The organism is Yeosuana marina (assembly GCF_011762485.1).
Lineage (GTDB): Bacteria > Bacteroidota > Bacteroidia > Flavobacteriales > Flavobacteriaceae > Yeosuana > Yeosuana marina.
In genome coordinates this window covers 1-57,671 of record NZ_JAAKGI010000001.1, presented here as the reverse complement: position 1 = coordinate 57,671, position 57,671 = coordinate 1, and the positions used below count along the sequence as shown (strand labels likewise).

Here is a 57,671-nt window from a genome sequence, read left to right as displayed (position 1 = left end):
ATAAGCGGCTTCAACAGTGTCTTGTTTTTCTGTAATCCCAAAAACACGTATATCGGAGATGTTTTGAGATACGTTTCTATAGAGGTCGTCTGGTAAAATAAGTTTATGCCAAGAATCAGTGACACCTGTTAATTCTCTTTTATAATTATAGTCCTTCATTTGTGCGTTGGTGTAGGTTATAACCAATAAAAAAAGGATAGTAAATAGTTTAGTCTTCAGTATCATCAGCAATTTGATTCTTAAATTTATTATATAAAAATGAAATGATTAAAAGTAAAATACCTAAAGAAACAAATACAATAGTTTTTGAAAGTGTTCCTAAATGGGCAATATCATAAAAGAAAAGTTTTATTAAAGTGATTGAAAACAAAACAATAGCAGCAACACGTAAATATTTTTGTTTTTTCCAAATTCCTAATCCTATTAAAGATAATGAATAAATACCCCAAAGGATGCTTAATCCTAACTTATATGACTGTGTAGCTCCAGAAAGATCCATGATATTAATAAGCTCACTGCTCAAAATCCATAGTAACGTTATATGAAATAAGATGCTAAAATTAATGTTGTTATCCATGTTCATAAAGCTTGTCTGGGTATATCTATAACTCACGAACAAGGTTAAGGCAAGAAACACATAAGAGAGATAGCGAATTATGATATTGAAACTTCCAATATGATAATATTCTTCAAGGTATTGGCTAAGATAACTATCCCTCAACTCACTGAGCGTGTATAATCCAATAAAAAGAAAACATAAAACCACTAAACCGTTTAGGGCTATATTAATTAAACCTAAGGTTCTGTCTTTTATTTTTTTAATGTTGATAATGGAAAGTATAGATACAAAAGCCATAGAATACACGAGCAACCAAATAGTTTTAAAATTTAATATATCATAATTACTATAGTACTGATAGTTGTCTAGCGTAATTTCGGAATTTTTATAGAGCATTTGAAAATAGTGTTCTATTTCAAAAAATAAACCAAAATACACAGCGCTTAAAATAATAGCCGGAAGCATAAAGGACACCAATTTTAATAAGCCTTCATTAGATTTTATTGGTGACACATAACGTTTGTTTTTATGGAGATAATACATAAAGCCAAAGGCAGCAACAAATAAAATAGTACTTAAAAAATAGGTGTTTAAAATTGGTGTAAGTGTATGTGAGGTGTCAAACGACCTAAAGTTTAAGTATCCAGTCCCCCAATCTTGATAAAGACTTAAAACAGCTAAAGCCATTAAGGGATAAGACAGATATTCATAAACGGAAATCTGTTTTGTTCTACCAATCCAAAAAATTAAAGCAGCTTCTCCAACCCATAATAAGGTCACCCAGTTTCCATCTAATTGTACAGGAATAGCAATGGTTATAAATACTAAAACTAAACCAGAAACGAGATAAAATAAATTTCTATCGGCAAGTTTCAGTTTGTAAATAATAACACTAACTATAAAATGTAATACAGCATTTGAAAGGGTAAAAACCCCTAATAACTGACTTCCAGTTTCGTGATTTTCTAAAATATTATAACCAAGACCATAAAAAATAAATGAATTAGCCAGTAAAAGAAAAATATCGAGCGTTTCAAACTGCTCTTTTTTTAGTAGTTTGTACCCTAGGAATGCCGCGTAAAATATTACAAAAAACAGACACAGAAAGGATAAAGCCACAGTAAAATAATCACTAGCTACGTAGCTGGCAGTATACCACGAAAAGAAAATAAGCCATGTTAATCCAAAAGAGGTGTAGTATAGAGATTTCCAATAGTTCTTAAAGGCCAATACTAAAATTCCCATATTGATAATTCCCATATAACTAAAAAGAATGGTAGCATTTCCTGAATCATCACTAAGTAAAAACGGAACGGCGTAGGCACCAACCAACCCGATAAGAGCAATAACATGGTTGTTGTATTTTAAAGCCGCAAAAACTGTAAAGACCGTAAAAATAAACATAAGCACGAACGCAACTTCTTGATGAAAGAAAAGGTAGTAAGTATATGCTGCATAGGTGATAAAATACATGATGGTCATGGCACCACTTACCAAAACGGCACTAAAATTTTCATATTTCAGTTTCAATTTCATGCCTAAACCTAACAACCCAACACCTGCTAAATAACCTAAAATTATTCTGGTAAGCGGACTTATTAAGTTGTTTTCAATGGAGTATTTTGAACCAATAGCAACTCCTATTACTAAAATGGCAATACCAATTTTGTTGATCAGGTTTTCTCCAATAAATTTTTCGAGATCATTACTTATTTTTATTGGTTTATGAGATGTTGGTGTCGAAGACGGTTCAAATTCTTTTGTTTTTTCAACTGTAGATTTCTGAACGGGCTTTTGATGTGATTTAGCTTGGCTTGTTTTTGGAACGGCTATCCATAAGATGATGTAGAGAAAAAATCCAATGCCAAAAAATAGCGATAAGAGTATCCAAAGGAATCGTACAACATATCTGTTTAATCCCAAATAGTTTCCTAAACCAGAGCAAACACCACCTAAACCACGATGGTTAACATCTCTAAAAAATCCTTTTGGTGTTTCGTTAACTTCAGCTTTTTTAGTTGTAGAATCTGTAGCAACGGACACTTCAACAACAGGTTCTTTCTTAACAGATTCACTAGTTTTAGAACCCTTCAAAAGTGTTAATTCCTGTTGTAATTCACTAATTTCTTTAGAAAATGTTTCTTGTTTTTTTAAAAGAAGATCCAATTTATTTTGAAGTTCAGATAGTTTGTCTTGCTCACCCATTGTTGGTCCATTTTAAATTAAAAACTGTCATATATTAATGAAGTGGGATTTCATAATAATTATAAGTAGCTCTAACTAAGATAGTATTTTTTAATCAGTAAAATGTCTAAATTTGAATTGAAAATAAATATACCTATTTTGAAAAAAGATATCACTATTCCAAAAGTAGAAAACGTTTATGTTGCCATTGTAAATGAGTATAATGAGACGTATAAAACGAACGACTGGAATGCTTACATTATTAATGATAAAGACGTTGATTTAGAAATGGTACTTATTGTTACCAGTGGTTATTCTGAAGATAAAGCAACCTCTGTTTTTAGAAAAAAACTAGATACACTACCTAAAAAAAGCTATGCTAAAATAGAGTTGATGCAGGAAGAGTTGTTTGCATTAAACAACACCTTTAAAGTCTCTTTTTTTGTAGGGAATACCATGTTTGATAAAACCTATTTGTTCAGAAAAAACACAATTAACGAAAAAGCTTTGCAAACAATTCCTTTAATGAGTGTAAAAGGTGTGTTGGTAAAGTAGCTATAGCGTTATTACGAAGTCGTTACGACTGAAGTAATCAGTACAATTAGGAGTTTAAAATTGTGAGATTGCTTCATTTCATTCGCAATGACGGTTCGTTTCGTCACTGCTTTAAAGTTTAACTAATCCAATTTTTCTGTTAGTTTTTTAAAAGTCTTTTTAGGGTCTTTACCTTCATATAGAATGTCGTAAACTGCATCAATGATAGGTAATTTGGTTTTTTTTGTATTTTTCGCGTTGAGTAAATGCGCACTTTTTGTAGCATAATACCCTTCAGCAATCATACTCATTTCCATTTGAGCCGATTTTACGGTATAGCCTTTACCAATCATATTTCCAAACATGCGGTTTCTGGAGAATACAGAATAGCCAGTAACTAACAAATCACCTAAATAGGCTGAATTGTTAATGTTGCGTTTCATTTTGTGCATTTTCTTAATGAAACGACGCATTTCCCTAATAGCGTTGCTCATTAAAACACTCTGAAAATTATCACCATATCCTAAACCATGAGCAATACCAGCAGCAATAGCATAAATATTTTTAAGCATCACCGCATATTCTACTCCCATGATATCATCACTAATTTTAGTTTTAATATAATCACTGGATAAGTTTTTTGCGATTTCTTTGGCTTTTTTAGGATCAGCACAAGAAATGGTAAGGTACGATAGGCGTTCTAGCGCCACCTCTTCGGCGTGACAAGGACCAGCAATAATGGCTATATTTTCTAAGGGAACATTATATAAGGTATTAAAATGTTCGCCTACCAACATACCAGATTCTGGCATGATACCTTTTACGGCAGAAACAATAATTTTTTTAGAGATATCAATGTTTAATTTTTCAAGTTCACTATGCATAAAAGCCGAAGGAATTACAAAAATTAAAACATCAGCATATTCAGCAATCTCATTAATATCGTTGCTTAGTTTTAATTGTTCTAAACGAAACTCTACTGAACTTAAATAATTTGGGTTGTGTTGTTCTCTTAATAAATGCTCTTTGGTATAAATACTTCGCATATACCAACCTACTTTAGGAAGATTTTCACAAAGCATTTTCACAATAGCAGTCGCCCAACTTCCAGCACCAAAAACGGCATATTTTAGTTGATTACTCATACTTAAAAAATGGTTATGGCTTCAAAAGTACATAAAATATTAGTTATTGGTAAGCCCTTAATTTCATTATAAAATATTTTTTGGCATGTGTTTTGAATATCTGTTAATAGAACCTTAAAATTTAGGCGTATGAAATGAGCATTACAAAAATTTCAATTTACAGGAAATCTTTACTATGCGAATGACATCTGGCCATTTAATAACTTAAAAAACGAACAGATGAAAACTTTAAAATTACTTTTAGGATTTGCGTTAACAGCAACACTTTTTACGTCGTGTTATACCGATGTTGTTGTTGATAATTATGTAGACGAACCTACAATTTCAGTCAATCAATTATTAAACTCATACGAATTGTGGTATGTAGACATAAATAAAACCGTTGGGTATGGTACAACCCCTTTTTTACAAAAGGCATTTACTTTGTCTTTTAGAAACGGAACTTTGTATGCTAATAATAATTTGGTGGGTATTGGAAGTACTGGAAACGGATTTGGTATTGCAGTTGCAGATTATGATGCCTATAATATGATTTTAGATGTACAACATGATATCGATGGTTTTGAAACCTTTGATGTGTATCAAATAGACAATAATACCATAGAGCTTTATAACCCAAATAATGATACATCGTATTTTTTAGACGGGTATCAACGAAATAATTTTGATTACGATTTCGTATTCTATGATAATATCCACTACTTCTTGCAAGAATATGATGCTTGGGAAAAAACATATACTAGTCAGTATGGCGCTATTAATGAGTTTGATAACGAAAACTACTTACAGTTTTTAGCTGGAGGCAATGATGACGAATTTAGAAGCTCACAAGATGCACCAGGAACCAGTGTCAATAATTTATTCTGGGATTATACAGGTGTTTATGGTGTTGGTAACATAAGTGGAAATGTGTCTTTAAAAACTTTAACATTAGATTATGATTTCTTCAACAATGAACACTTTGAATTAAGCGTTATAAATGACGGAAAGATAGAGTTATATCATCCAGCGTCGCAAACCGTTTATGAATTTGTTGGAAGAGGATTTATTCAATATTTAAAAACAGCAAATACAAAAGGGAAAGCAACAACTTCAACTGAAAAGTTGCGTAAAGAAAGAAAAGATAAAGTACAAAACCCGAGAGAAAATACTCGAGTATAATACATAGTTTGGTTGGTTATTTAGTTTAGAAACCGTTTAAGGAGCTTTCCTTAAGCGGTTTCTTTTGTTTAATTAATTTTTTTGAGTTATTTATTTTAGTTCTTAAAAAATCGTTTACATTAATTGAATATAAACTTGAAGAAGGTGATTTTTCAAATTCATCTTTTGTATATCCTCCTATTATATATAGGTTATTGTTATAATATTGAAGTTGAGAATTTTTAAGGTACAAATCAATTTTGTATTCATTTAGTGTTTTAGTAATGGTATTATATGTTAGCATTTCACCATCGTTAAAAATGTATATGGTATTGTCATAGTGCGTTAACGCAGGGTTTTCAATACCATGAAATAAGTCTCCTTCTTTTTGCCATTTTCCAGTTGCTAAATCATAAGATTCTATTTCGGTAAGTGGTTTTTCATTAAATCCGCCAATAAGATATATTTTATCATTTATTAAAACACCATTAACTTCTTTTGGTTTTGTCATTTTATGTAATTCGTACCAATATCCTGAAGTAATGTTATACATATGAGAAGCATCGGTATAAACCTTTTCTCCATTGTTTTTTAATTTGATTGAGCCTCCCATAACAATAATGTTATCTTTATAGGTAAATGATGCAAAATTTATTGCTTGGTGTGGATTTGTATTGTCAACAATAATTTGTTGTGTGTTAACATCAAAAACTTCAATTTTATCATCTAAATACTCCTTTTTTCTATTTGCAGATAATGTTTTACCTCCAAAAACATACAACTTATTATTAAAGTAATTTATGTTATGATATGCTCGTTTGTCAAATTTTAAATTTGATGTTGACCAGGTATCTTCATCTATATTGTAAATTTGTAACTTTTCGCTATAATTTTCCCATGACATATTACTTGCAAGAGCGTCTATAAGATCAGCTAAACTGCTACTAGGACTCCGAAGAACAGCCTTCTTCCATATGTCTTCCAAAAATGATTGATCTCCACCAATAACATATAGTTTGTTATCAATTAGAGATGATCCAAAACCATATAGACCTTTTTTAAGAGAAGTAAGTGTTTTAAAGGGTAATTTAGAGTTTAACTTAATACGGACGTTTAATTTTATTTCGTCAAGTTCTTCTATTTTTGTTTTAAGAAACACTTTGTAATTAGTATCTTTTAATGATGCTATGGTTACTTTTTTAGTTGTGTAACCTATTTTAGAAAATTGGAGCGTATCAGATGCTTTAATTTTTGATTCTACAGATATTTTAAATTCACCATCTTTATTAGAGACTGTTCCCGTATTGTCTTTTTGATAAAATACAGTAACATTTTCAATAGGGAGATTAGTTTCTAAGTCTAAGATGGTTCCTTTTATGTTTTGCCCTACCAGTAAGCACGATGATAGCAACAGAATATAAGTTAACTTCATAGTTGATTTTTAAAATTAGTACAAATTGTTTTAAAAATGCTTAACTAAATTAGGAAATATTCTTACAAAATAAATTTATTTATAAAAATTCATTTCGTCAAGATACTCCCAAACATGTTGTGGTAACATGGGCTGGACGTTTTTACCTTCTTTTATAGAGTTACGAATAAAGGTTGAAGACAGCTCCATAATAGGAGCATTTATAGGATGTATTTTTTTATGTCCATCAAATTGGGTTTCTATGGTATTTTCAGAAACTCGTGGGTATACATAGATGTGATGATTTTCAAGAATGAGCTCGTAGTTTTTCCATTTATGAAAACTTTTTAAATTGTCTTCACCCATAATCAATGCAAACTGATACGTTGGATATTTTTCCTGTAAATAAGCTAAGGTATTTATGGTGTAATTAGGTTGTGGTAAGTTAAATTCAATATCACAAGGATTTAGTTTAGTGTAGTCTTTTGTAGCTCTGTAAACCATTTCTAAACGCTGATAATTATCTAATAACGTACTTTTCTTTTTAAACGGACTATGAGGGGTTACTACAAACCAAACTTGGTCTAAATCACTATGTTCTGCTATGTGATTAGCAATAACTAAATGACCAATGTGAATGGGATTAAAAGATCCGAAAAACAATCCTACCTTCATGTGTTCTTGTTAAGAAGTTACAAAGTTTTTAACCAAATCCTCAGCTTCAACAAGAGCTTTATCTAAATAACGATTTTCAATAATAACATCAAATAAAGGCGCTGTGGCCAATTCGGCAGAGGCTTTAGAAATACGCATATTTATTTTATCGTCACTTTCAGTTTTACGTTTTTTAAGTCTTATTTTAAGCTCGTCAATACTGGGAGGTTTTACAAAAATAGCTAATGTTTCCTCAGGAAATTTTCGTTTAATACGTAAGCCTCCAGAAACATCAATATCAAAAATAACGTGTTTGCCTTTTGCCCAAATACGCTCGACTTCACTTTTTAAAGTACCATAAAAATTATCGCGATAGACTTCTTCCCACTCTAAAAACTCGTCATTTTTAATTTTGGTTTTAAATTCTTTAGCCGATAAAAAATAGTAATCTTTTCCGTGTACTTCTTCGCCCCGTCTTTCTCTCGATGTGGCTGAAATAGAAAATTCTAAATTTAACGCTTCAATGCCCAATAAATGTCTAACAATGGTTGTTTTACCAGAGCCAGAAGGTGCCGAAAACACGATTAGCTTTCCTTTAAAGTTAGGTTGTGTACTCAATTTTTATATTTTATTATGTCTTTTTTATAAGACATTTAATAGTTGTTCTTTAATTTTTTCTAGCTCGTCCTTCATTTGAACCACCAATTGTTGCATAGGTGCATAGTTACTTTTTGAACCAATGGTATTGATTTCTCTTCCTATTTCCTGACTAATAAATCCAAGTTTTTTACCATTAGAATCGGTTGAATTTAAGGCTTCAATAAAATAATCTAAATGATTTTTTAAACGCACTTTTTCTTCAGTAATATCAAATTTTTCGATGTAGTAAACCAATTCTTGTTCAAATCTGTTTTCATCATATTTTTCTTTTAACTCTTCAACCCCTTTTGTTAAACGCTCACGAACACCATCAATGCGTTCAGGGTCCATTGTTATGACTTTCTCCAATAAATCATCAATAATTTTAATGCGATTTTTAAAGTCTTTTTCAAGAACTTTCCCTTCGTCTAATCTGTAATTATTAATAAGTTCTATGGCAGAAATTATTTCATTTTGAATAGCTTTCCATTCGGTTTCATCAATTTCTTCACGCACAGTATTTAAGGCATCCGGAAACCGAACGGCCATTTTTAAAAGCTCAATCTCATCGCCATCAACTACTTTTTTTAACTGATTGATATATTGTTTTACAACAGGCTCATTTATTTGTGTTGAAGTATCCTCCGCAGTCATTTCAACATAAATAGAAAAATCTATTTTACCACGCTCTAATTTATCGGCTAGAAGCTTTCTTATGTCAAGTTCTTTTTCTCTGTAAATGGAAGGCATTCTAGCATTTAAATCTAAATTTTTACTATTTAGAGATTTAAGTTCTATACTTATTTTTTTGGTAGGTAATTGTAAAACAGATTTGCCGTAGCCAGTCATTGAATATATCATACGCTTATATATAAAGTTATACAAAGGTAACTAAAACCTTAGGTTTTGAAAACACATAAAAAGTTCTTTTGAAATACAATAGGAGTATTAAAAAGAAATGAAGGAAGTATTTTTAATGAAAAAAGGGAATATATGAACATATATTCCCTTTTCCCCACATAATCTGAGTTTTGGGATTTACCCGATTACAAGCCAAATTAACAAATTTTCTATGATACAAAATATGACTTTTGTTAGGTTTTCAACTGAGAAAACAGCGATTTTAGTTTAATGTATTTATATACAGAAAGTTAATATTTTTTAAGCCTTAATGGAGGCGTTAATTAATATTAAAAAAACCAAGTAGGAATCATAGTAACTATTATTTTTATTACATTAGTGTGTTACAACTAAACTATTTTTGTCTTGAAACAATTTAAAATCTTTTGTTTTTACGTTTTCTTATTAGTTTCAGTGACCCTTTTAGCTCAAGAGAGACCTCCAATACAAACCTATTCACCTAACGAATACGGTGCCGAAAATCAAAATTGGGGTATTTCACAATCTAAGGATAAATATATTTATGTTGCAAACAATAAAGGTCTGCTAGAGTATAATGGCGCAAGGTGGAAGTTGTACAGTTTACCTAATCAAACAATTGTAAGATCTGTTAAAGTAATAGACGATTTAATTTATACAGGTTGTTACAGAGATTTTGGGTTTTGGAAACGCAATAACTTTGGTGTATTAACCTATGTTTCGTTAGCTAAAAAACTTAATATTTCGTTTTTAGAGGATGAAGAGGTTTGGAATATTATTTCTATTGATAATTTTATTGTATTTCAAACACTCAATAGGATTTATTTATATAACAAGGGGACTGAGACATATACCATAATAGATTCTGATACAACCATCAATAAAATTTTTAAAGTAAATCAAGGTGTTTATTTTCAGAAAGCTAAATACGGTGTTTATGAAATACACAATGGCAAGCCAAGATTAGTGTCTGATGACCCAATACTAAAAACAAATTTATTAGTAAACATTTTTAACCTTAACGGTGATATTTTGTTTGAAACAGAAGATAATGGTTTTTATATTTTAAAAAATAACGCTTTGGTTAGATGGGAAATTCCTGCAAACAATATTCTCTTAAACGATAGAATTTATTGTAGTACCCAATTAAAGGATCAAAGTTTTGTTTTAGGCAGTATTTCAAATGGTATTTTGCTAATTTCTGCTGATGGGAAAGTAAACTCTCAAATCAATCAAAATAATGGATTAAGTAATAATACCGTACTTTCTGTTTTTGAAGATTTTGATAGTAACATTTGGCTTGGACTAGAATATGGAATTAATTGCATAAATATAAAGTCGCCATTTAAAATATATAATGACGAAAAAGGCAAAATAGGATCTGTTAACACTTCTATTCTTTATAATAATAGGTTGTACATAGGAACCAATCAAGGCTTGTTTTATAAAGATGTCGATAAGGATTCTACATTTAAATTTATAAAAGGCACACAAGGCGCCACATGGTGCTTAACGGTTATTGATGAAAAACTTTTTTGTGGACATAATTCAGGAACTTTTATTATCAATGGAGACAAAGCGCGGTTAATATCAGATGTTTTAGGCACATGGGATATAAAACCCATTGAGAATCATAGTAATTTATTACTCCAAGGAAATTATGACGGTTTATATATTTTAGAGAAGAAAAATGGAAATTGGCATCTTCGAAACAAATTAGATGGTTTTGATATATCAAGCCGATATTTTGAAATGCTTAATGAAACAGAAGTATTTGTAAGCCATGAATATAAAGGTGTTTTTAGAGTAAAATTAAATACTGACTACACTAAAGTGTTATCCGTTTCTAAAGATTCCTCTGCGCATAAAGGAACTACGACCAGTTTAATTAAATACAAGGATGATTTTTTATACACGGAAGAGGATGGTGTTTTTAAATATAGCTCAGAAAGAAATAGATTCATAAAAGATTCTATTTTAAGCCAGTTATTTAATGAGCAAACCTATACCTCTGGAAGATTGATTAATGATATTAAAGGGAATAAATTATGGTCATTTTCTTCACAAGAAATAAGTTATGTAACACCAAGTAAATTAAGTAATATTCCCAAAATAAATAATATTTCCTTACCGAGATCAATTAGAAGTGATGTGTCTGGCTTCGAAAATATTTCATATTTATATAACAACAAATACTTATATGGAAATTCATCTGGTTATATTCTAATAGATTTAGACAAATTGCATAATGAATCTCATGCAATTAAAATCAATTCTATTTCAAATAGTAATTTCAAAAGCGGTTTTAAATCTAATTATTTAGATCGTTCTGCTAAAGGAGACTTACAGAACAATCAAAATAATATCGAGTTTCATTATAGCGTACCCGAGTTTAACAAATATCTGGTTACAGAATACCAATATAAATTAGAAGGCATTTATAACCAATGGAGTAATTGGTCTCCTAAACCTAGTGAAGTATTTGAGAATTTACCTTACGGAGATTACACGTTTTTAGTTCGTGCCAGAGTAGGTAATACGCTTTCTAGTAATACTGAAAGTTATAGCTTTAAAGTTGAAAGGCCCTGGCTATTATCAAATAAGATGATTGCTGTTTATATCATTCTATTGTTATTCTTGTCATTAGTCATTCATAATATGTATAAGCGTTATTATAGAAAACAACGAGAAGAACTATTGTACAAAACTCAAAAGGAGCTTGAATTAAAAGAACTTGAAAACAAACAACAATTAATGCGCTTTAACAATGAGAAGTTGAAACAAGATATTGAAAATAAAAATAGAGAATTGGGAATTTCGACCATGAGTTTAATTAAGAAAAATGAATTTTTAAACAATTTGAAAACTGAATTAAAAAATGCAGATGATATTAAAAAGGTTAGACGAATTGTTAAAATAATTGATAAAAACTTGAATAATACAGATGATTGGAATTTGTTTGAAGAGGCTTTTAACAATGCCGATAAAGATTTCCTTAAAAAGGTTAAAAGCGAGCATCCTGCGCTTACATCCAATGATTTAAGATTATGCGCTTATCTTAGGCTAAATTTATCTTCAAAAGAAATTGCGCCTTTATTAAATATATCTCCTAGAAGTGTTGAAGTTAAGCGGTATCGTTTGCGTAAAAAAATGGGATTATCTCACGAATCTAGCTTAACAGATTATATTTTAAATATTTAACGACACAACACGGGTCGTTTTTACCTATACATTACCACAACATATACCTTTATTATCGCTTAAGAAGAACAAGTATTTCTCGATACTATTTGTTTGTAAACCCTTTAAAGATTAATGTTTTGTTAAAAAAGCATCAATTTTTTTGACGTGTATACCTTTTGTTAAGGTGTAAAAAGAGAATATGATAATCTTAAATGTTAATTTTAGTTAAACTAAAAAACTAATTTCAAATGAGACAAACTCTCTTAAAAATTCTAACCTTATTCTTCGTTGCGTATACAAGTGCGCAAAATGTTGACATAAGTGGAAATGTACAAGACACCGGGGGAATACCAATTCCTGGTGTGAATGTTATTGTAAAAAACACCTCAAAAGGGGCTGTTACAGATTTCGATGGAAATTTTACAATTAATGGTGTTGACAAAGGGTCAACACTAATGTTTAGTTATATTGGTTACATAACTAAAGAAGTGGTTATTACTACTGGTGATAATTTATCAATTACTTTGGAAGAAGATATTGCTAAATTAGATGAGGTAGTGGTCATTGGGTATGGTACTCAAACCAAAAAAGAAATTACTGGAGCGGTAAGTGTGGTTTCTAACCAAACTATAGAAGCACTGAAGCCTACCAGAATCGAACAAGCACTTCAAGGTCAGGTTGCGGGTGTAAATATTACATCACAATCTGGAACTCCTGGAGGAGCTAGTACTATTAGTATAAGGGGTGTCTCAACGAACGGAGACAGTAGACCCTTAATTTTGGTAGATGGTAACGTTATTGAAGATTTAAGTGTTTTAAATCCGAATGACATCGAAAGCATGAATATCCTCAAGGATGCAACTGCTGGTATTTATGGTGTTAGAGCTGCCAATGGTGTTATATTAATTACAACAAAAACAGGGCGTAAAGAAATGCCTCTTACAGTAGAGTACAACGCTTACGGAGGATTTCAACAAACTACTAGAAAAATTCCTGTACTAAATGCCAGTGAGTATGCAGTCATTGTTAATGAAGCGTATGCGGCAGGAGGATTTACACCGCCATTTTCTGATTTATCTAACTTAGGAGAGGGAACCGATTGGCAAAATCAAGTATTTGAGAGTGCTCCAATTCAAAATCATAACATCCTTTTTAAAGGAGGAGGAAAAAAATCATCCTATTCTTACAGTGGATCATTTTTAACACAAGATGGTATTGTAGGCGGAAATAACTCTAATTTCACTCGTTTTACAAATAATGCTAGTTATAACTTAGATTTTTTAGACAATTTTAAGTTAACTTCTGGCATTACCTTAATGAGGACAAACAAGAGAAATCTTCCTGAAAATTCAAATTCTTCAGTGCTTTTTAATGCAATAAATATGGCACCAACATTTTCAGTATATGACGAAAATGGGGACTATACATTAGCAGAAGGACTAGGAGGTGAAGTTATAAACCCTTTAGCACAGATTGACGATACTTACGACAGAACCAAAGTAATGCGTTTAAGTGGAAATGCAGGCTTATCGTATAACTTTCTAGATCACTTTACAGCACAATCTAATATTCAATTTAACTACTCAGAAGTTAGAGGTAAAATTTTTAACCCTATTGCTTATTTTGGTAGTGGTAAAAATAGTAATGTACTAAGAAGCAGCGTAAGGGAAACATTAAATTATTACAGAGATTATACGTTTGACGCTACTATTAAATACGACAACAGGTTTAATGATGTACACAAATTAAATGTGCTTTTAGGAACCTCAGTGTTTAAAACTGCAGGTGAAGGTATAGGTGTTACTGGATTTGATATTAGAGATAATTCAGTTTTAAATGCTAGTATAGCCGAAGCAAAAGATCTTGAATACGATAGCAGGTTTACAGGTAGAAATGCAATATTTGATTCTAGGTTATTGTCTTATTTTGCCAGAGTACAGTATGACTATAAAGGAAAGTATTTATTATCGGTACAAGTAAGACGTGATGGCTCAACAAAATTTGGTCCTAAAAACAAGTTTGGATATTTTCCTTCTGGGTCTGTTGGATGGATAGCCTCTGATGAAAACTTTCTTAAAGACAATAATTTTATCAACTTATTAAAATTAAGAGCCTCGTATGGGATTCTTGGAAATGATAGAATTGGAGATTACAGATACGTATCACTATTAAACGGCGAAGGAACTTATATCTTTAATGATCTAGAAGTTATTGGTAAAGCCAGTGGAGGCATAGCCAATCCAGAAATTAAATGGGAAAAACAAAAGACGTTTGATGTTGGTGTTGATATGAGAGTTCTAAATAATAAAGTAGATATCACAGCTGATTATTTCAAAAAAAGAACTGAAGATTTATTAGTAGATCCTCAAGTTTCAGGATTGCTTGGTACAGGCGGAGCTCCTTTTGTAAATGGGGGAACTGTAGAAAATCAAGGCGTGGAATTTGCTATTGGTTACTCGGATAATTTTAGTGAGAATTTAAAATTTAGTGTTAAGTATAATGTGACTTACTTAAAAAATGAAGTTATTTATGTAAACACTAATACAGGCTTTCTTACAGGGGGTAGCTTTGGAATAAGCCAACCGCCACCATCAAGAATGCAAGCAGGATTCCCAATGGGATATTTTTATGGATATAAAACAGATGGAATTTTTCAAAATCAAGCAGAGATTGATGCATCTGCAGTTGGCGATATTGCTCCCCAACCAGGAGATATAAAATATGTAGATCAAGATGGAGATGGTGCAATTACTTTGGACGATAGAGTCAATTTAGGAAATCCATTGCCAGATGCAACAATGGGTCTCAATGTATCTTTAGATTATAAGAATTTTGATTTTGCGGCTTATGCCTTTGCCTCATTAGGAAATGAAATTGTCCGTAATTATGAACGTGGTCAACAATTAACAAACAGAACTATTTCTTATTTAGGACGTTGGACAGGAGAAGGAACTAGTAATTCTTTTCCAAGAGTTTCAAATGGAGCAACTCCAAATGGTTTATTTTCTGATTTTTATGTAGAAGATGGTTCTTTTGTACGTTTACAAAATGTACAATTTGGATATACGTTTTCCGATAAAGTTTTGGAAAACTCTAAAATAAGCAAATTGCGGCTTTACATTTCGGCAAATAACTTATTTACATTAACCGAATACAAAGGTTATGATCCAACTGCTTCTAGTGGTGCTCCACTAGGAGGAGGTATAGACCAAGGGTTTTATCCTAGTGCTAAAACATTTTTATTAGGAATTAACTTAAAATTTTAATGAGTATTATGAAAAATTTAAAAACTAAAAATATTCTCATTCTATTTGCTTTTTTAGCAATGTTTTCGTGTGCAGACAGTTTTATTGATGTTGCTTCGCCCGATGAAAACTCAGAGGATTTTTTCAATACAGAACAAGATTATCAAGACGCATTAGTAGCGGCATATGATTATTTACAAGCTACATCCCAACAATTTCAAGTAGGAGAAATTGCTTCAGATAACACATTAGCTGGAGGTGAAAGTGCTACAGATACTCCCGGCATACAGGAAATTGATGATATGATTCATACCCCTTCAAATGATATCTTACGAAATATCTGGACCTGGAATTATACTGGCGTTAATCGTGCTAACTACATCATGGAGTTTCAAGACAAAATAGATTTTCCTAATAAGACTAGTGTTTTAGCACAAGCAAGATTTTTAAGAGCTTTTTACTATTTCGAATTGGTAAAATGGTTTGGAGATGTGCCTTTAGCAATTGATAAGCGTATCCAATTTGGAGATCAATTTAATATCGATAGGGCTCCCAAAGCAGATGTGTATGCATTAATTGAACAAGATTTAATTTTTGCAGCCGCTAATCTTCCTTATACACAACCTGAAACAGGACGAATTACTAAAGGAGCGGCCCAAGCTTTATTGGGTAAAGCTTATTTATATCAAGATAAATTTTCAGAAGCAGCAACGGTATTAGAAGATGTTATTGAAAAGGGGCCGTATGAATTACTTTCGACTGCTGAAGCACCATTAATGTGGGAAAACGATCATGAAAATAACATAGAATCTGTATTCGAAATCCAATATTCAGATGTTGATGGAGGGTCTTACGATTGTTTTCCATGTCTTGAAGGTAATTATGCTGTTGGGTTTAATGGTGTAAGAGGTTATGACGGACCTGTGTTTGATTTTGGTTATAGTTTTAATGTGCCTACTCAAGATGTGGTGGATGCTTTCGAAGATGGAGATATTCGCTTAGGATATTCTATATTAGATATCAAACAATGGATAGCAGATCATCCTGGTGCAAGTTATAACGAAGATGCTGGTTACGAGCAAACAGGTTACTATAACAGAAAATATATAGCACGTTTAGGGGATGCTAACCGTCCAGATGCAGCACTTACTAATCCTAATAATACAAGAGCAATACGTTTTGCAGATGTGTTATTAATGGCTGCCGAAGCATTAAACAGAGGAGGTATAAGCGATACTAGAGCGCAAGACTATTTAAATAGAGTTAGACGTAGAGCATTTGGCGACACATTGCATGATATAACCACAACAGGATCAAATTTAACAAATGCTATTTATCACGAGCGTCGAGTTGAGCTGGTAGGAGAAGGACATCGTTTCTTTGATTTGGTAAGAACAGGAAGAGCTGCACAAGTTATTCCAGGTTTTCAAGCAGGAAAAAACGAGCTGTTTCCAATTCCTATTGAAGAAATAGAATTATCTGGAAATAGATGGCAACAAAATCCTGGATATTAAAATTTAAAAGAATAACTATGAAAGCATTAAAATATATTTTTAGTTTTAGCTTATTGTTGTCGGTCTTCTGTATTAGTTGTACCAATGATGATAACAATTTAGATTATTTAGAGAAGGTTGTAGCCCCTACAAATGTGTCTGCACTTTTTCAAGTAACACAAGACAATACGGGTCTTGTAACTATTACTCCAAACGCAACAGGGGCTGTAAAGTATAATATTACCCTAGGTGATGACACGGCAGAACCAATAGTTGTTAAACAAGGTGAGAGTGCAGAACATACTTATGCAGAGGGAACTTACACTGTAACAATCGAAGCTGTAGGTTTAACAAGTTTAAAAAGTGTAGTTACTCAAGACTTGGTAGTGTCATTTAAAGCTCCAGAAAATTTGGTGGTTACTATTGAAAATGATGCAGCAAAATCTAAACAAGTAAATGTTACAACAAATGCAGACTTTGCTATGTCTTATGAGGTTTACTTTGGGGAAGATGGAATTGATGATCCAGTTACTGCTAATATTGGAGATACAGTAAATTATACTTACCAAGAAGCTGGAACATATACTATTAGGGTAGTAGTAATGGGAGGTGCTATAGAAACCTCAGAGTTTACTGAAGAATTTGAAGTAACAGCTATTTTACAGCCAATAGCATCTGCTAAAAAGCCTCCTTTTAGACAGGATTCAGATGTTATTTCAATTTTTTCTGATGAGTATACTGATATTGCAGGAACTAACTTTTTTCCAAATTGGGGACAGTCCACGATTTATACTGCTTTTGATTTAAATGGTGATGCAATGATTCAATATACTAATTTAAACTATGAAGGTATAGATATTGGTTCAGCTGTTGATGCTTCTACAATGGAAAATCTTCATATTGATCTGTGGGTTGCTAATGATATGTCTATAGATATTTATCCACTTCCAAGTGGTGTAGTTCCAGATGACGAAAGGTTTGTAACTAAACAATTGGTTGCCAATCAATGGAATAGTTTTGACATTCCTTTAACAGACTTTTCAGACCAAGGATTACCATTAGACAATCTTATGCAATTTAAGTTTGTAGGAACACCTGCTGGAGAAACGGTATTTATAGACAATCTTTATTTCTGGAAAGAACCATCTAGTTATGCTCCATTACTTTTTGATGATTTTGATGGGAATAGTAATATCAATACATGGGTAGGAGACGGAGGAACTGGATTAAATACTACGTATTCAAATCCACATGTTGACGCAAATAATTTCTCAAAAACGGTTTTAGAGTATAACGATTCTGGTCAACAATATGCTAATGTTCAATTTTTAGCGCCTTCAAAATTTGATTTATCAGGAGGAAAAAGTGTCTTTTCATTAAAGATTTATGTACCATCTTCAAGTATAACTGGAAGTCAGCCAAATCAAGTTTCATTAAAACTTCAAAATAGTGATTTAGGTGGGAATTCATGGCAAACACAAACTGAGATTGTAAAAACCATAGTTTTAGATGAGTGGCAAGTTCTTACTTTCGATTTTGGATCAGACCCATTTATAAATTTAGACGGTGGTTCACCTGATCCAATTGATAGAACAGATTTAGATAAAGTAGTGATTCAAGTAAATTCAGAGAATAATTACGATAGTGTAATAGCCTATATTGATGATTTTAATTATGGCACGTTAGCTCCATCTGATACGCCACCTATTGCAAGAGATGGGTTTGAAGGCTATGGTACCATTACAACATGGCTAGGAGACGGGGCTGGTATGAATACCGCTTTTGCAAATCCATACGTGGATGCAGATAATGGTTCAGCAACCGTTTTAGAATACAATGATGATGGTGGACAATATGCCAATGTTCAGTTTAGTGTAACACCAAAATTTGATTTAATGGCAAAAAGCAAATTTACGTTAAAAATTTATGTACCATCATCAAGCATAACTGGAACTCAACCCAATCAAGTTTCTTTGAAGCTTCAAAACACGGATTTAGGAGGGAATTCTTGGCAAACACAAACTGAAATTGTAAAACCTATAGTTTTAGATCAATGGCAAGAACTTACATTCGATTTTGTAAATGATACATTTATCAATTTAGATGGTGGCTCACCAGATCCAGTTGATAGAACAGATTTAGATAAGGTCGTAATTCAAGTCAATTCAGAAAACAATACTGATAAAGTTGTTGCGTATATAGATGATTTCAATTACCATAAATAAAATAAAATAATTATGAAAAACATAACATATAAATTAGGAATATTCCTGTCAATTGTCTCGCTTTTTGGCAGTTGTCAAGACGATAATCTTGAAATGGGCGATTTAATCGCCCCTTCAAATATTGATGTGCAAGTACTTTATGCAGATGGAGATAGTTTTGTAACTACAGGTCCAGGAGATGGAACAGGTGTTGTAAAGCTTGAAGCAACCGCCGACAATGCTATATCGTATCAATTTGTTTATAATGGAGAGGCAAAAAGTGCTCCAGCAGGAAGAGAAGGTTATACGTTTTCAAAGCTAGGGTTAAATACGTATGCCGTAACTGTACTAGCTTTTGGTAGAGGAGGAATTTCATCAAGTAAAACCTTAGAGGTTCAAGTCTTATCAACATATTCGCCACCAGCAGATTTATTAACAATGCTTACGGCCGACTCTGAACGTGTATGGAGAATTAAAGGAGAATCTAAGCCTCACTTTGGTTTAGGACCAGTTGCAGGAACTACTCCGTTTGAATGGTATAGTGCTGGAGCTAATGAAAAAGATGGTTTTGGGATGTACGATGATAGATATACGTTTAATATAGACGGAACCTTTACGGCTGTTACCAATGGTGATGTTTTTGGACGTGATCCATTGATTAATGAGTTAGGTGGTTCTGGAGGAACGATAGATGGTGCTGATGTTGAAAATTACGTATATGATGATTATCAAGCTCAGTGGTTTTTAACAGCCCCTGGAGGTGTTGAAACACTTACCTTAACGGGTTTAGCTTTTATAGGCTATTATACAGGTGGAAATCATCAATATGTTATATTTAGTCGTACAGCTGATGAAATGATTTTAACCACGACCGATGGAAATAATGAATTTAACTGGTGGTTTACTTTAGTACCAGAATAGTTTTAAGATTCTTTTAATTAAAGCAGAAGTAATTTTACTTCTGCTTTAATTAAATATTAATAATATCATCGCTGTTTTTTAGAGAATATTTATAATAAACCCTAATCAAAATAAGGTTTACTTTCCTCAATTAATAGGTTAATTAGTCAAATAGTGTTTGTATGTTTCTGATGTTTAAGTAATTAATATAAATTAGTCAAATGGTTGATATAACCATTTGTAGAGTATTATTTAGGTTATAACCATATTTTTTATATGCTTGCACAACACAAGCGGTTTTTACCTATACATTACCACAACATTACTCTTTTTAAAGACTTTTTTACTAAAAATTAATTTCTCAATAATCCCTTGCTATTATTAATACTTTCTTAATATAATAAGGTTTTTTTGTTATGTATGTTTTTTGTTGAGGTGTTTTTTATCAAGTTGATAATGATAAAACATATATTTATCTTTATCTAATTGGGGCAAAATCAGCTATTAAGAAAATATTCTTGAAATACCTTGTTTTTAGACAAGACACTAGATGTTTATTCCAATTAGTAAAAACTAACTTAAATTAAATAAAACTATGAAAAACAATCTTCTTAGATTAATGCTTTTCTTATTTACAATTACCTCTATTGCTCAGGTTGATAAGGTTAAAGTACTGAGTAACGAAGAAGGCATGAAATTAGTTGTCAATGGAAAAGATTTCATGATTAATGGTATGAACTGGGATTATATTCCAATTGGAACAAATACAGTGAATGCTGACTTCTGGAATAAGTCTGATGATATCATTAAAGCAGCGCTCGACAATGAAATGTCTCTTCTAAAGAACATGAATGTTAATGCCGTACGTATGTATACAGGAGTTCCAGCAAGATGGATTAAGTATATCTACGAAAACTATGGTATTTATACCATGCTTAACCATTCTTTTGGACGTTATGGATTAACATTAGACGGTGTGTGGACGCCAATTACCCATTATGATGATGCTAAAACACAAGAGTATCTTCTTTCAGAAGTTGACAAGCTAGTTAAAGAATACAAAAATACTCCTGGTTTATTGTTGTACTTACTTGGTAATGAAAACAATTATGGTCTTTTTTGGCAAGGTGCAGAAACGGAAGATTTTCCAGACGATGAAGAAGAAAAAAAGTTTATTGGAGAATCTCGCGGAAGACCAATGTATAAACTTATGAATGAGGCCGCAAAAAAAATGAAGGCTCTAGATACATCGCACCCCGTTGCCATATGTAACGGAGATGTTTTATTTATAGATATCATTGCAGAAGAATGTAAAGATGTCGATATATATGGTGTGAATTCTTATCGTGGTGTTTCATTTGGAGATATTTTTCAAGTTGTAAAAGACAAACTAAATAAACCTATTATGTTTACAGAGTTTGGCGCCGATGCTTATAATGCTATAGAAGATAAAGAAGATCAAAAAATGCAAGCCTATTATGATTTAGGAAATTGGAAAGAAATTTATGAAAATGCTGCTGGATTAGGAAAAGCAAATAACTCCTTGGGAGGTTTTACATTTCAGTTTAGTGATGGTTGGTGGAAGCATGGTTTCGACAAAAGAGAAGGTGCCGATTTGCATGATACGACTGCGTCCTGGTCTAATGGAGGTTATGGTCAAGATTATAAGGTTGGTGAAAACAATATGAACGAAGAGTGGTTTGGTATATGTGCCAAAGGCCCAACGAGTAATAGAGGTCTTTACGATTTATATCCACGTGCTGCCTACTATGCCTTAAAAGAAGCACACCAATTAAATCCGTATGAAGATGGTGTTACACTAGACTTTGTTGACAATTATTTTGATAACATTCATTTAATGGATGCTGTTTTAAAAGCTAGAGGAGATAAAGCAGCTTTAAAAGCAGATGGTTCCGATAAAATAAAGCTAAGTAATTTTAGAGCAGAATTTACAACATTTAATACTGGAGGAAGCTTAATAACAACACCAAAAACTGAGAATCAAGATGTAGAAACGTATCCGAATAAATTAGGCTTCGATCACATGCAGTCTTATTTTATTGGTGTAGAAGCAAATCCAGCTTCCAACATGCGAGCCGAAGTTAACTTTAATGTTCTTGGTAACGTAGCACAAAATCCTATTGATGAGATTTTTTACGAAAATGTTGGTCGTCCAATTACAGTTACCAATGCAAACGGTGAAGATATTGTTATTACCGATAATAACCGGGTACGTGTTTACAACGCAGAATATGAGTGGAAAACTAAAGTTGCAGATGTAAGAGGTTTTTATAGAACAGGACATTACCATTGGGGATACGAAGGAGATTTCTTTGGTTTATATCCAGAAGCTAATTATGGTCCTAATCTAGATATTTATAATGGTGAGATATTAGGAATGGAGATTGACGGAAAAGGCACTTTAGAAGGTCTTAAGGCAGCATTTGGACCACAATTATGGTGGGGAGCAAATCCAACCGTTCTTTTAAAGTATAGAACTAATTTTAAACATTGGGATATTACTGGTATTTATCATAGAGATTTAGATACAGGTTTAAATTTCGATGCAAACGGACAACGAATTCTTGATGCCAATCAGGTTCGTAGTGGTGTAATACCGCCATGGCCTACAGAACGTGCTACCGTAGTTCTAGAAAGAAAGTTTGGAGCTTTCGGTATTGCTTTAGGTGGTATTTGGGGAGGTAGCCCATTAAATGGAAGTACGTTTCAAGACGTAACTGGCGAATCAGGAAACTATGTGGTGTATCAAGATAAAATAAACTCAGATGATAACTGGGGTGGAAAAGCCAAAATAACCTATCAAAAAGGTAGGTTTAACTGGTATGCACAGACTGCTTATATGGGCTTAGTAGCCAATGGGGGTGCCGATGCAACGATGACATTTACTGGCTGGAAGCTAAAAGATTCTGGAAGCGGAAACCAAACAAATGTACTTTCTGGTTTTACTTACAACATAGGCAATTGGCAAATTGCACCAAACTTTCTTTGGCAGAAACCTCTAGTGGCTCCTATGCCAAATGATGTGAATGCTCCTGGAAGATTAAGAAACTTTATTGACGATCCATTTGCTGTAAGAGGTAATAGAGAGACTACAGCAGGCGAATTACTTTTAACGTTCGATCCAACACCTGGATCTTATTTTTACGATTGGGACAGTGACCGTTCAGAGGATGCTAAACTTGCCTTTAATCTTGGTTTTGTGTATCGTCATCATCCAACAGCGCAAGATGCAGCCATAGGATTTTTAGCGAATCGTACATTTTTTGCGTTTCCAAAATCTGCTCCTGCACAAGATCTTTGGGAAGTAAGCTCTCGAATCGTCTCTAAAGTAAATAGAGATTTAGGACTTATAGCAAACCTTTATGGAGGTAACGCTCAGGCCAACGGTGATAGTGATAGAACCATAAAACGTTTTGGTGGAGACATTAGAATGATTTATAACAAATGGAAAATAGAATACGGTTTTAAAGTTAATGATTGGGGTCCTTTTGATTACCATCGCGATTTTAACCTTACGTTCCCAGTTCAAAACATGATTGATATTTCAACATCAATAGGAAAACCAGATTGGTTCATTTTGCCAGACACTAAGATTGGTATCCGCGGAACGTGGAGGTCTTTAGATAAAAATTCACCTAGGTATTTACCAAATCAAGTACCACCAAACACATTTCCTGCAATACCTCCAATAAGTTCAGTTGGATTTGGTAACGGAAGTGAATGGGAGATTAGAACGTATATACATATCAATATTGGTAAATAAAATAAGATGAAAATGAAAAACATAAAATTTACATATACAAAAATGACATTTGTTCTAGGTCTCATTTTTACAATAGTAGTGAGTTGTGATCGAGAACTTTCAGATGAAGCGGTATTTGCGACTTTTCCAAATACGGCAGAAATATTTATTGATGCTCCAATTGGTATGGGAACCACTTTTTATTTCCCTTTTGGACCAGATCAAGGTAACCCAATTGGATCTAAGTTAGATGCTTGGTCGGTTGATAAGGAAGTTAGTTATGAAGGGTCAGCATCTATGAGAATTGATGTTCCAAATGGTAACGATCTTGATGGAAATTATGCAGGAGCGATTTTTATAATAGATGGAGAAACATCTGGGAGAAATTTAACAGGCTATAATGCATTGACATTTTGGGGAAAAGCAACACAAGCGGCTACCATTAATCAGATTGGTTTCGGACAAGACACGTATAGTACTTTAAGAACTGATATTGATTTTACAACAAATTGGAAAAAATATATTATTCCTATTCCTGATGCGTCTAAGCTTTTAAGAGAGCGTGGTATGTTAACATATGCTACTGGAGGTGTTAATGGGTTAGGTTTTACCTTTTGGATGGATGAAGTAAAATTTGAAAAATTAGGGTCGGTTTCCCAACCAAGACCTATTATCCTAGATGGGGAAGATGTGGCAGTTCAAACATTTACGGGAAGTGAAATTGATTTAGCAGCATCTGGGTTAAAGCCAAAATATAATGTAGACGGTAAAGATATAGTAGTTGTTGCGGCACCTAGTTATTTTAGCTTTATATCATCTAATACCGATGTTGCCATTGTAGATGAGCGAGGAGTGATTAGTATTATTGGAGAAGGCACCGCAGAAGTAACAGCAGAACTCGCTGGAATTAAAGCACAGGGTTCACTAACTATAACCTCTAATGGCGCGTTAAATCCCGCTCCAGTGCCAACGCGACTAGCAGCCAATGTCAGGTCAATTTTTAGCGATGCCTATATACCTGCTACTACTAGTAATTTTAGTCCAGGTTTTGGGGGTTCAACAACACAAACAACGGAATTAGGTTCTGTTGGAGCAAAGGTACTGTCATATACAAATAATAATTTTACCGGTATTATTTTCGATAGTACAATAGACGCATCAACTTTAACACATTTACATATTGATATATATACTGAAAATGCAGGTACTAATGTTAATATACAAATAAGGGATGTTGGAGCCAATGGCGAAATTGAAACTGATGTTAATACCGGTAATCCTATAGGGGATGATAAAGATAAAAGATTTGATGCCAATGGGTTGGCAGTTGGGTCTTGGACATCCATAGATATTCCTTTGGATCAAGGCCTTGCAACTCAAAAAAACAACTTGGGAGCTATTATTTTAGCAGGTGGTCCAGACTTCATACTCGATAACATATACTTCTACAAGGAATAAAATAGATACTTTAAAATTCAAAAAATAAAAAGATGAACAAAACAAAAACATATAAAATAAAGAAACAATCTTTACTGTTTATGTCTTTTCTATTGGTAGCAGTTTTAGTTATCTATAGCTGTGAAACAGATGAAAAACAAACAGTGGCAACGTTTAATAATCTTGTAATGGCAGATGAGTTTGACGTTAATGGCGTTCCAAATCCAGCTATTTGGGGTTATGATACAGGTACGGGCGATAATGGTTGGGGAAATCAAGAGTTACAGTTTTATACAGATCGTTCAGAAAATGTAACAGTTCGAAACGGAATGTTGCTCATTACCGCTCAGAAAGAAAATTATCAAAATTCAACTTATACCTCTGCAAGACTTTCTACCAAAGGATTGTTTGAGCAGCAGTATGGACGTTTCGAAGCAAGAATAAAAGTTCCGTCAGGTTCTGGTTTATGGCCTGCCTTTTGGATGTTAGGAGCCGATAGTGACCAAGTTGTTTGGCCACAAGTTGGGGAGATTGACATCATGGAATATAGAAGACAAGAGCCAACCAAAATTAGTGGAACGGTTCATGGCCCTGGATACTCTGGATTAACAAATCCTCAAGGTCAAATCACTAAAAGTTATGATTTAGAGGAACGACTAGATGAGGGATTCCACATATTTGGTATTGAATGGGGTCCAGACTATATTAACTACTATGTAGACGATGTGTTATATAATCAAATAACACCAGCCGATCTTAAAGTAACGCCGGCTAATTCGACTGGAGAGTTAGGCGAATGGGTGTTTAATAAACCATTTTATATTATACTTAATTTAGCTGTTGGCGGGACTTTTCCAGGAAATCCAGACAGCGACGAAATATTTCCACAAACAATGCTTGTAGACTATGTAAGAGTATATAAAAGCAATAACAACTAACAGAAAAACTATGAAAAAATTAATTAAAAGATTCAAACAAATATCAATTTTGATATTGGCAATAACCTTTGTAGGTTGTCAAGATGATAACGCAGATTTACCAAAAGTTCTTGCTGACTTTACGTATACTGTTAATTCAGATACAGGTGTAGTAACTTTTATTAATCTGTCTGAAAATGCCACCAATTATACTTGGGATTTTGGAGATGGAGGTAGCTCTACACTTATTAACCCGGTAAGAGCCTATCAAAACGGCACATATACAGTTGTTTTAAAATCATCGGTAGCTGCTGGATCTACTGATACTTTTCAAGATGAGATAACCATTTTAATTCCTGAAGTAGCTTCATTGCCAATATCATTTGATGGAGCCAATACTAAGTATGATCCCACGGTCTTTGGTGGTGCATCGTTCTCAATTGTTGATAATCCAGATCCATCTGGTGATAATACAAGTACAGGAAAAGTTGGTTCTATTGTAAACAGTGGTGCTGCTTACGAAGGTTTGTTTTTTGATTTAGGCTCTCCGATTGATTTATCGGTAGATAAAACCATTAAACTTCTTTTTTGGTCGGATAAACCAGTAGATGTCTTACTAAAATTAGAAAGCGGTACAGCCGCAGATATTGAAGTTACCGCAAATCATGGTGGTTCTGGTTGGGAAACGCTTTATTTTACCTTTGATTCTGCAGGTAGTTACTCTAAATTTACCATGTTTGTTGATGGTGCAGGAACAACCTCAGGAACTTTTTATATAGATGATATTACGCAGATTGAAACACCAGTTGCTCCAAATGGATGTGGTGGCACTGTTGTTGCAGCTACAGCATTCCCTGTAGATTTTGAAGGTTGTGAATCTTTTGTAGACTCATTTACAGATGGTGGAAGTATCACGACAGAGCTTGCTGCTAACCCTGATAAAGCTGGTATAAACACGTCAGATTATGCACTTAAAGTAGTTAAAGCTACAGCAACAAATAGATGGGCAGGTATTCAAAATGCATTCCCTGATAATTTTGATGCAACAAAAACACTTAAGATGAAAGTATATTCATCTAAGGCTAATGTTGTTATGAAAATTGAAGTTAACAGTAATCCACAACCAACTGGTTCTGGAAATCCTGGACCACAGTATGCAACTATAACAGATGCTAACACTTGGACAGACGTAGAAGTTACTTTTACAGGAATTCCATCTAACAATACAGGTCTTAATCAAATTGTTATAAAACCAGATAATCCAGATGGTACTGATGGAACGTTAACAGATTCAGAAGCGACTTATTACTTTGACGACATAGAATTTGTTGATGGTGGTGGCTCTAGTGCTACAGCACCAACGACTGCAGCGCCTACTCCTACTCAAGATGCAGCTAATGTAGTTTCAATTTTTAGTGATGCTTACACAGATTTAGCAGGCACAAATTTTAACCCAGGTTGGGGACAAACTACCATACAAACTGTTGAGTCTATTGCAGGTAATAACACGTTAAAATATGCAAATTTCAATTATCAAGGAACAGATTTATCTGCTCCACAAGATTTATCTACCATGGAGTTTGTGCACATAGATGTATGGACAGCAGATGCCACAGTTGTTAAGTTTACACCCATAGGAGGTGGAGAAACGTTATTAGCATTAACACCTTTAACTGCTGGACAATGGAATAGTTATGATATTCCTTTGTCAGACTTTACATCAGTCAACACAAGCGCTATAAATCAATTAAAATTTGATGGACAAGATGGTGTTAATCCTTCAACAATTTATGTAGACAATATTTATTTTTACAAAGCAGGATCTTCAACACCTCTAACTGCACCAAATACTGCTGCTCCTACGCCTACTCAAGATGCGGCTAATGTAGTATCAGTATTTAGTGATGCTTACACAGATTTATCAGGTACAAATTTTAACCCAGGTTGGGGACAAACTACCGTACAAACTGTTGAATCTATTGCAGGTAATAACACGTTAAAATTTGATAATTTCAATTATCAAGGTATAGATTTATCAGCTCCACAAGACTTATCTACTATGGAATTTTTACATGTAGATGTCTGGACAGCGGATGCCACAGTTGTAAAATTCACACCTATAGGAGGTGGAGAAACGTTACTGGCTTTAACTCCTTTAAATACAGGACAATGGAATAGTTATGATATTCCGTTAACAGATTATACAGGAGTTAATACAAGCGCTATAAATCAATTAAAATTTGATGGACAAGATGGCGTTACTCCTTCAACAATTTATGTTGATAATATTTATTTCTATAAGGCCGGCACAACAGGTGGTGGGACAGGTGGTTGTACAGGTACACCAGTTGCTGCAACGGCATTTCCAGTAAACTTTGAAAGTTGTGAATCTTTTATAAGTACATTCACAGATGGTGGAAGTATTACTACAGAGCTTGCTGCAAACCCCTCAAGCACAGGAATAAATACTTCAGCTTATGTATTAAAAGTTGTTAAAGCAACGGGAACAAATAGATGGGCTGGTCTTCAAAATGCATTTCCTAGCAACTTTGATGCAACAAAAACGTTTAAGGTAAAAGTGTATTCATCTAAAGCGAATGTCGTTATGAAGTTTGAGGTGAATAGTTCTCCGCAAGATGCAGGTTCTGGAAATCCAGGTCCTCAATATGCTACCGTTACAGAGGCTAATACTTGGACAGAAGTACAGGTTACATTTACAGGAATACCACCTAGTAATACAGGGCTTAACCAATTGGTTATAAAACCTGATAACCCCGACGGTACTGATGGTACTTTAACAGATACTGATGAGACCTATTATTTTGATGACATTAGACTTGAATAATATAAAATAAAAGGCTAGCTAAAGTTTAAAGCTAGCTAGCCTTTTTTATAAATAATACTTAATAGCAATTGAATTTACTTAAATTTATGTTGGTGAATTTAAGTACTAATCAAACCTTGTAATCATGTTATTTTTAAAACGATTTTTTTATCATTCACAAATTATTATTTGCATTTTGTGTATCAGTTGTAATTCAGAAAAAAAGATGAATCAAACCGATAACAACCAGACCATTAACACTGTAGATGTTTCTAAAATGAAAAGTGAGGTCTATAAAACAGCTCATGATACTCTTTTAAAACTATCTTATGATGGTTCCGTTCAATTTAGATCTTTGGAGCAACCAAAGGAAACAGACGCTTCCGTTGTAGTGGACCCCACAAAAGAGTTTCAAACCTTTTTAGGAATAGGAGCCGCATTAACCGACGCCTCTGCTGAAACCTTTTACAAACTGTCTAAAAAAAATCAAGACCGTTTTATGGAAGCTTACTACAGTCAAGAAAAGGGAATTGGCTATTCTTTAGCACGTACCATTATTCATAGCTGTGATTTTTCTTCAGCAAGTTACACGTATGTGGACGAAGGCGATAAAGAACTTAAAACCTTTAATATAGAACACGATAAAACGTTTAGATTACCATTTACAAAAAAGGCTATTGAAGCTGCAGGAGGAACATTAACCATGTATGCAAGTCCGTGGAGTCCACCAGCATTTATGAAGACTAACAATAATATGTTGCATGGCGGCAAATTAAAACCAGAGTTTTATCAATCTTGGGCTAACTATTATGCAAAATTCATTAAAGCTTATGAAAAAGAAGGTATTCCTATTTGGGGGCTTACGGTTCAAAACGAACCTATGGCTGTTCAGCGCTGGGAGTCTTGTATTTATACCGCTGAAGAAGAACGAGATTTTGTAAAAAATTATTTAGGACCAACCTTGGAAAAAGATGGTTTAGGCGATAAAAAAATTATTGTTTGGGATCATAACAGAGATTTATTGTTTCAAAGAGCTAATGTTATTTTAAATGATTCTGAAGCCTCAAAATATGTTTGGGGAACAGGTTTTCATTGGTATGAAGATTGGAAAGACGGTATTCCTATGTTTGATGCCGTCAAACGCGTGCAAGAAGCATACCCAGATAAAAACTTAATTTTTACCGAAGGCTGTAACGAAAAATTTGATTGGGACAGAATTAATAATGAAGATCCAAAACTAGCCGAACGCTATGGTAGATCTATGATTCATGATTTCAATAATGGAACTGTTGCATGGACTGATTGGAATATATTATTGGATGAAACAGGAGGTCCAAACCATGTAGGTAACTTTTGTTTTTCCCCTGTTCACGGTAACACACAAACAGATGAATTAACGTTTACTGATTCTTATTATTATATAGGCCAATTCTCAAAATTTGTTCGTCCAGGAGCCAAAAGAATCTCAAGTGCGACAAGTTCAAATAAATTGTTAAGTACCGCATTTACAAATACAGATGGCAGTATTGTAATTGTTGTTATGAATCAAAGTGAAACAGAATTGAATTTTACGCTTTCTATAGCGAATAATACAGCGAATTTAAATGCGTTACCACATTCAATTCAAACTATAATTTTGAAAAAAGCCTAAAAGTACTAACAAAGGAAACAGACCATGTTATGGTAAATTAAGAATATAAAAGAAAAGATTAATGAGTAGTAAAGATATGTATATCGGTAATCTAAAAATGCAATCAACCGATAAGGAGATAACAGGGACCATGGTTCAGTTTGAAAATGAAAATTATTATAAAATTTCAAACGTCGAAGCGATGCGTCCTTTTTTTATGAGTGTTGTAAGCGATTCCAACCATTGGATGTTTATATCAAGTAATGGAGGGTTATCCGCAGGACGAAAAAACTCAGAATCATCATTGTTTCCTTATTATACAGATGATAAAATTACCGAATCAGCCGAAACAACTGGAAGTAAAACCATTATACACGTTTCTAAAGATAGCAAAACATATCTATGGGAACCTTTTTCAAACAGACAAGAAGGGATTTATAATATTAGCAGGAACTTATATAAAAGTATCTATGGTAATAAAATTGTTTTCGAAGAAATTAATCACGATTTAAAAGTAACCTTTAAATATCAGTGGAATTCTAGTAATGAGTTCGGTTTTGTTAAAAAATCAATGCTTGTTAATAATAATACATCAAAAACGAGTATAACTGTTTTGGATGGTTTGCAAAACATATTACCATCAGGTGTAAATTCAGCTTTACAAAATGCGAGCAGTAATTTGGTTGATGCGTATAAAAAATGTGAACTTGAAGAAGAAGTTGGTATAGGCGTTTTTGCATTGAGTGCTTTTATTGTGGATAAGGCCGAGCCTAGCGAAGCTTTAAAGGCTAATATCGTATGGTCCATAGGTGTTGATAATCCAACCTATTTACTATCATCGTTACAGCTTCATGATTTCAGACAAGGAAAGCAATTGACTCAGGAAGTTGATATAAAAGCTGAAAAAGGTGCGTATTTTACATGTTCTAATGTCATGCTAGAAGCTCAATCTGAAAAAACTTGGATGACTATTACTAATGTAAATCAATCTATTAGCGGCGTTAATTATATTTCAAACTTAATTAAAACCGAATCTGATTTAAGGCAATTAGTTCAAAACGATATTGATCAAGGAACTGCCAATTTAATTAATTTGGTTGGTGCGTCTGATGGTTTACAAAAAACGGCAGATGTTTTAACAAATACGAGACATTTTGCTAACACGCTTTTTAATATTATGCGCGGTGGTATTTTTGATGACGATTATAACATCGAAAAGCAAGATTTTATAAAATATATTGCGAATGCGAATAAAAAAGTCTTAAAGAAAAAAGAAGATGTTCTTAAGGCTTTGCCAGAACTTTTTTCGTTAAAATATATAAAAAACATCGCTAAGGAAGATGACGACAAAAACTTTAAACGCCTTTGTTTTGAATATCTGCCACTAAAATTTAGTAGACGTCATGGCGACCCAAGTAGACCTTGGAATAGGTTTTCAATTAATACACGAAGTGAAATCGATGGTTCTAAAATTCTAGATTACGAAGGTAACTGGCGTGATATTTTCCAGAACTGGGAAGCGCTTGCACACTCGTATCCAGAGTTTATCGAAAGTATGATTCACAAGTTTTTAAATGCAACCACATTTGAAGGCTACAACCCATATAGAATAACTAAAGATGGTTTTGATTGGGAAGTGATAGAAGAAGATGATCCATGGTCGTACATTGGATATTGGGGAGATCATCAAATTATCTATTTGTTAAAATTCTTAGAATTTATTGAAAATCATTATCCTAATCAATTAGAAAGTCAATTTAATAAAGACCTTTTTGTATACGCCAATGTGCCTTACAAAATTAAGAGTTATCAAGATACACTTCGTAATCCTAAAGACACGATTGATTTTGATTATCATTTAAACGAAGAAATTTTCAAGAAGAAATCTGAACTGGGAGCAGATGGCACCCTACTTAGAGATAAAAATTACTTTATTTATAAAGTCAATTTAATCGAAAAATTGTTGGCAACGGTGTTAGCAAAAGTCTCTAATTTTATTCCAGAAGGTGGTATTTGGTTAAATACACAACGTCCAGAATGGAATGATGCGAATAATGCTTTGGTAGGTAATGGGGTTTCTATGGTAACCTTGTATTATTTAAGACGTTTTTTAAATTTCTTTGAAGGGGTAGTTTCTAAGGCAAGCAGTGAGCAAATAGAAATATCTGAAGAATTAGTTACGTTTTTTAACAAGGTTGTAAGTGCTCTTCATGACCATGAGTCTATCCTTTCAGGAAAAGTTTCTAATAAAGATAGAAAAACAATCTTAGATAAATTAGGTACGGCAGGTGGCGATTATAGACTAAAAATTTATGAAGAAGGGTTTGAAGGAAATAAAGAGTCTATTAGCAAATCAGATATTTTAAGTTTCATCACAGTTACTTTAAAATATCTAGATCATAGTATTGAAGCCAATAAGAGAACAGATAAGTTATATCATGCTTACAACATCATGAGTATTGAAAATGATGAGGTGTCTATTTCTTATTTACCGGTTATGTTAGAAGGTCAGGTGGCCGTTTTAAGTTCAGGATATTTATCACCTAAAGAGGCTTTAGATTTGTTAGATGGTTTAAAAAATAGTGCGTTATTCAGACCAGATCAATATAGCTATATTTTATACCCTAACAAACAATTACCGAGGTTTGATAAAAAGAATAATATACCAACTGCTAAGGTTGAAAAATCAGAATTACTAAAACAATTAGTAAAAGAAGGCAATACTCAAATTGTAGAAAAAGATGTATTTGGCAATTACCATTTTAACGGAAGTTTTCATAATGCCAAAAGTTTAAAGGGAGCTTTAGCTAACTTATCAGCGGAAACCTATCAATCACTTGTCAATAAAGACACTAAATATTTATTAGACCTTTTTGAAGAAACGTTTGATCATAAATCGTTCACCGGCCGTTCAGGAACCTTTTTCGGGTATGAAGGCTTAGGATCTATTTACTGGCATATGGTTTCTAAATTATTACTAGCCGTTCAAGAAAATTGTTTGTTGGCTGTTAATACAAATGAAAGTGAGGTAGTCATAGGTAAGTTGTTAGATCATTACTACGAAATTGAAGCAGGTATTGGTGTTCATAAATCGCCAGATCTGTATGGAGCCTTTCCAACAGACCCATATTCACATACACCTGGCAATAAGGGGGCGCAACAACCAGGAATGACGGGACAAGTTAAAGAAGATATTTTAAGCCGAATAGGAGAACTAGGTATTTTTGTAGAGAATGGATCTATACTTTTCAACCCGAGATTATTAAGAAAAAGTGAGTATTTAAAAGATGCCAATAGTTTTGAATATACCGATGTTAATAAACAAAAACGAATTATCCAATTAGAAAAAGATTCACTTTGTTTTACGTATTGTCAAGTACCAATTATATATAAGTTAAGCGATAAAGAAGAACTTAAAGTTATTTATAATAATAATCAAGAAGTTAATCTTAATCATTTGAAACTTGATGAAGCAACAAGTAAAAAAATGTTTGAAAGAACAGGAGAAATTCAACAAATAGTAGCTTTTATAAAACAATAAACACAAACTCATGGTATGTATTAAAAAAATAGTGTGGTTTTTTTTCATCGTAACTATTTTTTCATGTTCAGAAAAACCAAAAGAAACAATGTCGAAAACTGCAGCTGAAATTTTAGGAAATCCCAATTATTTAGCCATGTCTTATGGAGGTTATAGATATCAGGATCATAGTATTGAACCTACATTAGAAGAGCTCAAAGAAGACATGAAAATTTTGCATGCCTTAGGTATTAGAATAGTTCGAACTTATAAAGTACACAAACCGCAAGCCGAAAACCTTTTAAAAGCAATTAGCGAGTTAAAACAGGAAGATCCTAGCTTTGAAATGTATGTCATGCTTGGTGCATGGATAGATTGTAAAAATGCTTGGACAGACCAAAAACCTATTCATAACCTAGAAAGTGATGATAACAAACCACAAATGGAAAAGGCCGTTGCATTGGCCAATCAATATCCAGATATCGTAAAAGTAATCGCTGTTGGGAACGAAGCGATGGTAAAATGGGCGGCAAGTTATTATGTTGAACCATGGATTATATTAAAATGGGTAAATTATCTTCAAGATTTAAAGAAAAAAGGAAAACTATCTAAAGATTTATGGGTGACAAGTTCAGATAATTTTGCGTCTTGGGGAGGCGGTGGCGAAGAATACCATGTAGAAGATTTAAACAAATTGATTAAAGCCGTAGATTATCTTTCGGTACACACCTATCCTATGCATGACACACATTATCAGCCAGATTTTTGGTTAAACCCAGAAGGTATGGAAGGTAAAACCGATATGGAAAAAATTGAAATATCGATGTTGCGAGCTAAGGAATACGCGAAAATGCAGTATGAAAACGTCAAGAGATATATGGAAAGTCTTGGTGTAAGTAAACCTATACATATTGGTGAAACCGGATGGGCAAGTTTATCTTCAGGATTTTATGGTCCTGATGGATCTAAAGCTTGTGACGAGTATAAAGAAGCATTGTACTATAACCATATGAGAGACTGGACTAACCAAGAAGGAATCTCCTGTTTTTATTTTGAAGGATTCGACGAACCATGGAAGGGTGGTGATAATTCTGGGAATTCAGAAAAACACTTCGGACTGTTTACAGTAGATGGCAAAGCAAAGTATGCCCTTTGGGATATGGTTGATCAAGGCGTTTTTAAAGGATTAACCAGAAATGGAAACCCTATTAATAAAACCTATAATGGAGATAAAAATGCTCTAATGAAAGATGTTTTAGTGCCGCCAACTGCAAAAGAAGTTTCTATTAAATAATTGATATGTATTAAATTTTCAAGGAATAAAATATTCTATAAACACTAACTAAACAAAAACTAAAACTATGTCGAATAATAAAACACTAACAAAACACCAGGTACCATTTGGACAAAAAATAGCCTTTGGTGTAGGGATGCTTTCTAATCAAATGTTTCCTGCTGCTTTAGCTATTTTCATGGTAGTGCTAGTTCAAGATTATGCCTTTCCAACTTGGATGTGGGGAATTTTATTTTTTCTTCCTCGTGTTTTTGATGCTTTTTCAGATCCTATTATGGGATTTATTTCTGATAATACAAGATCCATTTGGGGTAGGCGCAGACAGTATGTGTTTCTAGGAGCTCTAATAATGGGAATTTCTTTTGCACTGATGTGGCAAATATATTTAACAGATAGTGTAAGTTATAACTTTACATATTTCTTAATATGGTCTTTAGTGTTTTATTTAGGACTTACTATTTTTTCTGTGCCTTACGTGGCTATGGGTTATGAGATGAGTGATGATTTTCATGAGCGTACCAGCATCATGGCAATAGCTCAATTTATAGGACAATGGGCTTGGGTAATAGCGCCTTGGTTTTGGGTGGTAATGTATGACGATAATTGGTTTGGAGAAACAACTGAAACAACAAGAACTTTAGGTATTTGGGTTGGTGTTATTTTTGCTCTTTTAGCAATGGCGCCTGCTATTTTTATTAAAAGTAAGTCAACTAAAAATGATGAAAGTTTAACGCCCTTAACAATAAAAACTATTGGAGGTAGTTTAAAACAAATTATAGAAAATTTTAAAGAAGCTTTCAAAATTGAACAGTTTAGAAAATTGTGTTTTTCAACATTTTTGATTTTTAATGCTTACAACGTTGTTGCTGGATTTTCATTTTTTATTGTCGTCTATTATTTATTTGGTGGTGATGCTTCAGCAGCAGGACTTTGGCCAACACTGTTAGGCAGTGTAGGTGCTTTAGGAACTACCTTTTTGGTAATACCTATTGTAGCTTGGATGTCTAGAGTCATAGGTAAAAAGAAAGCCTTTTTGGCTTCTCAAGGAATTTCTATTTTAGGATATATTATGCTTTGGTTTTTATTTATTCCTGGTAAACCATATATGTTTTTATTTGCCTTGCCTTTTTTCTCATTTGGTATTGGAAGTTTGTTTACGCTCATGATGTCAATGACATCTGATGTTATAGATATAGATGAATTAAATACAGGAAAACGAAGAGAAGGGGTTTTTGGAGCTATTTATTGGTGGATGGTAAAGTTTGGTTTTGCAATAGCAGGATTATTAACAGGTGCTATTATGACGTTGGTTGGTTTTGTACCAGATACCGTAAATACCGAAGCGTCAATTACAGGCATAAGATTATTCTATTCAGGTTTGCCAATAGTGGGTACGCTTGCTGCGATGTGGATAATGCGTAATTATAACCTAACTGAAGAAAGAGCTAATGAAATTTCTGAAGAATTAAAAAAGAGAAAAGCATTCAAACCTTCTGGTTATGCTAATATGAAGTTGCTTTCTGAAATTGATATTCATACAGTTTCAGAAAAAGAACTCAAACAAAAATTCCCACAACTTTTCTCTACTAAACTAGATTTTTCTTCTCTATCAAAAGAGGATATTCAAAAAGAATTTATGAATGTCTTTCAAAAAGGTATGCCAGGAATCTGCTTTAGTGCCTACGAAAAAGGACAAGAACCTGGAGATTTTATTTCTGAAGAGCAAATACGAAAACGATTAGAAATATTGAAACCACACACTCAATGGATACGAGTTTTTTCTTGTACTAGTGGGCATGAGAAAATTCCTAAAATTGCTAAGGAAATGGGGTTAAAGACTATGGTAGGTGCTTGGTTAGATAACGACATAGAGAAAAATTATTTAGAAGTTCAATCTCTCATAAAATTAATAAAGGAAGACCTTGTCGATATTGCAGCAGTAGGTAATGAAGTACTTTATAGAGGCGAATTAAGCGAACAGACCATTATAAATTCTATTAATCTAGTAAAAAAGGCATCAAAAAACACACCAGTTGGCTATGTTGATGCTTACTATGAGTTTATAAATAGACCTCAATTAGTTGCAGCATGTGATGTTATTTTAGCAAACTGTTATCCGTATTGGGAAGGAGCAGATATAAAAATAGCAGGATTTTATCTTCAGGAAATGTATCATAAAACAGTTGAAGCAGCACAAGGTAAAAAGGTTATTATTACAGAAACTGGTTGGCCTAGTATAGGTGAAAGAACTGGAGACGCAGAACCTTCAAAAGGTAATGTAATGACCTATTACATTAAGACACAATTATGGGCTGAAAATGAGAATGTAGACGTATTTTATTTTTCTTCATTTGATGAGTCGTGGAAAATACATTCCGAAGGATGGGCAGGTACCTCTTGGGGATTATGGGATGTCAATGACAACTTTAAATATTAAAATTCTATTTCTAAAACTATAAACTAAACACTTAAATATATTACGATGTCATATAGAAGAGAGTACCATTATACCTTAGAAGGTGCAGATTATACAGAAAATGTAGGCGTTGATTTTAGCAAACTATCTACTAAAAAATTAGAAAAACTTTGGCGAGAAACCCTTGAAAAGGGCATGCACGGATTATGTTTTAGCATGTACGAAGATGGTCAAAAACCTGGCGACGTTATCACTGAAGAACAAGTAAAGAGAAGAATGCAAATTATAAAACCTTATACCAAATGGGTGCGTTCATTTTCTTGTGTTGAAGGAAACGAACACATAGCACGTATTGCTCATCAAAACGGTATTAAAACGTTAGTTGGTGCTTGGTTGGGTGATGATTTAGATATGAATGAAGATGAAATAGAGGGTCTTATTGCATTAGCCAAAGAGGGGTGCGTCGATATAGCAGCTGTAGGTAACGAGGTAATGTATCGTGGAGATTTAACGGAAGACCAATTGTTAGAGTACATCAATCGTGTTAAAGAGGCTTTACCAGGAATTCCTGTTGGGTATGTTGATGCGTATTATGAATTTTCACATAGACCAAGAATTACTGAGGCTTGCGATGTTATTTTAGCTAATTGTTATCCGTATTGGGAAGGGTGCAGTATAGAACACTCTTTAAACCATATGCAACAAATGTATGGTCAAGCTTCTGATGCAGGAAGAGGTAAGAAAGTCATTATTACTGAAACGGGCTGGCCAAGTGAAGGCGGTAGTTTGAGAGGGGCTGTATCGTCTGCTGAAAATGCTATGAAATATTTTGTAAATTCGCAGGTGTGGTCTTCAAAAAGTAATATAGAAATGTTTTATTTTTCATCGTTTGATGAATCTTGGAAAGTTGGAGCAGAAGGAGATGTAGGTGCGTATTGGGGACTTTGGGATAAACACGAAAAATTAAAATTTTAAAAATTAGTATTTATTAATGAACTTAACCAAAAAATTAAATCTTCCTTTTGCCAATGCTATTTGCTATTCTGGTTTTAGAGAGGGGCAACAACCTGGTGGAGAGTATCCAACTTATAATCAAGTTAAAGAAGATCTTTTAATACTTCAAGGACAATGGAAATACTTAAGGTTGTATGATTGTGATAAACATTCTGAAATTGTTTTAGATGTTATAAAGAAGGAAAAGCTTGATTTTAAAATTATGCTCGGTGCCTACATTGTAGCAGAAATGAATAATTTTGGCTGTCCTTGGGGTGTAACTTATACAGAAGAACAACTTGAGGAAAACAAGAAAATTAATGTAAGACAGATTGATAAACTTATTAGGTTAGCAAATCAATACCCTGATATTATATTTTCACTATCTGCTGGTAACGAAGCTTGTGTTGATTGGACCGATCATTACGTGCCCGTTAAGAGTGTTATTGCGTATGTAAAGCGTATTAAAAAAGGGGCAAAACAACCAGTAACTTTTTGTGAAAATTATGTGCCTTGGCTTGATAAGTTAAAAGATTTGGTAAAAGAAATTGATTTTATTTCCATTCACACCTACCCTGTTTGGGAATATAAACATATTCATGACGCATTAGAATACACCAAAAACAATTATTATGCAGTCGCCAATAAATATCCAGAAGTACCAGTTGCTATTACGGAGGCAGGTTGGGCGACTAATTCTAATGGACGAGGTATTGATCCTTCAAATGTAAGTGAAGAAAATCAAGAGATATATTATCACGATTTGGTAAACTGGAGTCATGAAGAACAAATACTTACCTTTGTTTTTGAAGCTTTTGATGAGCCTTGGAAAGGTTCGCCAGAACCCTTAGAACCTGAGAAACATTGGGGTTTATTTAAAGTTGACAGAACTCCGAAATTAGTCATGAGTGAACTCTATTCCAAACAATAATTTAAACATACTAAGCTTTTAAGACTGCTTATCATTTGCTTATTCTTACAAATTTATAAATAAGCGTAGGAAGCACAATTAATAGTAACGGTAAGGCTATAATAAAACCACCTATAACAGCAATGGCAAGTGGTTGATGCATTTGCGCTCCAGTTCCTATTCCTAATGCCAACGGTGTTAACGCTACAATCGCACTAATAGCTGTCATTAATTTTGGACGTAGTCGAGCAGAAATGGAATGAATAATAGCTTCTTTATACGTTAAATGTTTCAACTCTTCTAGGAATAGGTAAATGGTAAAAATAGATGCTTCACCAATAATTCCTATAATCATGATGATTCCCGTATAACTCCCAACATTTAAGGGTGTATGTGTAAAATATAATGCTAAAACACTTCCTGATATTCCTAAAACGCTGGTAAAAATTACTATCAAGGAAAGTATTAGATTTCTGAACATAAAGAGAATCACGGTAAAAACTAACAAGCCTCCTAGAATTAAAATTAGCAACAATTCACTAAATGATTGTTGTTGTTCTGCATACGAACCTCCATATTCTATTTGGTAAGAAGGTGGCAAATTTATAGTTGATACCACGTGTTTAATATCTTTCATAACACTTCCTAAATCCCTGTTATTAAGGCGTGATGTAACAACACCCATAGTTTGCAGATTTTCACGTTCAATTTCTGAAACACCTTGCAGTATAGAAAAATCAGCAAATGTTGACAACGGAAAATAGTTACCTTCAGGAGTGCTTATTTTTACCTTTTTTAATTTATTTATTGGTGTTTTATAATTTTCAGGAAATAAGACTCGAATATTAGTTAATTGTTCCTTTTCTAAGATGGCTCCAGAAATGGTGCCTGACAAGTAGGTTTGTATTTGATTTTGTAAGTCGGTGTCAGACAAGCCATATTGTTTTAAAATTTCTTCCTTAGGATTAATTTTCAACATCGGACCTGCAACCACAATACCGTCAAAAACATCCGCAGTCCCTTGAACTTGCTCTACTTTTTGAGCAATTTGTTTTGAAAGTTCTTTGAGTTTTTCATGATCTGTTCCAAAAATTTTGATTTCTATGGGCTGAACGCTGCTCATTAAATCGCCTAACATATCTCCAATAACTTGCCCAAAATCAACAGTTAAAGCCGGAATAGAGTTTTCAATTTTTGTTCGGATGATGTCACTTACTTCGTCGGTGGTGAGTGTTCTTTTTTTCTTTAACTCAATTAAGTAATCACCGCGATTTGGTTCCGTAATAAAAAATCCCATTTGAGTTCCTGTTCTTCTTGAATACGCTTTTACTTCCGGCATGCCATCTAAAATATCATCAACTGCAGTAAGCATACGATTTGTTTCTTCAAGCGATGTTCCTGATGGACTATTATAGTCTAAAACAATAGAACCTTCATCCATTTGTGGTAAAAATCCGGTTTCTAATTTTGGTAAAACGACTATAATACTTACTATCAGGAGTCCTATAAATGCGAAACTAATAAAAGGCTTTTCTATAAAATAACGAACCCATTTTCGTTCCCTTAAAACAACAGGCGGTAACTCTTTGGGTTTCTTTTTTGAAAAGAGTAAATAAATAACAGGCAGACCTATCCAGGTAACAAAAAAGGAAACGGTTAAGGTAATAACCATAGTTTCGGTGAGAATTTTAAAATAGGCACCAGCAATTCCTGTCATTAATACAAAAGGCAGAAAAATAACAATGGTACTTAAGGACGAACTTACCATAGCTGGAAATAAAAATTTAATAGCTTTTCCAACCAGTTTTATGGGTGGTTCCGACGGGTGTTCTTCGTGAGTTCTATGAATTTGTTCTACAATAATAACCGCATCGTCTATAATTAAACCAATAGAGGCTGCAATAGCTCCAATAGTCATAATATTTAAATCATAACCAATAACTTTCATAACTAAAAAGGTAAGACCTAGTGTTATGGGTATGGTCGCCAATAATACGCTACTTGCTTTGAAGGAACGAAGAAAAATAATAACAACGATGATAGCTAAAACAAGACCAATCCAAAGAACATCTATGATACTTTTTAAGCTATCCCCAACAAAATCAGCTTGGTTGTAATAGGGTTTAAGTTGAACACCTTTGGGTAAAATATGATTCAATTCACTTACCTTTTGAGTGACCTGGTCAGACACATCAATTAAGTTACTATTAGGTTGTTTTAAAATGGCTATCAGCGGTACATTTTTCCCGTCTGCTTTAATTTTTATAAATTCAGTTTGTTCAGATATTTGAACGGTCGCTATATCTTTAATTGCTATTTTTCGTTTGGAATCATCTGAAATCACTAGGTTTTCTAATTCTTCTTTATTATTAATAGTAGCATCAGTAACGGTTAGATAAAGCCTTTTATAGTCAACGGTGTAGCCATTAGATTGGATGAACCCGGTTTGTTTAATGGCGTTAATAATTTGTTGCGGATTTAGTTTTAAAACACTTAATTTTTTCTGATCTAGTAGAATTTGATATTCTTTGGTTTTTCCTCCAATAACTTCTACGGCCGAAACACCTTTTATTCTAGATAAATAAGGTTTAATGATATTCTCACCAATCAATTTTAGCTCGATTTGATTTTTTGTGTCGGATTGCAATGAATACCCCATAACCGGCAAAATTGAAGGATTCATTTTTTCTACCGTTATCTGGACGTTTGGAGGCAGGTCGCTTTTTATTTGAGTAATCCTGGATTCAATTTGTTGTTTGTCAGTATTAATATCAGAATTCCAATCTAAAAAAGCAGAAATTTCACAACTACCCATACTAGTGATACTACGAATGGATTGTAAATTTTCTACACGTTTAATAGCATTTTCAACAGGTTTGGTTACCGTTACCATCATTTTGTCAACGGGTTGTTGCCCATTATCAACAATGATTTTTATTTTAGGAAAGGTAACATTTGGAAAAAGAGATGTGCTTAAATTTTTATAAGAGTAGGCGCCTATTACAATTAAAAGAATAAGAATAACAGTTAACGGACTCTTATATTTTACATACATGCTGTCCATAATTAGTTAATTTTAACTTTTGTGCTGTCTGGCAAACCGTAGGCTCCTTGTTTTATAACAGCATCAGCTGGGGTTAATTTAGGACTTAAAACTTCTATAGTATTAGCGTTTTCAATTCCTTTTTGTATGGGTACTTTTATGGCTAAAGAATCTTGATTAACTTTCATTATCCAAAATTCATCTTGAGTTTCGTTGGTTAAAATAGCGTCTTTAGGTAACATGACACTATGCGCTTTTTCGCTACTTAAAAGAGACACAATAACATTTAAGTTTTCTGGTAATGGACTGTATTTTTTTAGTTTAAATAGCATTTGTTGTGTTTGAGAAACAGGGTCTACCATGGGTATTGCCTTATAAAAAGTGGCCGGCAACACCTCTTTATTTGGGAGTTCAATATCAATAGTATTAGAACTGTTAAGTAGCTTGCTGTAATTATAGGGTGTATTTACTTGTACAGCGATATCTTCGTTTTTCACAATAGTTGCCATAGCACTCCCTTCAGTTATATAAACCCCAGAATCTGTTATGTTGAGCGTATTAACATAACCCATAGCACTCGCAAATACGGATATAATACCAAATTGATTGGAAGGTGACAGATTAGAGTCTTTTAAAGCTTTACTTTCTTTGGTTTGTATTTTAAAAAGAAGGTCTCCTTTTTTAACCCAGTTACCCAATGCGGTATTTACAGTTGTTACATACCCAGTAATAGGAGCCGTAACAGTTGTTTTGTTTAAATATACAATTTGACCATTTATTTGTTCTCTTTTTTGAATGGCTCCAATAGTGGGGTGAACTATGGAAACACTAGGTTTTGGTAACGCAACGGCATCGGTTGATGCGTTTTTATTATTACAGGACACCATAAATACGAGAATGAGGAAGAGACTTTTAGGTAGTATGTTATTCATTTTAAACGATGGTTTTTTACAAATTCCAATAATTATAAGAATTGATTAAAATTTCTTTGAGCATCAACGTATTGGTTTTTGCATCTTGTTTCATTGAAATTTCCTTTATAAGTGTTTTTAGTTCTAAAACTGAAACCAAACTTTGTTTAATTTCAACTTTATATAACTCAAGGAGTTTATTGTATTCTTCTAATTGACTATTAATCAGAACAAGCTGTTTATTAACATTTTCAATTTGACTTAAAATATTGTTTTTACGTATGTGGTTTTGATTTTCAAAGTATTTTCTATCGGTTTCAATATTTTCAAGCTGTATTTGAGATTGTTCTTTTTTAATTTGTTTTTGATGCCCATCAAAAATATTCCAGTTTAAAGAAACACCAATACTAGCCCCCAAACGGTTTGGAGCTGGATTATAAGTTGCGTTGAGTCCCGCGTCTCCAAAAGCATTTATTTGAGGTAAATATTGCAGTTCAAAGATCTTTTGATTGGCATTAACAGATAGGCTATCTAACGTAAATTGCGAACTAAATAATGATTGGTTATGCTGTAAAGAATTTAATTGCAAATCAATGGTATCGAGGTTATGCAGGGTTGTATCATCAATACCACATAATAAGTTAAGCGCGTTAAAATTATTCAGGTATTCACCAGAAAGGCGCTCGTAATCAATCTGACTATTTTTTAAGGCTATTTCTAATAATTTTAAATCAATTAATTTATAAATTCCAGCATCAACTAATGGTTTCATTTGCTGGATTTGATCTTTTATTATTTGAATTGTTTGTTGCGTATTTTCTTTTTGCTTTTGTGATTGAACACAAAGTATATATTGGTGTGTAACCACTTGATGTAACTCTGCTTTGGTAAGCTCACCAGTATTTTTATTTTGCTCCTGTAAGATGTTGGCTTTGTTTTCCTGAGCAGAAACATATCTATTTGTAAATAAGGGTTGATTTACCGACATGAGTGCTTGAAATTGACCGCCATTGGTCGCTCCCAAATCCTGACCAATATAATCGGTGCTTCCAGAAGATAGCAATTGTAATGTATTGTTATTACCATCTTTCGATATGATTGGTGAAAAGATGACATTACTATTTATGTTAAGCTTTGCACTTTTGTAAATAGCTCTGTATTGTGCTACATCTAAATCGATAATTTTGTTGTTGTTATCCTGCTTTTGAAGTAGTGGACTATTTTTTTCGGCATTATCTAAATAATATTGTAAGCTGCTTTGCGAATAAGTAGTATTATAAAAAAAGGTAAGTAGACAAAAAATAGTAATAAAACGTCTCATAGTATAAATATCAAAGATAACAAAAGAAGCTGTCTAAAAAGTATGTTTTAGGTCATTGAGAGGAACGAAGCAATCTGTAAGTCATTATTTTTCTCTCGAGAGATTACTTCACTGCGTTCGTAATGACGTTTTATCTACTTTTTAAACGGCTTTCTTTTATTTAATTTCTATTAATCATTGTCTTCATCATCATTTTCAGCCTTCATTTCTTTTTTCATAACGTTTCCTTCAGGAGAAATGGCAACTTCCATATCCGTGTCATTTTTTTCTAAGGCAAACTCATAAACTTTTCCTTGAGCTGTTTCAGATATTTCGGCTTCTTCAATATCATAGCCATTAAATTCAGAGTCTAATGCTTGTTTAACGGCTGCAGGAATATCTTTTTTGTTTATTTCGTATTCCGTTTCCATCCAAATTCCTTCAGACGAAAAATTAGCCGAATACTCTTGTCCATTCATTTTAAATTCTGCTTCCCATTCGGTGTCATTTTCTTTATCCCAACTTACTTTTTTAACTGTTGGGAATTTTTGTAAAAAGGCTGCTTTTACATTGCCTGGAACTGTAGACTTTTGACCACATGCAGAAAACGTAGTAAAAAGAATTGCGATAACTGCTAATTTTAAGATTTTCATGATTACTTTTTTAGTGAATAATTTATTTATTACCAAAGGTGCAACACGATTTAGAAGAAATTTTGAATTTTTAGAAAGTTACTAAAAATGAGTGCTTATTTGCTACATAAGTATAGCTAATAGTCCATGTGTTATGGTCAGCTATTTTTTTCACTATAGCTAATCCTAAACCATTTCCTTGTTCGGAATTGCTTGATTTTGAAAAGCGATTAAAAAGATCTTCTTCTTTTAATCCTAATGGATTGCCCGTATTTGTTATTTCAAGTGTTTTATGAGAAATAGCAATGTTAATTGTTCCGGTCTTCAAATTATGTCTAACGGCATTCAGCAATAAATTACTCACTAATAATTCTGTGAGTCCATAATTGGCATGTACCAAAATATCTTTTTGAAACGTTGTTGTAACCGTTATATTTTTTTGCTCGGCTTGTTCTAAAAAGAAACCTAACTGTTTTTCTATAAGCTGTTGCAGTGAAAACGTTTCGGTGTCGTTATACTGTTCTGTATCTATTTTGGAAAGTAACAACAGATTTTTGTTGACTCTTTTTAATCTTGAAATAGTGACGTTTAAAGAACTTAAAAGTTCGGATTGGCCTTCGGTAATATCAGATCGCTGAATGAGTGTATCCACTTTTGCTTTAAAAATAGCGATGGGTGTTTGCAACTCATGAGCCGCATTTTCAACAAATTCTCTTTGATTGTTATAGATAGCTAAATTGCGTTTAATTAAATCGTTAATGCTTTTATTGAGTCGATTAAATTCTTCAGTATCTGAATTGGTAAAGTGAGGTTTTTGGTGTCTATCTATATCAAAATTTTCAATTTGATGAAGCGTTTCATAAAAAGGACGCCAAAGCCGTTGAGATAATTTTTTAGTAATAATAAATAGGCCTAACATCAATAATAAAATAAGACACACAAAAAGCAGGATGATGCTTAGCAAAAAATCTTCAGATTCAATCAAGTTAACTTTAGCGGAAAACACATAAGGTTTCCCTTCTATTGTAATGGGGGAATTCAATACTCTAAAACGGTCATTTTCTTGTTCTATTTTATTAAACGATGTACTATAAAATAGGGTGTCTTTTTTTAAATTATACGGTTCAAGTATTTCAACAGCGTAGTTAAAATTGTTCCATAATGAGATATCTTCAATCTTTAATTTTGAAAGAGAATTTTGAACAAAATCAGATTTTTGAAGCATTAAGCGTTCATTAACTTCATCGATATAAAATTTATTGGAAAGCACATAAAACAGTGGAGCCACAATAACAAATAACAGTATTGAAAAAACAAGATAGGCGCGTTGCGTTTTATGTAATAGTTTTTTATTCATCTTCCCATTTATATCCTAAACCATATACTGTTTTAATGTAGCTTTTGCTTTCGGCATTTTTTAGTTTCTTTTTAATATTTTTTATATGCGCATACACAAAATCATGATTGTCAATCATATCAGCCATATCGCCAGAAAGATGTTCAGCTATCGCTTCTTTAGATAATACTTTTTTATTGTTTCCAATTAAAAACAGTAATAAATCTATTTCTTTTTTTGTTACATCAATACTAATGCCATGAACCTTTACAACCTTTGAAAGTAAGTCAATTTGTATTTCATTAAAGGTTATGATGTTATTTCCATCAAATTTCTTTCGGCGTATTAAGGCTTGAATTCTCACCAATAATTCTGAGAGATGAAATGGTTTTACCAAATAATCATCGGCACCAAGATTGAAACCTTCTAGTCGGGTTTCTAAATTTTGTTTAGCTGAAATAATAATAACGCCATCTGATTTATTTAGTTTTTTAAGATGTGATAAAATATCAAAACCATTACCTCTGGGTAACATAAGATCGAGTAAAATACAATCGTAGTCATAAAGCGCAATTTTTTCTAAAGCCAAAGAAAAATCAGTTACCCATTCACAAACAAAGTCGTTCGTTTTCAAATAGTCCTGAATACTTTTTGCTAAGTCTTTTTCGTCTTCTATGAGTAAGATTTTCATATTTTAAAAATAAGTATCATTTTAGAATAAATAACTTGAATTTGGTATTAAGATAAAATTTTATGCTTTTTTAAAAAGACATAGACATTCCTAATCCATATTCTTTTCCGTTATAAAAGGGCATCACCATTGCATTCATTTTTTTCTCTTTTTTAAAGATTTTACTCTTAATAAAAGGATGTATCCAATAGGCTATTTTTGTACTTAAGATTCCTATCCCTGCACCTGCCACAACATCTGTAAACCAATGTCTGTTATTATAAATTCTAAAGAAACCAGTTCCCGTTGCTACTATATAGCCTGTTATACCATACCAAACGGAAACATCTTTATATTCCTGATATAAAAATTCGGCGCCCATAAAAGCAGTTGCTGTATGACCCGAAGGAAAAGAGGTTTTACCAGAACCATCTGGTCTTTCAACTTTAGTTATTTTTTTCATTCCATATACTGTAGTACCCATTATCAAATAAGCGGTTCCTAAAATAATAGTTCTATCTTTAAAATTGTTTTTCCCTTTTACACCTAATGCATCCAAGGCATATACAGACATAAATGGTGTGTATTGTGATATATCATCTATGGTGAATTTTTTATCTATGTGTTCGCTGACTTCTTCTTTTATTTCATTATTAATAAGCTTTAAGTTATCATTTTCAATACCTATAATTCCATAGGCAATCAAGGTGGTTGGAATAATTAGTGATTTATAATTAAATGGGATATTTTTAATTTGTTGTAAAGAATCTATATGAGTATTTTGACCAAATAGGTTTGAAGATACTATTGCTATAAAAACTATTAGTTTTATATTTTTCATAACGCTTTTGCTAAAGGTGAAAAACTAACTGTAAATTGTTATGCAAGTGTACTATTCAATTTCGAATAAATTTTGAATTTTAGCTGAGGTTTTTAATTTAGCTTACATGCTAATTGTATTGCGCATTAAATAAAACCGACCCAATGTGAAAATCTTAAAGGATAAAATATAGGTTCTACATTTAAAAAACTGAAAGCCCTTATAAATTTATAAGGGCTTGTATCAAATAGGGTAACTTAAAGTGGAGTTATTTTTGTCCTTTTTTAAATCCATATAGGTTTTGTCCAATAAAATCATGTGGAAATTTGTCATCTCCCTCAAACCCAATTTCAACAGTACCACTATCTTCTGGTATGTAATTTGTTTTAAAGATATAATCCCAAAGACTTAAACTAATTCCATAGTTTACACCATATTTGCCCTCTGGCAACGTATAGGCATGGTGATATAAGTGCATTACCGGATTGTTAAAAATATACTTAAGGGGCCCCCAAGTAATTTTAATATTGGAATGGTTAAAATGACCTATTGCAATGGTAATGAAATGAATTATATATGCCTGATTTGGTTCAAAACCTCCTATTATCATAACTCCAAATGTTTTTAGAGGCTTATACAATATATTTTCCATCCAGTGATATCTTAAATGGGCGGCAAATCCCATTTCTTTTACGCTGTGATGTACTTTATGAAACTTCCATAAAAATGGATACTTGTGCAATAAAACATGTGTAAACCACTGTACGAAATCTAGAATAATAAAAAATACAAGTAGTTGTAACCACATAGACCATTCAGAAATATCTAAAATTGCAAAGCTTTTAGCGGTAATATTAACGTCTTTAAATACGAGCCCTATAACTTTATAAAAACCACTGATTACGATTGAAAAAACGAAAAAATTAAAGTACATATAAAAGGTATCTAGCCAAAAATCTTTTCGGATGATTGCTTGTTCTTTTCTCCAAGGAAATGCTATTTCTAATAGCCAAACAAAAACAGATATAGCTGTAAGTCCCCAGAAATAATTAGTATACCATGGAACTTCAAAAATGATTGATTTCCAGGTCCAATCTACGGTTCCATTAAAGGAATTAATAAATGCGTTAATATACTTTTCCATAATAATTTTAGTGTTAGTATTATATAATCCTTCTCTTTTTTAAACAGAACTATTTTTATCTTATTATTTTAAATTAATCCTTTAATTCGTACCATTCTATATTTGTTAATATAGCTCGTCTTCCTGTGTCTACTGGAGGATAATTAGTTGCTAAATAATTAACAATTATTTCTTGATTTTTACCTAAGTCTGGTAGATTTTGTGTTTCCTGCATCCATTTTATAGTGGCATTCCATCGCTCAGCATTCATTCGGTTTTGAAGTATTAATTTTGAGGAATGACAAGCTGTACAGTTACGTACCACTGTCATTAACCCTTCGGCATCAACAAAACCAGTGCTAACATGGATACCATTTTCTATTCTATCTGGATCTAATTCTTCAACGGCTATTTGTATTTCCGGTGATTTTTTGAAATTAAAAAAACCAGGATTCACCATATAATAGACAAGTGAACTACCAGCTAATACAAATAAAGAAAAAAGTAAAAGCAATAAGCGATATACTTTTTTGACATGGTTAAAAAAATCAAATTCTTCAGACATTTATGTTACTTTAACAGCAATTCGATGACAAGCATTATTTAAATACCCTTTTGGATTCCAACCGGGTAATAACATGGGTTGTGCAATACCATTCGTATCGGTTGCTTTTGCCCAAACTTCATAATATCCCGTTTGAGGAAAATCTACTGAGGCCGAAAAATGTTGCCAAGCTAATCTATTTATTGGTTTTTCAATGGTACACACTTTCCAAGTGGCTCCATAATCTATTGAATATTCCATTTTGGCAACCTCTAATTCTCCTGCCCAGGCATGTCCTCTAATATTTAATACCTTTCCTTTTTTTATTGTGGCGCCAGATTTTGGATATGTAATTAAAGACTTTACAGGCATAGATTCAATAATACACATGTCTTCATCCTTAACTTTTTCACCAGGAGCTACTGGTTTGCAAGGCACTCTATAGGCATCTCCCGTCATTTTGGTACCATCATGCACCTTATTTCTAACACTAATTCTATTTATCCATTTACCAGATACGGAAGCTGGCCATCCTCCGGCAACTAAACGCAACGGATACCCATGCACAAAGGGAATATCTTTCCCATTCATTTGAAAGGCAATCAAAGTTTCATCTTGAAGTGCTTTAGACATTGGACAACCTCTTGAAATAGGCTCTTTCTTAGGATCTCGACTTAAATGTATATCGGTAGCATGATAGCCAATATAAACGGCATTATTTTTTATTCCAACATCTTCTAAAACGTCTTTTAGTCTCACGCCAGTCCATGAAGCACAGTGAACGGCTCCAACAGTCCATTGATTTCCTTTAGCGGGTGGATTAAATTCACTACGTCCATTTCCACCACATTCTATTGTTAATTGATATGTGTGATGCTTAAATTTTGATTTTAAATCAGAAAGCGTATACGTTTTTTCTTTGGCAACAGACTCGCCATCTATTTTCAATACCCAATTTTTAACATCAATATTTTCTGGAACTAATCCGTTATTTCGAATAAACATACACGAATTTGGAGTGATCTTGTCATCTAATAAATGAGCTTGTGCTTCTATATTCCAAGGTTTGTCGTTTAACACGATCATTTCTTTGTTTTTGCTAAACATTTTAAAAGGATCAGGGTCTTGTAATGCCAAGGGCATATAACCATCTAATATATTGGATCCAAAAACAATTTCGGTTCCAATAAGTGTAGCAAACGAACTTAGCGTTGCTTTTTTTACAAACAATCTTCTTTTCAAAAGGCGGAATTATTTAATTAAAGCATATATTATTCATGTTACAAAATACATATTATTAAACTTATCTTATGTAACAAATGTTACCTATATTATTAATAGTCAGTTATATATTGTGACATAACTTAAAACTAAACACTATGATAAAGAATTTCGGAACTAAATTTATTGGATGGGCTTTTATTTTGGCTGCTGTATTATTATGGAGTGGTTGGGCATTTTCACCTCATGAGGTAGGTGAGTATTTTATAGCATCAGATTTTGCTAATATTGGAAAAAATGTATGGTATTGGATTTGGATGTACCGAATTCATATTTTTGGATGGGTAACTATGGCCATTGCTATATTTGGCTTTGTTTCTATGACGGGCAATAAGCCTTATGGCGTATTAATAGTACCAGGAGCAGGAATGATTATTGTTGGAACATTTACCATAGCCATAGCTGCGGCATACTATTACAATTATGGAGCTTGGGGTGTGGGCCAAACTATGGGAAAATCACCCGAAGAAATTCAAGAATTTTTAAATGGAACCTTATTTACGAATCAATACGTTACATGCTTTGTACGTTTTGGTCGAATATTCTCAGGAGTAGGTTTAATATTACTGGGTTTTGGTCTTTTAAAATGGAAACTACTTAGTACATGGTTGGGATGGTTTACTGTTTTACTTGGTTTTACAGCAATGGGTATTATACTTTCAATTCCAGATAATTTTGAAGTATATAAACCTGTTTTCCATGTAAAAGTAATTTGGTTAGTTTCAATGGGTGTTTTTATATTACTTAAAGGAATTAATCTCTCTAAGACTGATTAATTTATAGCATTTTATAGAATTAATAAAAAACTCTGCATCCTTAACAATGCAGAGTTTTTTATTAAATTATTATAGTTTAATATCTTATTGATTAAGATAAGATTACTTTGATAAAAGGAAATTTTTTAATTGCTTTCATCTAACCAAAGTATTCAAGTCTTAAATCGTTAAATGAATTTTTCTTAAAAAAAACCTCCAACCTAAAAAAGGTTGAAGGCTTCTACTTGTACACTACATTGACCTATTCTCGAACCATAATGTCAAATTATTTACAAGTTTAGTTGAAGCTTAAACACTTTTAATAAACTTTATTTCTTGTTAATGGTATGATATAAGGTTTGAGTAAGGTTTCCGTTACAAATAATTTAGGAATATTGTGAGAAAAAATCTTCTACTTAACCATCAAGGCGAGGACTTTCCGAGAGGAAAGTCAGAAGCAATGAACTATAGCCGTTGTTAGCTACTGTGACGATGCATAATATTCAATTCCGAATGACTTTTTTTTCTCTTAAATTATATTTATCACCACTTTTTAAAAAATAGAATAATTGGTCTTTATTTGGTAGTTTTTTATGAGTGTCTTCATCAAATGGATTGGATTCAATCGACCAGAATGATTGGTCGTAAATAATGACGTAACTATCTCCAACAACTTCGAGAATATCTCCTTTAATTATAATAGCTGTACTTTCATCAATTCCGACACCCAAAAGTTCAGGTTTATTCTTTAAGATAGTAAGCATATCAAACTGTCGATTTCTGGTCAAGACATGTTGGTCAATAGCAATATTTGAAATAAATCCAAATCCAATTTCATGATCTCCCATCATTATTTGATTGTTTTTTGTATCTCCTCTTGCTAAAAAAGAACCTTGAATAGTTGCACCTGCAGACGAACCAGCAATTACACCACCTCTGTCCAATAATTTTAATAATTCTTTATGTACTTTGGTATTTAAATAGCTATCTGCAATTCGCCAAGTTTTACCACCAGTAAAATAGACACCTGTTGCTTCTTTAATCGGTTTAACAAAATCATCTGTATTTGCTTCAGTGGAATCACTTGTATGTAAAACAGTAAATTCAGGTATTCCATATTCTTTGAAATTTCTTTCTAGCAACATGGTATCTATTTCATTATTCTTAACAAACGCAGTTGGTATAACTACTATTTTTGCGGAATCTCCACCAGCCAGTTTCCGAAATTCTTTCATGATACTTGTATGTCCAATTTCTCCACCACCAATTGCTATGAGTGTTCCATTTTTATTTCCAGTAGTTACTTTGTTTTCCTGCGCTATATTTTCAATTGGCAAGAGAAATATGATTAAAAGTAGAAATAGTATTTTTATTCTTAACATTTGTAGTTCTCAATTATTTTTGCACAAACCTTTTTCAGTCATGTCTCGTCCTGAAATATGGCTACAGGTTAAAATTGAATTTACGCTGATAATTTATATACCATATTAGGATTTTTATAGTCTAAAGATAAATGTAATCTTATTTCGTTGTATAAATTAATTGCATTTTTTGTTGCTCTTTTCGCATGAGCTACGTTATCAAAGGTCTGGTCGAGATAAAACTCATCTTTTAGGATGCCGTTTACACGTTCAGCGATGGCATTTTCGTAACAATGATTTTCTTCAGTCATACTAATATCTATCTTATTTCTTTTAAGAATTTGTGTGTACACATTGCTACAATATTGTATACCTCTATCCGAATGATGGATAAGATGATTAATGTTTTTAGTTTGATAAATCGCTTTATTAAGCGCTCTAACACATCCTTTAAGTTCCAAGCTATCACTAAGGTCATACCCAACTATTTTCCTGGAATACATATCTGTTATTAGGGCTAAGTAACAAAACCCTTTTACCGTTCTGATGTATGTGATGTCAGAGACCCAAACCTGATTTGGTCTTGTAATTTCCATATCCTTTATAATGTTATTATACTTATAAAAACGATGATACGAGTTGGTTGTTCTGGCGCTAGTTTTCTTTCTAAGTGTTAGCATATTGTGTTTTCTAAGGACGTTAAATAAAGTATCTCTACCAATTTTAAGATTGGCTTTAGCGAACTCATCATCTAATGATTTTGTGAGTTTACGCACACCTTCTCTAGGAAGGGATTTACGTTTTCTACTAACTATGTTTATAATCTGTTGTTCCAGTTTTAAACGCATGTCAGCTCTAGATTTGTATTTATAATACGCATCACGTTTAAGTCCAAAACAACGGGTTATAGTCTGTAAAGAAGCAAATCCCTTAGATTTCTCTTTGGCTTTGATTAAGGCTTTGTACTTAGCTTTTTTTTTAATTCAGCAACAGATTTATAACCAAGATCTTCAGCCGCTACTTCAAGGTAAGAATCCAATACTAAGGCATCTAAATCCTTTTTAAGAAGTAGTTTTTTAAGCTGTTCAATCTCTTTTTGAAGAGCTTTAATTCTAGATATTTCGTCTTTAGTTTCCACTTTTACTCTGGTGTTCATTAAGTCTTTACGATTGTACTTTTTAATCCACTCGTTTACGGTTGTAGGTGCAATAGAATAGAGTTTACATAGTTCGCTCTTTGTGTGTTTACCGGTTGTAAGTTCGGCTAAAATTTTTAATTTGAAAGGTTCACTGTACCGTCTAATTACTTTGTCATTTTTATACATAATGTTTAAAATTATGTAGCCTTTATTCAGGACGGGTCAAACTTACACACAACGGTATTGTGTATGGTTAGTTGCGTGGTTAAGCAACTAATTTAGTAAACAAAAACGAACCCGAGAAAATTCCGAAGGAATTTTCCAAATAAGCACTTGCCAAAGCAATTAATTATACACGGTGTTGCCATTTCGTTGTTTTTTTAGGTATCTAATTATTCGACTAATTTCTTTTTCCACTTTTCAACGTTTGAGTGAGTTCAGTCAGCGTTTTATTCCGTAAAATTTTTCAATTCCGATTGAGTGAGCAATTCCGAAACTTGCTAAATTCTTTATTCAGTTTATTTTAAATTTCGCTTTTTGTTTTCTCCAGTTTTAATTTCAATTCCTGAATTTCAGCGTTTTTATCTTTAACTTCCATTTGAAAATACTTTAAACTTGTAAACAAGTAAATAAGAACAAAAAACGTTCTAATATCGGAAGAATTATATTCAGTCAAGAAATCAAATTTGCTTGAAATCCATAAAATTCCAAATAATACAATTGATACTGTAGAAATTATTTTTAGTGTTTTTTTCATTTCTTTTTATTTTCAGTTTGAGTGCGTTCGCCAATGAATGGCAACGGTTGGTACATGTTGTCGGGGCGGATTTCGAAGAGCGTTCCTGTCCGAAGGACATGGAACTGCGATGCGAGAATCCGCAGTTGGCGTACCACCGAACCCCGCCCTGCAATATGTACTTTGTTATGCAAAGTATTTTATTTTATCTAATCGGTATTTGCGATACTTCGATTTTTGTTCTATTAAGGTTACATTGTTTCATAAAACTTTTTAATTCTCTTTTGTTTTGAAAACACCTTGGTCCTAAAATAATTTCAGGGATTAGTGAATCATTCCAAATTTCTTTTAAGTCAAGTGCATAATAGCTTCTTATACCATCTTTGAATACACCATGGAGTTTATCATTTTTTCTTACTTGCAATTTCGTAGCTAAATTTGTAATATTTCTACTTATATTTTTAAATAGAACATGATTATCTGTGTTGGATTCATTTATCATGTCTTGCATAAGTTTTGCCGCTGTCTCTGCTTCACCTTCCATTAAATATATTCTATGTTCTTTCTCACTTGAAAATCCAGTATGTTTAAAAATTGGTTTTAATGTTGTCAAGGCTGCATAATAAATTTGATGAATAGATGTGTTCAAGTTTTTCTAATTCTCCAAATTCTCTAATGCTTCGATTAATTTTTTCATCGATTGAAGATTTCGCATATTTTAATTGCTCTTCGTGCGAATAAATTATAGGTGTGGGATGTAGCCAATCTGAAACTATGTCGGGAATTGCATTGATAAAATATAGATTATCAATTAGTGCCAAGTTGAATCCGATACTTACTCCACTAGAACTATTTGCATATCTTTCCCAATGGGTTAAACTGTCTTTATCTTCAACAAACGATAATCCATAATATTTGTAACGAGGCTTGTGCTTGTTAAAACTCATGTCTTTAGGAGCAAGTTCTATTTTACTTAATATTTCTTGATACTTCTCATTAGGATATTCGTCTTTAAGTTCTTTTAATGCTTCAGCTATTATTTTCTGAGCTAGTCTTAATTCAGAGGCATCATTTGAAGATTCAAGAGATGTTAACCAGAACGACTTGTTGGAAAAAATCCCATACATAGCTTCAACACTGCAATAGTGGTATACAATCTTATCCTTAAAACCTAAAGATTCTCTTAATTCCTTTTCGGTCATTTTGTTTCTGGTTAAGTTTTATATGACGGTCCTTTAATATTTTGCATAACGTCTCGGCTATGAGTAGTTGCGTGGTTTAGCACTCAACTTTGCAAGTACACACCAAACTGAAAATCCGCAAGGATTTTCAGAAGTAGGCGAGAACAAGCAATTACTTATAGCCATTGTTGTGCGTTCGTTTTTTTATTCGGTTAACAATTTCAAATCCCAAATATTCTTTCAGTTTCGGAAATTTGTATCTATAATATTCATTCCAATAGCTTATCATTCTACTTTCGGTCTGTTGCCAATATTTAGGGTTTTCATCACTAAATTCAGCGTAATAATCCAAAGTGTTTTCGTTTATTTTTTTGTCAATTATTGGAAGCAATTCATAAACGTATTCACCAATTAATTGGATTATAAATGGAACAGTCCACTTTTCAGAACTATCAGATATTAAATTCAGTCTTTTTTCTCTTAAATATCCATTTTGATGACGCAAATAAATACAATTTAAAATGTCTTTTTGTATGTCAGTCAAAGACTTTTCCAATTCTGGGTTTGGTTCGTTAAAGTAAAGTCTGTAAGGAATTATTAGAGTTTCGTTGTTAAAGTTAATATTTAATTCAGATTCGTGAATCAGATTGTCAACTTTGTGAGTTTGTCCATCACATAATTTGACTTGATTATTTTCAAATGGTAAGATTTTCAAAACTTCATTCAAATCCGAATGCAATTCTTTCGGAAACGACTTTTTTAATCTTTCCTGATATTCAGATTTAATATTTCGCTTAAATATCTTTAGCATTTCGTTTTTCTCAAATGACGCACAACGGGAGTTTGCGCACAAACCCCATTTATTTCTATAAATCTATAGATTTTCTGCAAATTAATGACATATGAGCTCATAAAATAAGGACTATTTAGGGTATTATTTTTTCTGACTAAAAATCCAAAAGGGCT

General features: G+C 32.8%; 42 protein-coding genes (1 of these 42 running past the window's edge). 18 read left to right on the top strand and 24 right to left on the bottom strand.

What is annotated here, in order from left to right; genetic code table 11:
• Together G5V56_RS00210 and G5V56_RS00205 are read right to left on the bottom strand one after the other, a co-directional pair.
• Positions 1-225, bottom strand: partial view of a DUF3999 family protein gene (locus tag G5V56_RS00210; protein ID WP_166959474.1) — the 5' end (the start) only. The gene continues 1,008 nt to the left of window position 1, outside the view; the window shows 225 of its 1,233 coding nt (coding positions 1-225); the start codon lies at positions 223-225; its stop codon lies off the left edge, out of view.
• Positions 209-2,764, bottom strand: a complete 2,556-nt coding sequence (locus G5V56_RS00205; protein ID WP_166959471.1) for a DUF2339 domain-containing protein — start codon at positions 2,762-2,764, stop codon at positions 209-211. The genes G5V56_RS00210 and G5V56_RS00205 overlap by 17 nt, the downstream gene beginning before the upstream one ends.
• A gap of 138 nt (positions 2,765-2,902) precedes the next feature.
• Between G5V56_RS00205 and G5V56_RS00200 the strand changes: the two genes are divergently transcribed.
• A complete protein-coding gene (locus tag G5V56_RS00200) occupies positions 2,903-3,298 on the top strand; it encodes a hypothetical protein (RefSeq protein ID WP_166959468.1) in 396 nt (131 codons plus the stop codon).
• A 122-nt stretch (positions 3,299-3,420) separates the two neighbouring features.
• On the opposite strand, the gene G5V56_RS00195 is transcribed toward G5V56_RS00200, so the two are convergent.
• Entirely contained in the window at positions 3,421-4,422 is a 1,002-nt protein-coding gene (locus G5V56_RS00195) for an NAD(P)H-dependent glycerol-3-phosphate dehydrogenase (RefSeq protein ID WP_166959465.1), read from the bottom strand.
• Between the two features lie 219 nt (positions 4,423-4,641).
• Here G5V56_RS00195 and G5V56_RS00190 point away from each other — a divergent pair, with 219 nt between their 5' ends.
• On the top strand, positions 4,642-5,583 hold the full coding sequence (locus G5V56_RS00190; RefSeq protein ID WP_166959462.1) for a nicotinic acid mononucleotide adenyltransferase: 942 nt from the start codon (positions 4,642-4,644) through the stop codon (positions 5,581-5,583).
• Between the two features lie 25 nt (positions 5,584-5,608).
• On the opposite strand, the gene G5V56_RS00185 is transcribed toward G5V56_RS00190, so the two are convergent.
• From G5V56_RS00185 to G5V56_RS00170, 4 genes are all read right to left on the bottom strand, one after another.
• Positions 5,609-6,994, bottom strand: a complete 1,386-nt coding sequence (locus G5V56_RS00185; RefSeq protein WP_166959459.1) for a Kelch repeat-containing protein — start codon at positions 6,992-6,994, stop codon at positions 5,609-5,611.
• A 75-nt stretch (positions 6,995-7,069) separates the two neighbouring features.
• Complete coding sequence (nadD, locus tag G5V56_RS00180) at positions 7,070-7,648, bottom strand: nicotinate (nicotinamide) nucleotide adenylyltransferase (protein WP_166959456.1); 579 nt, start codon at positions 7,646-7,648, stop codon at positions 7,070-7,072.
• A gap of 9 nt (positions 7,649-7,657) precedes the next feature.
• The gene (gene gmk / locus G5V56_RS00175) at positions 7,658-8,245 is read right to left on the bottom strand and encodes a guanylate kinase (protein ID WP_166959453.1); all 588 of its coding nucleotides are present in this window, start codon (positions 8,243-8,245) and stop codon (positions 7,658-7,660) included.
• 24 nt (positions 8,246-8,269) lie between these two features.
• Positions 8,270-9,127: a YicC/YloC family endoribonuclease gene (locus G5V56_RS00170; RefSeq protein ID WP_166959450.1), complete on the bottom strand. Its 858-nt coding sequence runs from the start codon at positions 9,125-9,127 to the stop codon at positions 8,270-8,272.
• A 405-nt stretch (positions 9,128-9,532) separates the two neighbouring features.
• Between G5V56_RS00170 and G5V56_RS00165 the strand changes: the two genes are divergently transcribed.
• The 15 genes from G5V56_RS00165 (at position 9,533) to G5V56_RS00095 (ending at position 39,895) form a co-directional block, all read left to right on the top strand.
• Entirely contained in the window at positions 9,533-12,346 is a 2,814-nt protein-coding gene (locus G5V56_RS00165; RefSeq protein WP_240911184.1) for a helix-turn-helix and ligand-binding sensor domain-containing protein, read from the top strand.
• Between the two features lie 230 nt (positions 12,347-12,576).
• Positions 12,577-15,594: a SusC/RagA family TonB-linked outer membrane protein gene (locus tag G5V56_RS00160; protein WP_166959447.1), complete on the top strand. Its 3,018-nt coding sequence runs from the start codon at positions 12,577-12,579 to the stop codon at positions 15,592-15,594.
• 8 nt (positions 15,595-15,602) lie between these two features.
• Entirely contained in the window at positions 15,603-17,087 is a 1,485-nt protein-coding gene (locus G5V56_RS00155) for a RagB/SusD family nutrient uptake outer membrane protein (RefSeq protein WP_166959444.1), read from the top strand.
• A gap of 17 nt (positions 17,088-17,104) precedes the next feature.
• Entirely contained in the window at positions 17,105-19,291 is a 2,187-nt protein-coding gene (locus tag G5V56_RS00150; protein ID WP_166959441.1) for a PKD domain-containing protein, read from the top strand.
• Positions 19,292-19,303: 12 nt separating this feature from the next.
• Positions 19,304-20,191 (top strand): glucan endo-1,3-beta-D-glucosidase, encoded by an 888-nt coding sequence (locus G5V56_RS00145; protein WP_166959439.1) that lies wholly within the window; start codon positions 19,304-19,306, stop codon positions 20,189-20,191.
• Positions 20,192-20,765: 574 nt separating this feature from the next.
• Positions 20,766-23,954: a glycoside hydrolase family 2 TIM barrel-domain containing protein gene (locus G5V56_RS00140; protein ID WP_166959436.1), complete on the top strand. Its 3,189-nt coding sequence runs from the start codon at positions 20,766-20,768 to the stop codon at positions 23,952-23,954.
• Between the two features lie 12 nt (positions 23,955-23,966).
• Positions 23,967-25,391, top strand: a complete 1,425-nt coding sequence (locus tag G5V56_RS00135) for a glycosyl hydrolase family 16 (protein ID WP_166959433.1) — start codon at positions 23,967-23,969, stop codon at positions 25,389-25,391.
• A 32-nt stretch (positions 25,392-25,423) separates the two neighbouring features.
• Positions 25,424-26,308, top strand: coding sequence for a glycoside hydrolase family 16 protein (locus G5V56_RS00130; RefSeq protein WP_166959430.1), 885 nt, complete (start codon positions 25,424-25,426; stop codon positions 26,306-26,308).
• 10 nt (positions 26,309-26,318) lie between these two features.
• Positions 26,319-29,132: a PKD domain-containing protein gene (locus G5V56_RS00125; protein ID WP_166959427.1), complete on the top strand. Its 2,814-nt coding sequence runs from the start codon at positions 26,319-26,321 to the stop codon at positions 29,130-29,132.
• Between the two features lie 205 nt (positions 29,133-29,337).
• On the top strand, positions 29,338-30,762 hold the full coding sequence (locus tag G5V56_RS00120) for a glycoside hydrolase family 30 protein (protein WP_166959424.1): 1,425 nt from the start codon (positions 29,338-29,340) through the stop codon (positions 30,760-30,762).
• A 61-nt stretch (positions 30,763-30,823) separates the two neighbouring features.
• Positions 30,824-34,282, top strand: coding sequence for a hypothetical protein (locus G5V56_RS00115; protein WP_166959421.1), 3,459 nt, complete (start codon positions 30,824-30,826; stop codon positions 34,280-34,282).
• Between the two features lie 10 nt (positions 34,283-34,292).
• On the top strand, positions 34,293-35,555 hold the full coding sequence (locus tag G5V56_RS00110; protein WP_166959418.1) for a glycosyl hydrolase family 17 protein: 1,263 nt from the start codon (positions 34,293-34,295) through the stop codon (positions 35,553-35,555).
• Between the two features lie 67 nt (positions 35,556-35,622).
• The gene (locus G5V56_RS00105; RefSeq protein WP_166959415.1) at positions 35,623-37,992 is read left to right on the top strand and encodes an MFS transporter; all 2,370 of its coding nucleotides are present in this window, start codon (positions 35,623-35,625) and stop codon (positions 37,990-37,992) included.
• 45 nt (positions 37,993-38,037) lie between these two features.
• Entirely contained in the window at positions 38,038-38,946 is a 909-nt protein-coding gene (locus tag G5V56_RS00100) for a glycoside hydrolase family 17 protein (RefSeq protein WP_166959412.1), read from the top strand.
• Between the two features lie 16 nt (positions 38,947-38,962).
• On the top strand, positions 38,963-39,895 hold the full coding sequence (locus G5V56_RS00095) for a glycoside hydrolase family 17 protein (RefSeq protein WP_166959409.1): 933 nt from the start codon (positions 38,963-38,965) through the stop codon (positions 39,893-39,895).
• Between the two features lie 31 nt (positions 39,896-39,926).
• Here G5V56_RS00095 and G5V56_RS00090 read toward each other — a convergent pair whose 3' ends face one another.
• From G5V56_RS00090 to G5V56_RS00045, 10 genes are all read right to left on the bottom strand, one after another.
• The gene (locus G5V56_RS00090; protein WP_166959406.1) at positions 39,927-42,938 is read right to left on the bottom strand and encodes an efflux RND transporter permease subunit; all 3,012 of its coding nucleotides are present in this window, start codon (positions 42,936-42,938) and stop codon (positions 39,927-39,929) included.
• A gap of 2 nt (positions 42,939-42,940) precedes the next feature.
• Positions 42,941-43,849, bottom strand: coding sequence for an efflux RND transporter periplasmic adaptor subunit (locus G5V56_RS00085; protein ID WP_166959403.1), 909 nt, complete (start codon positions 43,847-43,849; stop codon positions 42,941-42,943).
• Positions 43,850-43,865: 16 nt separating this feature from the next.
• Entirely contained in the window at positions 43,866-45,149 is a 1,284-nt protein-coding gene (locus G5V56_RS00080; protein WP_166959399.1) for a TolC family protein, read from the bottom strand.
• A gap of 170 nt (positions 45,150-45,319) precedes the next feature.
• Complete coding sequence (locus G5V56_RS00075) at positions 45,320-45,781, bottom strand: PepSY-like domain-containing protein (protein WP_166959393.1); 462 nt, start codon at positions 45,779-45,781, stop codon at positions 45,320-45,322.
• Between the two features lie 70 nt (positions 45,782-45,851).
• The gene (locus tag G5V56_RS00070) at positions 45,852-47,117 is read right to left on the bottom strand and encodes a sensor histidine kinase (protein ID WP_166959389.1); all 1,266 of its coding nucleotides are present in this window, start codon (positions 47,115-47,117) and stop codon (positions 45,852-45,854) included.
• Positions 47,110-47,787, bottom strand: coding sequence for a response regulator transcription factor (locus G5V56_RS00065; RefSeq protein WP_166959384.1), 678 nt, complete (start codon positions 47,785-47,787; stop codon positions 47,110-47,112). Before G5V56_RS00065 ends, G5V56_RS00070 begins: the two co-directional genes overlap by 8 nt.
• Before the next feature lie 70 nt (positions 47,788-47,857).
• The gene (locus tag G5V56_RS00060; RefSeq protein WP_166959379.1) at positions 47,858-48,607 is read right to left on the bottom strand and encodes a phosphatase PAP2 family protein; all 750 of its coding nucleotides are present in this window, start codon (positions 48,605-48,607) and stop codon (positions 47,858-47,860) included.
• Between the two features lie 247 nt (positions 48,608-48,854).
• Entirely contained in the window at positions 48,855-49,730 is an 876-nt protein-coding gene (locus tag G5V56_RS00055) for a sterol desaturase family protein (RefSeq protein ID WP_166959374.1), read from the bottom strand.
• Between the two features lie 73 nt (positions 49,731-49,803).
• Positions 49,804-50,274 carry a monoheme cytochrome C gene (locus G5V56_RS00050; RefSeq protein WP_166959367.1) on the bottom strand — a complete coding sequence of 157 codons (471 nt, stop codon included), beginning with the start codon at positions 50,272-50,274 and terminating at the stop codon, positions 49,804-49,806.
• Positions 50,275-51,495: a sulfite oxidase gene (locus G5V56_RS00045; RefSeq protein ID WP_166959360.1), complete on the bottom strand. Its 1,221-nt coding sequence runs from the start codon at positions 51,493-51,495 to the stop codon at positions 50,275-50,277.
• A gap of 137 nt (positions 51,496-51,632) precedes the next feature.
• Between G5V56_RS00045 and G5V56_RS00040 the strand changes: the two genes are divergently transcribed.
• A complete protein-coding gene (locus G5V56_RS00040) occupies positions 51,633-52,310 on the top strand; it encodes a hypothetical protein (RefSeq protein WP_166959353.1) in 678 nt (225 codons plus the stop codon).
• A 482-nt stretch (positions 52,311-52,792) separates the two neighbouring features.
• Here the strand turns inward: G5V56_RS00040 and G5V56_RS00035 are convergent, their stop codons facing one another.
• The 7 genes from G5V56_RS00035 to G5V56_RS00005 form a co-directional block, all read right to left on the bottom strand.
• Positions 52,793-53,626, bottom strand: a complete 834-nt coding sequence (locus G5V56_RS00035) for a cyanophycinase (RefSeq protein ID WP_240911180.1) — start codon at positions 53,624-53,626, stop codon at positions 52,793-52,795.
• Positions 53,627-53,751: 125 nt separating this feature from the next.
• Positions 53,752-54,603: an IS3 family transposase gene (locus tag G5V56_RS00030; RefSeq protein WP_317166386.1), complete on the bottom strand. Its 852-nt coding sequence runs from the start codon at positions 54,601-54,603 to the stop codon at positions 53,752-53,754.
• Positions 54,603-54,974: a transposase gene (locus G5V56_RS00025; protein WP_166959347.1), complete on the bottom strand. Its 372-nt coding sequence runs from the start codon at positions 54,972-54,974 to the stop codon at positions 54,603-54,605. The genes G5V56_RS00030 and G5V56_RS00025 overlap by 1 nt, the downstream gene beginning before the upstream one ends.
• Positions 54,975-55,311: 337 nt before the next feature.
• The gene (locus tag G5V56_RS00020) at positions 55,312-55,545 is read right to left on the bottom strand and encodes a hypothetical protein (protein ID WP_166959344.1); all 234 of its coding nucleotides are present in this window, start codon (positions 55,543-55,545) and stop codon (positions 55,312-55,314) included.
• A 184-nt stretch (positions 55,546-55,729) separates the two neighbouring features.
• Entirely contained in the window at positions 55,730-56,137 is a 408-nt protein-coding gene (locus tag G5V56_RS00015; protein ID WP_166959341.1) for a hypothetical protein, read from the bottom strand.
• Complete coding sequence (locus tag G5V56_RS00010; RefSeq protein WP_166959338.1) at positions 56,112-56,726, bottom strand: hypothetical protein; 615 nt, start codon at positions 56,724-56,726, stop codon at positions 56,112-56,114. Before G5V56_RS00010 ends, G5V56_RS00015 begins: the two co-directional genes overlap by 26 nt.
• 151 nt (positions 56,727-56,877) lie before the next feature.
• On the bottom strand, positions 56,878-57,516 hold the full coding sequence (locus tag G5V56_RS00005) for a hypothetical protein (protein ID WP_166959336.1): 639 nt from the start codon (positions 57,514-57,516) through the stop codon (positions 56,878-56,880).
• Between the last annotated feature and the right edge of the window lie 155 nt (positions 57,517-57,671).

Coding starts and splice junctions, on each gene's coding strand:
- G5V56_RS00205 (WP_166959471.1), bottom strand. CDS start 2,764: ATGGGTGAGCAAGACAAACTATCTGAACTTCAAAATAAATTGGATCTT.
- G5V56_RS00195 (WP_166959465.1), bottom strand. CDS start 4,422: ATGAGTAATCAACTAAAATATGCCGTTTTTGGTGCTGGAAGTTGGGCG.
- G5V56_RS00190 (WP_166959462.1), top strand. CDS start 4,642: ATGAAAACTTTAAAATTACTTTTAGGATTTGCGTTAACAGCAACACTT.
- G5V56_RS00185 (WP_166959459.1), bottom strand. CDS start 6,994: ATGAAGTTAACTTATATTCTGTTGCTATCATCGTGCTTACTGGTAGGG.
- nadD (WP_166959456.1), bottom strand. CDS start 7,648: ATGAAGGTAGGATTGTTTTTCGGATCTTTTAATCCCATTCACATTGGT.
- G5V56_RS00170 (WP_166959450.1), bottom strand. CDS start 9,127: ATGATATATTCAATGACTGGCTACGGCAAATCTGTTTTACAATTACCT.
- G5V56_RS00160 (WP_166959447.1), top strand. CDS start 12,577: ATGAGACAAACTCTCTTAAAAATTCTAACCTTATTCTTCGTTGCGTAT.
- G5V56_RS00155 (WP_166959444.1), top strand. CDS start 15,603: ATGAAAAATTTAAAAACTAAAAATATTCTCATTCTATTTGCTTTTTTA.
- G5V56_RS00150 (WP_166959441.1), top strand. CDS start 17,105: ATGAAAGCATTAAAATATATTTTTAGTTTTAGCTTATTGTTGTCGGTC.
- G5V56_RS00145 (WP_166959439.1), top strand. CDS start 19,304: ATGAAAAACATAACATATAAATTAGGAATATTCCTGTCAATTGTCTCG.
- G5V56_RS00140 (WP_166959436.1), top strand. CDS start 20,766: ATGAAAAACAATCTTCTTAGATTAATGCTTTTCTTATTTACAATTACC.
- G5V56_RS00135 (WP_166959433.1), top strand. CDS start 23,967: ATGAAAAACATAAAATTTACATATACAAAAATGACATTTGTTCTAGGT.
- G5V56_RS00130 (WP_166959430.1), top strand. CDS start 25,424: ATGAACAAAACAAAAACATATAAAATAAAGAAACAATCTTTACTGTTT.
- G5V56_RS00125 (WP_166959427.1), top strand. CDS start 26,319: ATGAAAAAATTAATTAAAAGATTCAAACAAATATCAATTTTGATATTG.
- G5V56_RS00120 (WP_166959424.1), top strand. CDS start 29,338: ATGAATCAAACCGATAACAACCAGACCATTAACACTGTAGATGTTTCT.
- G5V56_RS00115 (WP_166959421.1), top strand. CDS start 30,824: ATGAGTAGTAAAGATATGTATATCGGTAATCTAAAAATGCAATCAACC.
- G5V56_RS00110 (WP_166959418.1), top strand. CDS start 34,293: ATGGTATGTATTAAAAAAATAGTGTGGTTTTTTTTCATCGTAACTATT.
- G5V56_RS00105 (WP_166959415.1), top strand. CDS start 35,623: ATGTCGAATAATAAAACACTAACAAAACACCAGGTACCATTTGGACAA.
- G5V56_RS00100 (WP_166959412.1), top strand. CDS start 38,038: ATGTCATATAGAAGAGAGTACCATTATACCTTAGAAGGTGCAGATTAT.
- G5V56_RS00095 (WP_166959409.1), top strand. CDS start 38,963: ATGAACTTAACCAAAAAATTAAATCTTCCTTTTGCCAATGCTATTTGC.
- G5V56_RS00090 (WP_166959406.1), bottom strand. CDS start 42,938: ATGGACAGCATGTATGTAAAATATAAGAGTCCGTTAACTGTTATTCTT.
- G5V56_RS00085 (WP_166959403.1), bottom strand. CDS start 43,849: ATGAATAACATACTACCTAAAAGTCTCTTCCTCATTCTCGTATTTATG.
- G5V56_RS00080 (WP_166959399.1), bottom strand. CDS start 45,149: ATGAGACGTTTTATTACTATTTTTTGTCTACTTACCTTTTTTTATAAT.
- G5V56_RS00075 (WP_166959393.1), bottom strand. CDS start 45,781: ATGAAAATCTTAAAATTAGCAGTTATCGCAATTCTTTTTACTACGTTT.
- G5V56_RS00070 (WP_166959389.1), bottom strand. CDS start 47,117: ATGAATAAAAAACTATTACATAAAACGCAACGCGCCTATCTTGTTTTT.
- G5V56_RS00065 (WP_166959384.1), bottom strand. CDS start 47,787: ATGAAAATCTTACTCATAGAAGACGAAAAAGACTTAGCAAAAAGTATT.
- G5V56_RS00060 (WP_166959379.1), bottom strand. CDS start 48,607: ATGAAAAATATAAAACTAATAGTTTTTATAGCAATAGTATCTTCAAAC.
- G5V56_RS00055 (WP_166959374.1), bottom strand. CDS start 49,730: ATGGAAAAGTATATTAACGCATTTATTAATTCCTTTAATGGAACCGTA.
- G5V56_RS00050 (WP_166959367.1), bottom strand. CDS start 50,274: ATGTCTGAAGAATTTGATTTTTTTAACCATGTCAAAAAAGTATATCGC.
- G5V56_RS00040 (WP_166959353.1), top strand. CDS start 51,633: ATGATAAAGAATTTCGGAACTAAATTTATTGGATGGGCTTTTATTTTG.
- G5V56_RS00025 (WP_166959347.1), bottom strand. CDS start 54,974: ATGTATAAAAATGACAAAGTAATTAGACGGTACAGTGAACCTTTCAAA.
- G5V56_RS00020 (WP_166959344.1), bottom strand. CDS start 55,545: ATGAAAAAAACACTAAAAATAATTTCTACAGTATCAATTGTATTATTT.
- G5V56_RS00010 (WP_166959338.1), bottom strand. CDS start 56,726: ATGACCGAAAAGGAATTAAGAGAATCTTTAGGTTTTAAGGATAAGATT.
- G5V56_RS00005 (WP_166959336.1), bottom strand. CDS start 57,516: ATGCTAAAGATATTTAAGCGAAATATTAAATCTGAATATCAGGAAAGA.